This is a genomic window from Rathayibacter sp. VKM Ac-2926 (assembly GCF_022815565.1).
Taxonomy (GTDB): Bacteria; Actinomycetota; Actinomycetes; order Actinomycetales; family Microbacteriaceae; genus Rathayibacter; species Rathayibacter festucae.
Genome location: NZ_JALGRS010000003.1, coordinates 328171 through 384602 on the forward strand (window position 1 = coordinate 328171; position 56432 = coordinate 384602).

Below are 56432 nucleotides of genomic sequence, written 5' to 3' on the forward strand. Positions count from 1 at the left end.
TGACGAGCGCGTCGCGCTGGAGGTACTCGATCGCCTCCAGGGTGGCGGCGTGCGCGCGCTCGCTCGAGCCGGCGACGCAGTCGGTGAGCACCCGGACGGCGTAGTCGTGCTGGTGCGCGTCCGCCGCCGTGTAGTGGATGCAGACGTCGGTGAGGCCGCCGACCAGCAGCAGCGTGCCGGCGCGGTAGGCCTTCAGGACGATCTCGAGCTCGGTGCCGAAGAAGGCGGAGTAGCGGCGCTTGCGGATCACGAACTCCTCGGGCCGCGGCTCGAGCCAGGACGCCAGCTCGGTGCCCGGGTCGCCCTCGAGGCAGTGCGGACCCTCGGCGCCGTCGAGCTCGCGGCCGATGTCGATCAGGTCGGGCTTGTGCACCTCCTGCACGAAGACGACCGGCACGCCGGCACTGCGGCAGTGCGCGATCAGGTCGCGCACCCGGGGCGTGCGCTCCGCCCGGCCGCTCATCACGGGGATGCCGGGGGTCGGCAGGTCCGAGGCGGCCCCGCCCTGGATGTCGACGACGAGGAGGACGGGAGTGCCGGAGACGGCGAGCATGCGGGTGGATCCTTCCGGGTGGTGCGCGGGTCGGGTGAGGTGCCCCCACGACCCCGGCGGCGCGAGGGCCGAGGCCCGTCGTCCGCCCGGCAAGTCTGGCCAGGCGATCGTTCGGGCGGGGGTCGGCCGTGTTTCCCCGGGGTAAAACCTCGGGATGCTCGGCTTGTGGAGGAGAGTCGGCTCCTCCGGTGCGCAGAAGTTGTCGTACCCGCGCGCCCAGTACGACAACTTCTGGAGAGCGGCGGTGGCAGCGCAGGGCCCGGCGGATCCACTGCGCAGAAGTTGTCGTAGCGGGTGGGCGAGTACGACAACTTCTGCGGAGTGGAGGGGGCGGCCGTCAGACCGGGCGGGCCGCGCGGCGGCGGCGGTGCGGGAGCAGGGCGGCGACGGGGACCGGGGCGAAGGCGTCGGCGACGGCGACCCAGACGGTCGCGTCGGGGGCGTGGTCGCCGAGGAGCTCGGCGCAGACGCCGCAGGGCTCGATGAGGTGGCGGGAGCCGGCCGGGCGCTGCAGCACTCCGACGATCGAGACGACCGGGGAGCCGGCGACGACCGCGGCGCTCAGGGCGGCGGACTCGGCGCAGACGGAGGCCCGGCCGGCGCTCGCCTCGACGTGCAGGCCGGTCACGATCCGCCCGTCGGCGAGCCGGAGGGCGGCCGCGACCTCGTGGACGCCGGTCCGGTAGCGCGCGTCGAGGATCGCCGAGGCCACCTCGAGCAGCTCGCGGTCCGGCGCGGACATCCCCGCGGGAGGCCCGTCGAGCACCGGCCGATCGAGCACCGGGCTCTCCGGCGCCGAAGGCCCCGACTCCGCCCCCTCGGTCACGACCAGCCCAGGATCCGCGCCATGTTGCCGCCCTCGACCAGCGCGCGGTCGGCCTCGTCGGGGATGGCCTTCGCGATCTTCATCCGCTCGAGGTCGAAGTCGCTGCCCGGCCACTCCGAGCCGAGCAGGATCTTCTCGGCACCGAGCCGGGCGTAGGCGCGCTTGACGTCGGACATCAGCGTCGCCGAGGTCTCGAGGTAGACGTGCGGGTTGCGCTCGGCGACGATGATCGCCTCGGGCACGTTCCAGACCGCGCCCATGTGGGCGATGATCGTCGGAACTCCAGGGAAGCCCTTGGCGATCTCCTCGATCGCGAACGGTGCGCAGAACGCGTCGTCGAGCGCGTTGATCAGCACGGGCAGGCCGAGCTCGTCGCAGACCGCGAACAGCGGGTCGAGCAGCCCGTGATCGGCGACGTGGTAGCCGTGCAGGCTGGGGTGCAGCTTGAGTCCGACCAGACCGGCGTCGGCGAAGCGGCGGATCTCGTCGGTCGCGTTCTCCCACTGCGGCATGACCTGGCCGAAGCCGAACAGGCGGTCGGGGTGCGCCTTCACGAGGTCGATCAGGAAGTCGTTCTCGATGCCCTGCGCGAGGGAGCAGACCATCGCGCGGTCGACACCGGCGGCGTCCATCCGGTCGAGGATGCGCTTGGGGTCGAACGGGGTGTAGGCCGGGGGCTGCTCGCCGGGGCGGACCCCGCTGAGGTAGTCGCTGCGGCCTCGGCGGTCCTGCGTGGTGTTGTACGCGTCGATGATCATGCGGTGTCTCCTTCTTCCGGTGTGGTGCGGGTGGGGTGTCGTTCGGGGGCGGGGCGGGCTGCTCAGCCGACCGCGGCCATCGCGCCCATGGCGACGAGCGCGGCGAGGGAGGCGAGCCTCCGGGCGGTGTCGAGTCGGCCGGGGCGGCCAGCGAGGGCGATGCGGAGCGTGCACGTCGCGTAGACGGCGACGGCGGCGCCGAGTGGCAGGGCGAGTCCGCCGCCGTGCGCGTGCCCGGCGCCTGCGAGAGCACCCGCGGTGGGCGCGGCATCGGCGAGGAGCACGAGGACGGCGGCGAGCAGCATCCCGACGGCGTGCAGCGCGTCGGCACCGTGCCGCCGCACTCCCCGACCTCGGCGCACCCGGTCGACGAGGGCGGCGACGAGCGCGCAGCCCGCGAGCAGCGCGGACCAGAGCGGCGCGGGCAGGAGGTGCAGGGCGGGCAGGTGCACGTCGAGCATCGCGGCGAGCATGGCCGCCTCGGCGACGAGCCAGCCGCGGCCCACTCCCCGCCAGCCGGCGAGACCGAGCGCGAGGGAGCTGGCGGCGCCCGCGAGCATCACGACCAGCAGCACGTCCACGCCGGCCTCCTGACCTCGATCGGTCACCACGGGGGGCAACATTGGATCCAATCTAGGGCTGCGCGGATCCATGGGTCAAGCCGGACGCGGGAGTGGGCTCGCCGTTCGACGACACCGACCCTCGCGTGGGATCCAATGCCTGCCATGATTGGATCCCGGCCGACCTGGCCGCTGATCGGAGGGGATCATCGTGACGACCCAGGGCGACAACGCACTCGTGGACGATCTGGCCGCCCGCATCCGGGCGAAGATCATGTCCGGCGAGATCCCGATCGGCGCCCCGCTGCGCCAGGCCGAGCTCGCGACGCAGTTCGGCATCAGCCGCACCCCGGTCCGCGAGGCGCTGCGCCAGCTGCAGACCGGCGGGCTGATCGAGGTCGTCCCCAACCGCGGCGCCGTCGTCCGCGTGCCGGTGCCGTGGGAGGTGCGCGAGGCCTACGAGGTGCGCGCCGAGCTGGAGTCGCTGGCCGCCCGCCGCGCGGTCGACCGCCTGGACGATGCGACGATCGCCGAGCTCCGCTCCGTCAACACGGCCATGTACGAGCGCTCGCTCGCCGTCGCCGCCGGCACCGCCGCCGAGCGCGACGGCAGCGCCAACGACCAGTTCCACGGGCTGATCTACCAGGCCTCGGGCAACACCCGCCTCAGCCGGATGCTGATCGAGATCAACGACGCCTTCCCCCGCAACGTCTCGGGCCTGGTCCTCCGCGAGAACTCGCGCCACCGCGAGGAGAACTTCCGCGAGCACGAGCAGATCGTCGAGGCCTTCGTCGCCGGCGACCGCGAGCGCGCCGCCGCGATCATGCGCGAGCACGTCCTCCGCGCCGGCGAGCACCTCGCGCACTGGTACGAGCGCCGCTCCTCGACGGTGTTCACGGGCTGAGGGGCGGAGTCGGCCGCACAACATCAGCTGAGAAGGGTGGGCCTCCTCCCACAGAGGAGGCCGGGTGCTCTCAGCTGATGTTGTGCGGCGGAGTCAGCTCCGCGGCACCGTCGAGGCGCGGATCAGCAGCTCCGTCGGCAGCAGCGTCGCCCGCGGGACGTCGTCGCCGGCCAGCAGCCGCACCAGGACCTCCGCCATCGCGTCGCCGAGGCCGGCGGCCGGCTGGCGGACGGTCGTGATCGGCGGCTCGGCCGCCTCCGAGGAGTAGTCGCCGTCGAAGCCGGCGAGCGCCACGTCGCCCGGCACGCTCAAGCCGCGCTCGCGCAGCACCGCCAGGGCGCCGGAGGCCATCTGGTCGTTGGAGGCGAACACCGCGTCGATCGGGCGGCCGGAGTCGAGCAGGCGCCGCATCGCCTCGGCCCCGTCCCGCGGCGAGTAGTCGCCGATCTCGACGAGCGAGGCGTCCAGGCCGGCCGCCTCGACGGTGGCGCGCCACCCCGCCAGCCGGTCGATCGCGCCGGGCATGTCCTGGCGGCTCGCGATCATCGCCGGGGCGCGCCTCCCGAGACCCAGCAGGTGCTCGGTGACCTGCCGCGCCGCTCCGACGTTGTCGACGTCGACGAAGTGACTGTCGTGGTCGTCGAGGCTGAGCGGCCGGCCGCCGAAGACGAGGGGCACGCTCGCGCCGATCCGGGCGTAGGAGTGGTCGCCGCTGTGGTGCGACACCACGAGGGCGCCGTCGACGTTGCCGCCGAGGAGGTAGCGGCGGGTCTTGTCGGGCGTCGCCTCGGAGGCGATGACGATGTTGAGCATGTAGTCGGTCGCGGCGAGGCGGGTGGCGGCGCCCTGCACGACGGCGGCGAGGAACGGGTCGCCGAAGACCTTGCCGATCGACTCGGGCACGAGCAGGGCGAGGACCTGGGTCCGCCGGCTGGCGAGCGAGCGGGCCGCGCGGTTGGGCACGTAGCCGAGCTTCTCGATCGCGAGGCGGACGGCGGCCTGCGCCTCGGCCTTCACCTTCGGTGAGTCGTTGACGACCCGGCTGACCGTCGCCCGGGACACTCCGGCGAGCGCGGCGACAGCCTCGAGCGTGGGTGCGGCCGGTGCGGTGTCGTGACTCATGCGTGCCTCTCGAGCGGTGGACCCCCGGGCCCGAGAGTAGCCGAGCGGGCGGGTGCCCTTCGAGACACCTCCGGGGGTCCGCTCGCACTACGGCCATAGTGGGCTTCCCCTGCTGATCGAGCGGGCCGTGCGGCGGGCTTCCCCTGCTGATCGAGTAGGCCGCGCAGCGGACGTATCGAGATCCACCATCGCCGGAAGTCGAGTCTGCAGACCCGCCCTGCTGAGGACGGCGGGTCTCGATACGCCCCTCCGGGGCTACTCGACCAGCATGGACGGCGGCCGGTCCATGCTGATCGAGTAGCCCGCGCAGCGGGCGTATCGAGATCCACCATCGCGCTGAGCGCCCGCGGTCAGCCCTTGACCGCGCCGCCCATGATGCCGGCGATCAGCTGCTTGCCCGCGAGCACGAACAGCACGAGCAGCGGGATGATCGACAGCACCGCGCCGGCCAGCACGATCGAGTAGTCGACGTAGTAGCCCGACTGCAGCTGCGACAGCGCGGTCTGCAGCGTCGGGTTGGTCGGGCTCAGCACGATCAGCGGCCAGAGGAAGTCGGTCCACGCCATCATGAACGTGAACAGCGCGAGGATCGCCATCGCCGGACGCGCGGCCGGCACCGCGACGGTCAGGAAGGTCCGGAACTGGTTCGCTCCGTCGACCCGCGCCGCCTCGATCAGCTCGTCCGGGATCACGTCCACCAGGTACTGCCGCATGAAGAACACGCCGAACGCGGTGACCAGCGTCGGCACGATCACGGCGCCGAGGGTCCCGGTCCAGCCGAGCTGCCGCATCAGGATGAACAGCGGGATGATGCCCAGCTGGGTCGGGATCGCCATCGTCGCGATCACGGTGATCATCAGCCCGTCCCGCCCGCGGAAGCGCAGCTTCGCGAAGGCGTAGCCGGCCAGGGTCGAGAACGACACGACCGAGAGCGTGATGACGCCCGAGACGACCACGCTGTTCAGCAGCGCCGTCCAGAACGGGATCGCCGTGAACACCTGCGCCGCATTGGCGAGGAAGTTGCCGCCCGGGATCAGCGGCAGCGTCTCGCCGCGGGTCGCGTTGCTCCCGCTGGCCACCACGAACGACCACCAGAGCGGGTAGGTCGAGCCGAGGATGAAGGCGCTGAGCAGGCCGTAGGTGAGGAAGCCGGGTCGGTCGACACGGCCGGCGCCGGAGAAGCGCGGGCGCCGGGCGCGACGCTCGGGCTCGGCCGCGACTGGCGCAACGGCGGGAGCGGTGGGAATCGTCGCGGTCATCGGTCGCTCACCTTCTGCGCCGGTCGGCGCGTGCGCGTTCTCACGCGGTTCTCGACGGAGGCGATCCGCCGCGAGATCGCGAAGTTCACCAGTCCGATCAGCACGATCAGGAGGAAGAGCAGCCAGGCGACCGCCGCCGCCTCGCCGAAGTTCTGCCGGAAGAACGCCATCTCCCAGAGGTAGAGGACCGTCGTCTGGAACTGGCGGTCCGAGCCGCCGATGCCGCCGGCGTTCGAGACGTCGAACAGGCGCGGCTCGGCGAAGATCTGCAGCCCGCCGATCGTGGCCGTGATGATCACGAAGATCAGGGTCGGCCGGATGCTCGGGATGGTGATCGAGGTGAAGCGGCGGAACGAGCCCGCTCCGTCGAGCGCGGCCGACTCGTGCAGATCGCGCGGCACGGCCTGCATCGCGGCGAGCAGGATGAGCGCGTTGTAGCCGGTCCAGCGCCAGTTGACCATCGAGGCGATCGCGATGTGGCTGGCGAGGCGGTCGTTGGTCCAGTCGATCGGGGCGATGCCGACCAGGCCGAGCAGATTGTTCGCCAGGCCCTCCTGGTCGCCGAAGATGCTCGAGAAGATCAGCGCCACGGCGACGGGCGAGACGACGTAGGGCAGCAGCACGCTCATCCGCCAGAAGGTGCGGGCGCGCAGCGACTGATCGAGCACCGCCGCGAGCACTAGCGCGACGGCGAGCTGCGGAATGGTGGAGAGCAGGAAGATGCTCAGCGTGTTGCCGATCGAGTTCCAGAAGAAGCGGTCGCCGAGCACCGCCGCGAAGTTGCCGAGGCCGACGAAGTCGCCCTGACCTTGCAGCAGCTGCCAGTCGTAGAGCGAGACCACCAGCGTGTAGACGAGGGGGAAGGCTCCCGTGATCGCGAACAGCAGGAAGAACGGCGAGATGTAGAGGTAGGGCGACGCCTTGACGTCGAAGCGGCTCATCCGCTGCTTGGCCGTCAGCGGCAGGCGGGGCGCGGGGCGGCGGCCGGGAGGCGGCGCGGCCGACGCGGTCGGCGGGGTCAGGGTGCTCGTCATGGGTCGCTCTCGTCGGTCGCTCTCGTGGGGGGACTCGTTCGTGGGACGCGTCGCGGGACTCGTCATAAAGAGGGAGGGAGGGCCCCCGCCCGGCCTGCTACCGGACGGGGGCCCTGTCTGAGGGGAGCGGGTCAGTCGACCAGCTCGTCGAGGAGCGAGAGCGCCTCGTCCCAGCCCTTGTCGCCGTCGAGCTCGCCGCGGTCGACCTTCTGCAGCACCGGGCCGAAGACGTTCTCCTGGATCAGCGAGTCGTCCGGACCCTTGTACTGGGCGACGACGCCCTGGGCGCGCTCGGCGAGGATCGCGCCGGTCGGCGAGCCGTTCAGCGCCGGGTCGGGCGCTGCAGCGGAGGCGAGCTGCTCCTGGGCGGAGACGGTGCTCGGGAACGGACCGGTCGCGTCGAACGCGGCGATCTGCTGCTCCGGCTCGCTCAGCCACGAGGCGAGCTCCGCGGCCTCGGCGGGGTGCTTCGACTGCGTCGGGACGGAGAGGAACGAGCCGCCCCAGTTGGCCGCGCCGCCGGGGAAGACGTCGGCGAAGTCCCAGCCGGTGGCCTCGGGGTCGCCGCCGCCGGCCTCGACCTGCGCCTTCACCTGGCCGAGCATCCAGCCCGGGCAGACGAAGGTCGCGAAGGTGCCGTCGTTGAAGGACTTGCCCTTGTTCCAGTCCCAGGCCTTCTGCGCGGCCGAGAGTCCGGAGGCGGCGCCGTCGGTGATCCAGCCCCAGCGCTCCTGCAGCTCGGCGTTGCCGTCGATGTTCAGCTCGCCGTCGGCGGTGTAGTAGCCCTCGGGGAGCTGGTTGACCATGGCGTTCCAGACGAAGCCGGACTGGTCGTACCAGGCCTTGCCGGTCGCGTCGTGGTACTGCTTCCCGGCCGCGAAGTAGTCCTCCCAGGTCGCGTCCGCACCGCCGAGCAGCTCCGCGACGGCGGCGCGATCGGTGGGCAGGCCCGCGGCCTCGAAGGCGGCGGTGCTGTAGCAGAGGCCCTCGGGGCCGATGTCGGTGCCGTAGCCGATGACGCGGCCGTCGGGGTCGACCGCCTGCTCGTACTTCCAGTCGACCCAGTCGGCCTTGCGGTCCTCGATGCCGTGGTCGCGGAGGTCGACGAACTGGTCGGAGACCTCCATGATCGAGCCGAGCCAGCCCTCCTCGATGGCGACGACGTCGGCGAGGCCGGAGCCCGCGGCGAGCTTGGTGAACGCGTCGGTCCGGGCGTTGCCGCCGGTGTCGATGTTGTTCGGGACGATCGTGACGCCCGGGTGGGCGGCCTCATACTCGGCGTAGAGGTCGTCGAACCCCATGGCGCCGAACGTGGTCACGGTCAGTTCGATGTCGCCGTCCTCGGCCGCGCCGGATCCGGACGAGCAGCCGGAGACGAGCAGGGCCAGGGTGGCGGCGCCGGCGATCGCCGTGGCGATCCTGGCGCGTCGTGATTCGAGCACGGTCACTCCTTCGTGATGGGTGTCAGGGCACCCCTGGGGGCGCTCCCACGGTGCTGTGCTGCCGTATGTGAGAGCGCTCTCACGAGGTGTGAGGCGAGCATACGGAGCGGGCTGCGGGGAGGTCAAGGGTTTTGTGAGAGCGCTCTCTTCATGCGGCTGCGGCGGGTCCTGGAGGAGGTTCGGCTCGTGGAATCGGCCTCGGCACGCGGCATCGAGCCGGAACCGCGAGCCGGAGGTGCTTCCGCGTGCCGGAGGCCACACCAGGCGAACTCCGGCACGCGGAATTTCCCTCGGCTCGTCGAAACGAGGCGGAATCGCGAGCCGGAGCGACTCCCGCGAGCCGGAGGTGACGCCGGGCGACGTCCGGCACGCGGAACGGCCTCGGGCACGCGGAAACCGGACGAAACGACGTGCCGGAGCGGATTCCGCGAGCCGGAGACGTGCGAGCTCGAGATCCGCCGGGACCTCGGGCGACTCCGCACGGATCCGGCACGCGGAACGACCCTCGGCACGCGGAGATCCGGCAGAACCGCGAGCCGGACGTGGTCTCGCGAGCCGGAGCTAGCCCCGGACTGCCCGGGCACGCGGAATCACCCTCGGCTCGTGGAAACCTGCGGAAACGATGAGCCGGAGCTGATCGCGCGAGCCGAAGGCGACTCCGCAGCACCTCGGGCTCGTGGAACGACCTTCGGCACGCGGAAACCCGCGGAAACGACGAGCTGGCCGTGATCTCACGAGCCGGAGGTAGCCCCGGACTACTCGCGCACGCGGAACCACCCTCGGCACGCGGAAACCCGCGGAAACGACGAGCCGGAGACGATCGCGCGAGCCGGCGGTGACTCCGCCGCAGCTCGGGCGCGCAGAATCACCCTCGGCTCGTGGAAACCTGCAGAAACGACGAGCCGGAGACGATCGCGCGAGCCGGAGGCGACTCCGCAGCACCTCGGGCTCGTGGAACGACCTTCGGCACGCGGAAACCCGCGGAAACGACGAGCCGGAGGCGATCAGGCGAGCCGGCGGTGGCCCGCGGCGACTCCGGCTCGCCTGATCACCTTCGGCACGTGAGACCGGACGAGACAGCGAGCCGGAGGTCGCCGCGCGAGCCGGAGGCGGCCGCGCGGTCGCGGCGTCTCGGGTCCGCCTCTTGACGTGGCACTTGTTTTTCACAAGCATGAGCGCAGACGCCGCAGTCCGCGGCTCCGCCGAGAAGGAGAGACCGCCATGCCCTCGATGTTCGTCAACCTGCCCGTCACCGATCTGGAGCGCGCGAAGGCGTTCTACGTCGCGCTCGGCTTCTCGATCAATCCGGCGTTCTCCGACCACAACGCGGCCTGCGTCGTGGTGGAGGAGGACCACAACTACTTCATGATCCTGGTGCGCGAGTACTTCCAGACCTTCAGCGACCTGCCGATCGGCGACCCGGCCGTGAACCCCTCCGTCTCGACCGCGATCTTCCTCGACACCCGCGAGGCCGTCGACGCCGCCGTGACCGCCGGACTCGCTGCGGGCGGCTCCGAGTCGCGGCCCGCCTCCGACTACGGCTTCATGTACCAGCGCCAGGTCGCCGACCCCGACGGCAACCTGCTCGAGTTCGGCTGGATGGACCCGGTCGCCGCGGCGCAGGGCCCGGAGGCGTTCACCGGCGAGCAGGCCTGAGGGCGATGGCCGCACGCGACTACGGGCAGTACTCGGCGCTCACCCGCGCGGTCGAGCTGGTCGGCGAGCGCTGGGCCCTGCTGATCGTGCGGGACCTGCTGGTCGGGCCGCGCCGCTACAGCGAGCTCGCGCAGGGGCTCGCGCGCATCCCGAGCAACGTGCTGGCCGGCCGGCTCAAGGAGCTGCAGGCGGCCGGGATCATCCGGCGGGCGCCGCGCTCGCGCATCATCGTCTACGAGCTGACGCCCTACGGCCGCGAGCTCGAGCCGATCGTGCTCGCGCTCGGCGCCTGGGGGTTCAAGGCGCTGGGCGATCCGCGCGAGGAGCAGGTGATCACCCCGGACTCGATGACGGTGGATCTGCGCACCGCGTTCCGCCCGCAGGTCGCGGCCGAGCTGCCGGCGACGGTGTACGCGGCGCAGGTCGGGCCGGCCGGGCTGCTGATCCGGGTCGACGGCGCGGCGCTGGACGTGTCGCGCGGCGAGGTGCCGGGCGGGGAGGCTCCGGTGGACCTCGCGTTCTCGACCGGGGCGGACATCCGGCTGCTGCTGTCGGGCGAGCTCCCGCCGGAGCGGGCGATCGCGACCGGCGCGGTCACGGTGCTCCGCGGGCGGGACGCGCTGCTCGGGCGCTTCGCGAGCACGTTCCACCTCGCGGCGTGACGCGCGGCACGGCGGTCGCGCACTCATGGAGCGGGCCCCCCGCATGCTGATCGAGTAGCCCGCGCAGTGGGCGTATCGAGATCCACCGTCACTCGGAGGGTAGGTCTCGATACGCCCCTCCGGGGCTACTCGACCAGCATGTTGGGGCGCCTCCGGGGCTACTCGACCAGCATGTTCGGGCCCCTCCGGGGCTGCTCGACCAGCATGCAAGAAGAGAGTGCGGCCCCACTCAGCACGGCCCCTGCATGTTGATCGAGTAGTCCGCGCAGCGGACGTATCGAGATCCACCGTCGCTCGGAGGGTGGGTCTCGATACGCCCCTCCGGGGCTACTCGACCAGCATGCGGCGGCGCGTCCGGGGCTACTCGACCAGCATGGGGGCTGCTCGACCGGCATGCGGGCGGAAGGGCTGGCCGCTGAGCGAGGGGCGGGTGGCCGCGCAGGGCGCCTCCGGGGCCGCACGGCCGGGAGCCGACTGGGCGCGCGGCTCCGCCGGCGCCGGCGGGTGCTGGAGTGGCCGTTGCCCTCGCGCGCCGCGGGGCCGTCCACGACCCGCGGAGGAACCCCCATGCCGTCATCGAAGCCCGCCAGCCGCACCACGAGTGAGCAGCGGAAGGAGCACGCCGAGCAGTACTCCGCCGCGGCGCGCTACGCCTCCGAGGCGTTCGGCACCTTCCTGCTCGTCGCGGGCGGCGTCGGCACGGCGATCTTCGCCTCCGCCTTCCCCGACAGCGGCAACGCGCTCGGCGTCGGCTTCCTCGGCGTCGCGCTCGCCTTCGGGCTCACGCTCGTCGCTGGGATCTACGCCGTCGGCCACATCTCCGGCGGGCACTTCAACCCGGCCGTCTCGATCGGCTTCGCCCTCGCGGGGCGGACGGAGTGGCGGCACATCCCCGGCTACATCGTCGCGCAGCTGGTCGGCGGCATCGCCGGCGCCGGAGTCGTCGCGCTGATCGCGGCCGACGGACCCGCCGGCTACTTCGACGCCGCCCGCGACTCGGGCTTCGCCTCGAACGGCTTCGGCGCGCACTCCCCCGGCGGCTTCGGCCTCGGCGCGGTGCTCCTGGCGGAGGTCGTGCTGACGGCCGCCTTCGTCGGCGTGATCCTCTCCGTCACCGCGAAGAGCGAGTACAAGTCCGTCGCCCCGATCGCGATCGGCCTCACGCTGACCCTCGTGCACCTGATCAGCATCCCGATCAGCAACACCTCGGTGAACCCGGCCCGCTCGATCGCGGCCGCCGTCTTCGCCGGCCCCGACGCGCTCGGCCAGGTCTGGGTGTTCCTGCTGGCGCCGGTGCTCGGCGCGGCGATCGCCGGCCTCGCGTCGAAGACGCTGCACCGCAGCCGCTGACCGCCAATCGCCCGGCATCTCCCAAGTGAAGCCCAGCGGGCAGCTAAAAGTACAATCATCAGCAAATCAGACCTTCTCTGCGCATTGATCGCAGTAAAAGCCTGCGAACCTATCAATACTGGGTGGGCACTGAAGACAACCGGCAAGGATGGCCGTGCGGGAGGATTACTCGCGGAATCGCTGAATATTAAGATTTCCCCAGGAGAACCATCCCGAGCAGACACTTATCGGTGACCCGAATGCTGCAAACTTGATCGCTCGACATATGGTGTATAGTCGCGATACGCGTTAAATCGAGATCATGCCCGATCGATTCGCCCAGAGTTTGAAGGAGCGAGAAGCTTGCCATTCATACCAGCGGATTCTGCGAGGATCACCCAGGCCATCGTTGATGGCGATACCTTAAGTCTTCATCCACAAAGCGATGAAAACTTCTCGCACTCCGTCGAATTCTTCCACCTCTGGGCGTCAGAGCGGCATGTCTCTGCCCACGAAATTCGTCGAGCATTGAAAACGGCACAGGGTAGAACCGACCCGAACGGTCTAATCGTGCATGGTGCACGCATTCTTGGCCAATTAGACCTATCGAACCTGCACCTAGAATTTCCTGTGCGTTTTATTTCCTGTGCGTTTGACTTCGCGCCGATCATCACAAACCTACGAATAGCATCGTTCGCAATCACAAACTGTTTCCTTCCGGGCCTTCATGCCGATGGTATTACTACAATTGGTGACTTCCAGCTTGACAACTCCGTTGTACGAGGCCCCACCCATGCGCACGGAGCGCGTATCGGAGGATTACTCTCTTTTCAGGGTTGCGCGATGGAGGCAAAGAAGAGCGGCCTCTTTATCTCAGATGCAATAATCGAAGGATCACTCAATCTTGATAACTTGCGGCTTTCTGGGCGAATTGCAATGCGCAATGTTCGTATTGACGGAGCATTTTCCATCCAAGGCACAACAGTAATATCCGCGGGCGAGTTCGCCGCGCGCTTCGCAAAAGTATCAATCGGCGACAGTTTGTACGTGATCGAAAGCACGTTCACCTCCGCACTTGTCATTGATGGCTGTGCAATTTCGAGTCAATTAGTGATTACAGATACGAGTCTTTCGAGCATCAAACGAGACGCTCTTCTAATTCGAGGCTCGCAAATTGGCGGAACCGCCTTTCTCGATCACGAGCTACGAATCCAGGGGGCAGTAGTAGTCGAAGGGACAAGAATTGGCGGAGACCTACGACTCAGCGAGGCCAAGATATATAATCCGTCTGACGTTGCGCTGATGCTTAACAAAGTCAATGTCGGCGGATATATGCGATTCATGGATGCCGACTGTGTCGGCACGTTCCAAGTATGGCAGACAGCAATTGGCGGCGACCTGGTACTAGACGGATCGAAGTTCACCCCAGGATCGAAACTTGCTGATGTTAACTTGATCGAAAGCCAGGTGTGGGAGGATCCGCACGCAGATACGATCCTGCTCTCTGACCTGAGTCTCGCCGGTTCACTCCATTTAGATCGCGACTTGGAGATCTTCGGTACGCTTCGATTACAAGTTGCTCGGATTAGCGGGACAATTCATCTTGGTAAGATTAGTCTTTACGCGAAGTTCGGCGCATCGCTTCATATAGGCCAATCTGAAATACGAGGCGGTATTACCTTTAAAAATAGAATGGCAGCAACAGGTACTATTCAGATCCTGGAGAGCGAGCTAGGCGGAATTACACTTTTTGAGGCGGATTCTGCTAGTGGAGAAGCAAACGGGGCATCGGGAAGCCTGGATTCTGCCTCACTGAATATCATATTCGAAGGATGCTCTCTAAATACTCTTGAAGTGCGAGTGCCCTCTGCAAATCGTTACTCCATTGCATTCGACGCATCTCGTTTGAAGGTTTTACGTAGTCCCGAACCTGCGTTTTCGACGCATGATCTTCCCGTCCTAGTCGGTGCGCACGGTCTACTTATAGAGGGGATGACCGGACACATAAGGACTAGTCACGAAATTATTAGCTCGTGGCTTACGAAGAATAGTCAGAACTTCTCGCCCCAGCCTTTGCACGCAGTGGCCAGTGTATTCGACGAGTACGGTCAGCATGTCGACGCCCGCCGCATGCGCTTCAAGGCAGCAGGTTTAGCTACGCATTCTGAACGGCGCGCATTACCTCTTTTGCTTCGTTATTTATACTGCGTAACTACGGGCTACGGGTACTATCCCCTATTAGCAGTGCTTTGGCTTGCCTTGTTCTTCGTCGTTACGAGCGTGTTCTTCACCCTCCAGGCTGCCAGCTTTCTTTATCTGGCGCCAACCGCAGAGCCTCTTGTCACAGGGGCCGACTCGTGCTCCGTGAACTCCGGAAGGCTTTGTTTCGACGCTATTCGCTACGCCGCCGAAACCATATTGCCGTTCATCCCTCGCTCTCAAACGACAAATTGGGCACCATTCAGGGAGACAAACCTATTCACTTTCGTAACCATCGGTATTACGTCCTTGAGTTGGGCAATGATCGCTATTCTTGCGTTCGGAGTGACTGGACTTCTCAAGCGTTCACCTTAATGCGCTGGGGATGGGCCGCGCCATCACGACCCGTAGGTTTCATTCATGAAAGTTTCTCGCTTTTCCACAACAAACGATCCGAGTCGTGAAGCCCGTCGCCTTCCGAGGTCAGTAGAGCGTTAGCACTTCGCGCCGCGCACCCTCCGGGTCCACAGCTCGAGCGGTCGCGTGAATGTAAAGACACACTTGCGCGAGCGTAAACTTCACCGCGGTCGGAGATCAGACGCATGCGGAGGCGGGTCCGTCAGCCGAGGAGCATCGCGAAGCCCTGGGCGGGGAGGGTGACCGGGGTCGGCCCCGTGGCGGGCGACTCGCTGACGAGGGTGCCGTCCTGCGCGTAGACGCGGAGGGTGCCGGTGCCGTCGACCGTGGTCGGCTGGGGCGTCGCGGTCGAGTTGCGGACCAGCTCGGTGCGGCCGGTGTCGCCGACGAGCACCAGGCGCGAGACGACGGGGCGGACCAGCAGGGCGTCGAGCTTCGTCTCGCCGGAGAGGGCGCGGACCTCGACGGTGGTCGAGCTCGCGGGGAGCGTGCGCCGCAGCTTCTGCGGCAGCAGGATCCCGGACGCCTCGGTGACGCCCTGCGCGCCGACGGTGCTGGTGAGCACGTCGAGCGGGCGGCGGCCCGAGTTCCAGAGGCTGATCGGGGTCTTCTCGGTGCCGCGCTCGGCGGCGAAGATCACGGCCTCGACCAGGCGGTCCTGGGTCGCGGAGCCGACGGGGATCGTCGCCGCGCGGCGCCAGTTCGTGAGCGACAGGTAGGAGCCGCTCCAGCCGGACTCGCCGGTCCACGCCGACTCCGGGGTGACGACCGCGCCGCCGCGGGCCGACTCGGCCTCGACGAGGCGCAGGCCGTCGCGGCTCGCCTGGGTCGTGACCGCGGTCGCGCGGGCGGCGACCGACGGGTGCGCGTCGAGCGCGAGCATCGACAGCAGGCCGTGGATGGTGCTCTCGGCGCCGCTGTTGCGGTTGACGCTGCCGTCGGCCTGGACGCCGTCGTAGGTGACTCCGGTCGCGGGGTCGTAGACGGGGGCGCCGCTGAGGTTGAGCCCGAAGAACCAGGCGCCCTGCACGCCCGCGAGGTCGAGGTACGCGCTGGAACCGGTCGCGCTCGACCCGGTCGCGTCGGCGAGGGCGAGCGAGTTCTGCAGCCGCGAGTCCGCTCCGTAGGCGATCTGCACGCGGTCGGTCGGCGTCGGGTTCCAGCCGTTGTCCGGGCCGCCGGCGGTCAGCAGCTCGGGGGCGAAGCGCGCGGCGTCGACGACGGCCGGCTCGAGCAGCGACGCGTCGCCGAGCGCGACGGACGAGGCGGCCAGGCCGCCCGCCATCTGCGAGGACCAGGAGTGCCAGAGCGAGCGCGACTTCGTCCAGGGCAGGATCGCGCCGTACGGCCAGGAGGTGGTGTCGCCTTGAGTCGTGGTGCGGGCGTACGCGGCGACGCCCTCGGCGAGCTTCGCGGTGCTGGCGCGCACGGCGGCGTCGTCGGGTGCGGCCTCGACGTAGGCGGAGAGACCGAGCAGGGCCTCCGCGGTGGCGTCGGCGCCGTCGACGATCAGCCAGGCGGGCACGTCGACGCCGTCGGCGACCGCGTACTCGCCGTACCGGGTGAGCACCTCGCGGTCGACGGCGGAGACGCCGAGGCGCAGGCGCTCCTGCAGGAAGGCGGCGAAGTCGGGGTCCTCGTCCTGGAACGCGGCGTAGCCCTCGCCGAGCGCCCAGAGGGTGCGGGCGAGCCAGTAGCTGTCCTCGGAGTCGCTCGGGTCGGGCAGCTCCACGGGCTCGGCGCTGGGGTTCAGCTCGCCGTCGGGCTGCATCCAGAGGACGACGTTGCCGGCGTCGTCGCCGTCGGTGGTCTGGAAGTAGGCGAGCGAGCGGAGGGTCTCGTAGGCCTTGTCGCGGCTCGCCGTCGAGCCGGTCTGCTGCCAGTGCCGGAGGTAGACCACGGCGGCGCGGGAGACGTCGTCGGTGTTGTAGGCGCCCTGCGCCCAGTCGCCGGTCGCCGGGTCGAGGGGGCCGCCGCCGACGCGCTCGAAGGTGCCGCCGTCGCGGGCGTCGGCGTAGGTCCACGGGAGCACGAGATCGGGCTCCTCGGCGAGGCGGTAGGTGCTGTGGCCGGGCTGGGGCTCCGGCGTGGCGGTGTCGAGCAGGAAGTCGAGGTGCGCGGTGTTGGTCAGCGGCTCGGCGGCCTGGGCCGGGGCCGCGCCGACGGCGAGGCCTCCGGCGGCGAGCGCGGTCGCGGCCAGGACGGCGGCGGCGCGGGGTCTGAAGTTCGTCATTGAACTCTCTCCTTGAAGGGGGGGTGGCTGGGGGTGGGGGATCTCGATACGCCCGCGAAGCGGGCTACTCGATCAGCATGAAAAGGGGGCGGATCAGGAATTGCATGGTGGTCGAGTAGCCCCGGAGGGGCGTATCGAGACCCGGCGCCTGCAGGACGGTGGATCTCGATACGCCCGCGAAGCGGGCGACTCGATCAGCAGGGAACGGCGCCCGCCACGCGGGCTCCGCCGCGCCTACTCGTCCGTGCGGAGCAGGCGGGCCGCGCCGATCTTGGAGTCGGCCATGCCGTAGAAGACGTAGTGGCGGCCGTCGATCTCCTCGATGGCGGTGGGGAAGACGACGTTGGGGACGATGCCGCTGCGCTCCTCCTCCGTCTCGGCCTCGAGCAGCGGCTCGGAGGTGCGGGCGATCACCTTCGAGGGGTCGTCGGCGTCGAGGAGGATGGCGCCCGCCGCGTAGTTGACGTGCTGCTGCTGCGAGAAGGCGCTGTCGATCGTGCCGGTGACGCCGTGGTGCAGCAGCAGCCAGCCCTCGGGCACCCGCAGCGGCACGGGGCCGCCGCCGATCTTCAGCTCCTCGTAGGCGAACTCGGGGCCCGCGACGAAGCGGTGCCGGGTCCAGCGCGTCAGGTTCGCCAGGTCGCGGTCCACCTCGTCGACCGGCACGTAGCTGATCCAGATGCTCTGCCGCGGGTCGTCGACGCCCGCGGGCAGCCGCACGCCCTCCCCCGGGCGGGTCTCGCCGAGGTCCCACATCGGCCGGTGCAGCACCGCGAACGAGCGCGTGCCGTCCGGCGCCGCGACGATCTCGGGGAAGAACACCGTGTCCTTGTTGTGGAAGAGCCCGAGATCGATGTCGAGGTCGTCGTCGTAGGCGAAGGTCACCGGGCCGAGGCGCCGCCACTCGCGCAGGTCCTCCGAGACGGCGAGCGCCGTCCGCGGCCCGAGCGGCCCGTAGGCGACGTAGGTCATCACGTGCAGGCCGAGCGCCTCGATGAAGGTGACCCGCGGATCCTCGACGCCGGAGTGCGTCGCCCCGCGCTCGAAGCCGCGGTCGGGCGCCAGCACGACGCCCTGGCGCTCGACGCCGACGGGCAGGCCGCCCTCGACGAGCACGCGGGCGAGGCCGATCCGCGAGACGTTGCCGGCGGCGACCATCCGGGGCAGGAGGTAGAGCTCGCCGTCGGGTCCGCGTCCGCTGCCGGGGTTGAGCACCCCCTCGGCCTCGAGGTCGTCGCCGGGGAGCGGCTCCATCACGACGCCGACGCGCTCGAGGCGGTAGGGGACGGCGGTGCGAGTGGTGGTACCGGGGGTGGGAGTCATGGTCATCCTTTCACTCCGGATCCGAGATCCGTCGAGACGAAGTAGCGCTGGAACACGATGAAGAGCACGACGACGGGGGCGGCCAGCACGACGGCGCCCGCGAGGATCGCGCCGAACGGGTTGTCGGTCGACGACGCGACGTTGGAGATGTAGTTGGCGAGGGACACGGCGAGCGGCTGCAGTGACGCGTCCTTCGTGATCAGGAACGGCCAGAGGAACTCGTTCCAGGGGCCGATGAAGGTGAGCAGCACGGCCGTCACCAGCGCGGGGCGCACGAGCGGCAGCGCGATGTTCCACAGCAGCTTGATCTCGCCCGCCCCGTCGATCCGCGCGGCCTCGAACAGCTCCTTGGGCAGCTGCAGGAAGTACTGCCGGAAGATGATCACCGCCATCGAGTTGATGGCGAACGGCAGGATCATGCCCAGGTGGCTGTCCGCGAGTCCGTAGTCGCGGGCGATCAGCACGTAGAGCGGGATCTGCAGCAGCTGGAACGGGATGACCTGCACCAGCAGCGCGAGCGCGAACACGGCGTTCCGGCCGCGCCACTCGAGCATCGCGAGCGCGTAGCCCGCCAGCACCCCGAAGACGATCGTGCAGAGCAGGACGCCGCCGGTGAAGATCCCCGAGTTGATCAGGCCGGTGAGCAGGTCGATCCGCTCATTGACGTTGACGTAGTTGTCGAGGGTGAGGTTCCCCGCCTCGGGGATCGCCCCGGCCAGGGTGGGGTCGGGGTCGGTCTGCAGCGAGCCGATCACCATGTAGTAGAAGGGGAACAGGAAGACGATCGCGCCGAGCGCGAGCACGACGCCGCGGAGGATCACGGCCGATCGGCTCGAGGCCGGGCGCTTCCGCCGGGTCGGCGGGGCGGCGGCGGCGGGGACCGCGGAGGTCGCGCCTCCGGCACTGGCGAGCGTGCTCATGAGTTCCTCTCCCCGGCGAAGCGGTTCTGCAGGTAGGCGATGACGAGCACGAGCAGCACCAGCACGACGCCGATGGCCGAGGCCACGTCGGGCTGCCCCTGCTGGATGCCCAGCTGGTACATCAGCAGCACGGGCGAGGCGGAGGCGCCGTTGGGCCCGCCGCCGCCGGTGAGCAGGTAGGGCTCGGTGAAGAGGTTCGCGCCGGTCACGGTGGAGACGAGCAGCACCAGCAGGGTCGCCGGCCGCACGCTCGGCACGGTCACCGACCAGAACTGCCGGATGCGGCCCGCGCCGTCGGTCGACGCCGACTCGTAGAGCTCCTTCGGCACGTTCTGCAGCGCCGCCAGGTACAGCAGGATGTAGAAGCCGAGCTGCTTCCAGGTGACGTAGAGCGCGATGATCGGCATCGCCAGCTTGTCGTTGATCAGCCAGGACGGGTCCGGCGCGAGCGGCCCGAGCAGGCTGTTCACGAGTCCGTTCCCGTTGAAGAGGAACAGCCAGACGCCGACGACCGCGACGCTCGCCGTGACGTAGGGCACGTAGAAGCTGACCCGGAGGAACGTGCGCAGGTGCACGACCTTGTCCAGCGCCGAGGCGAGCAGCAGCGAGAGCACCACCGTCAGCGGCACGTTGATCACCAGGAAGATCCCGATGTTGCCGAAGGAGCGGATGACCTGCGGGCTCGAGAACGCGGTGACGAAGTTGTCGAAGCCGACGAACGGGCGCTCGACCTGCACGCCGGGGGCCGCGAAGAAGAAGTCGTGGAAGGCGATGTAGACGGAGTAGCCGACCGGGAACGCGAAGACCGCGAGCACGAACAGCAGGTAGGGGCTGCCGAGCAGCAGCCCGAACGGCTGCGGACCGAGGACGCGGCGGAGCAGGCTCCGCTTGTCCTGGGGCCGCGGGGCTCCGGCGCCCTGCGACGCCGGAGCCTTCGGGGCGAGAGTCGTCATCTCACTGCCGTCCGGCGTCTCACTGCTGGCCGGCGAGCCCGGTGACGGTCTCCGCCGCCCCGTCGAGCGCCGACTGCACGTCGCCGTCGCCGAAGATCACGGTCTTGCCCCAGGCGTCGCGGATCGCCTGCAGCATCTGCACGGTGTTCGGGCCGGAGGGCACCTCGATGGTGCGGCTCGCCTGGTCGCCGAAGCGCTGGTAGGCGGGGTTGGCCTCGAAGTAGTCGGCGTAGGTGGTCTGCAGGTCGGTGCGCAGCGGCATCTGGCCGGTGGTCTCCAGCAGCGAGCGGTCCTGCTCCTCGCTGGTGGCGAACTTCAGCACGTCCCAGGCGGTGCCCTTGTTCTCGCAGGCGGAGTAGAGGCCGACGTTCTTCGCGTCGCTGAAGGTCCAGGTGTCCTCGGCGGGCGTGCCGTCGGGGGTGGGCACGGAGACGGAGCCCCAGTTGAGGTCCTTGTAGACCGAGACCGCCCACGGGCCGACGATCGACATCGCGGCCTGGCCGTCGGCGAACGCGTCGCCCTGGTACTGCTCGCGGCCGGCGAGGCCCTGGTCGTAGAGGCTCTTCCAGAAGTCGGCGACCTGGTAGCCGGCGTCGTCGGCGAAGGTGGCCTTGCCGTCCTCGACCAGCCCCGTCCCTCCGGTCGCCGCGGCGTAGAGCGGCATGAAGTCGAACTGGGTCTGGAAGAACTCGCTGGTCGGCGCGGGCTGGATCGCGGCGGGCGCGGCCCCGGACTCGACGAGGGTCTTCGCGGTGGCGGTGAACTCGTCGTAGGTGGCGAGCGAGGGGTTCTCCGGGTCGAGTCCGGCCGCGGTGAAGATGTCCTTGTTGTAGAAGATGACGACCGGGTTGCTCTTCCACGGCATCTGGAAGTACTCGCCGTCGGCGTTCTGGTACTGCTCGGCGAGGTCGCCGCTGCGGGTCTCGATGTAGTCGACGCCGTCCTCGAACTCGGACAGGTTCACGAGTCCGCCCTGGCGCTCGAACTGGCCGACCGCGCTGGGCGCCGTGTTGAAGACGAGGCAGGGCGCGTTGCCGGCGGTGATCGCGGCGCCGATGACCTCCTCGCTGCTCTTGCCGGCCGGGATCTCCTGGCCGGTGATCTGCTCGTCGGGGTGGTCGGCGTTCCAGGCGTCGACCATCGACTTGCCCCACTGCACCTCCTGCTCGTTGTTCGAGTACCAGATGGTGATCGGGCCGGTCGCGGTCAGGTCGGTGGAGGCGCCTCCCCCACCGCCGCTGCAGGCGGTCAGTCCGAGGGTCGCGAGCGAGGCGATGCCCACTCCGGTCAGCCAGCGTCTCTTCATCGAGGCCATGGTGTTCTCCTTGTTCTGCGCGTGCGCGGCGGTGCGCACGCGCGTCAGGTGTTCGGCGGGTCAGGTGTTCGGGGTGTCGGTGGGTCGGGACCGCGGTGGCGCGGTCGAGTGGCGGACCACGAGTCCTGCGGGCTCGAGGTCGACGTCGGGGGCGGTGCCGTTCTCGATCAGGTCGAGGAGGGTCCGCGCGGCCGCCTCGCCCCAGCGCGCGGGGCGCGTGCGGGCCGAGGTCAGCGAGGGGTAGACGTGCGCGGCGATCTCGGAGTCGTCGAAGCCGGTGATCGAGAGGTCGTCCGGGAGGCGCAGCCCGCGGGTGTGCGCGACGCCGAGGCCGGCGATGGCCATCGGGTCGTTCGCGAAGACGATGGCGGTGGGCGGGACGGCGGAGTCGAGCAGGGTCTCGGTGGCGCTCGCGCCCTGGCCGGCGCTGAAGTCGGTGACGACGACCGGGCCGGGCTCGAGGCCGGCGTCGGCGCAGGCGCGCTCGAACGCCTCGCGGCGGCGGAGGGAGTGCAGCAGGTGACCGGAGCCGGCGACGTGCGCGATGCGGCGGTGGCCGAGCTCGGCCAGGTGCTGCACCGCGCCGGTGATGCCGGCGGTGTCGTCCATCACCACCGCGGGCGAGCTCGAGCCGTCGAGGCGGCCGAGCGTGACCGCGGGCAGGCCGAGCTCGGCGAGCAGCGCCGGCCGGGCGTCGGCCTCGCGCAGGTCGCTGAGGAAGACGCCGTCGACGCGGCGGTCGGCGGCGAGCGTGCGGTAGACCGCCTCCTCGGAGGCGCCCGGGTCGACGACGCTGAGCACCAGCACCCGGCCGTGCTCGGCGAGCACCCGCTCGACCCCCGAGATGAAGGCGGGGAAGAACGGGTCGGCCGCGATGACCTCGGGGTCGCGGGCGACCACGAGGCCGACCGCGAAGGAGACGCTCGTCGAGAGCGAGCGTGCGGTGAGGCTGGGGCGGTAGCCGAGCTCGCCGGCGACGCGGAGGATCCGCTCGCGCGACTCCGGCGAGACGCCCGGCCGGTCGTTCAGCGCGAAGGAGACGAGCGCCTTGCTGACGCCGGCCGCGCGGGCGACGTCGAGGATCGTCGGTCGTGCCGCCATGGCCGCGCCTCCTGCTCGTCGTCGAGTCCGGATCTGAACCGGTTTACTTAACCGGTTCAGGCACCGTAGCAGGCGCGTGCGGGCGGAGGGAAGCACCGGCGAGGCGCTGACCCCCGGATCGAGACCTGCGCGGATCCGCTGAGGCGTCCCGTTGCGGTCGAGGCGTCCAGCTGCACCGGGACGCCTCGACCACTCCGGGACGCCTCGGCGCGCACCGGCATGCTGGTCGAGTAGCCCCGCAGGGGCGTATCGAGACCCGACCTCGTCAGCAGGGCGGGACTGCAGACTCGCCTCCGGGCGGTGGTGGATCTCGATACGCCCGCTGCGCGGGCTACTCGATCAGCATGCAGGCCTGCCCTGCGGGCACCTCGATCAGCATGCAGGCCTGCCCTGCGGGCACCTCGACCAGCATGGAGGCCCGCCCTGCGGGCCGCTCCATCAGCAAGCGCTTCCGCACGCCGCAGAGGCGTCGCCCCATGCTGGTCGAGTAGCCCCGCAGGGGCGTATCGAGACCCGACGTCGCCGGCAGGGCAAGACTGCAGACTCGCCTTCGGGCCGTGGTGGATCTACTTGGAAGAGACGCCCGCAGACATGCTGGTCGAGTAGCCCCGCAGGGGCGTATCGAGACCCACCACCGCAAGGACGTCGGTCTCTTCCCCGCCCTGCGCTGGCGCCGAAGGCGCCCCCTCCGCTCGATACGCCCGCTGCGCGGGCTACTCGATCGGCATGGAGGCCCGCTGCGCGGGCTACTCGATCGGCATGGAGGCCCGCTGCGCGGGCTGTTCGATCAGCATGCAAGCCCGCTCCGCGGGCCGCTCGATCAGCATGCAGACGGCCCGAGCCGCCGGCCCGTCGAAACCCGACAGTTGCCGGAGACGGTCTATGCATACGCATGCAGGGTGTGAGAAGGTCGGTTGTCGCGACACGCAACCCGAAACTGCCGTCGTGACGAAGATCCGAGCGGCACGGGCATCCCGAGCGGCGCACCTCGCGTGCGGCGCTGCCCCGCCGCTCTCACGCCCGCCGCCGGCCCGCCTCCTTCCGGAGCGCCCGGGCCCGCGCACCTCACCCCCAAGGACACCCTGATGAACGACACCCGCCTGCGCTCCACCCTGCCCACCTCGCCCGCCCTGCCCCGACGCAGCGTCCTCTCCGGCGCCGCCTGGTCCGTCCCCGTGATCGCCGTCGCGATCGCCACGCCGGCCGCCGCCGCCTCGACCGCCCCCGAGGCCGACAAGGGCCCGATCACCGGCACCATCGCGTTCACCCCGGTCCAGTACCGCGGCACCCGCGCCGGCGACCGGGTCGAGTTCCCGGTGCTGACCGGTGTCGTCACCATCTCCCGCGGCCCGCTGCCGGCCAAGGTCTTCCTCAACTTCTCCGAGGTGAGCGAGGGACGCGTCGACCTCCGCCGCGACGCCGGCCGCTACGTCGCGGTCGACCCGGCGACCGGCCGCTTCGAGGTCCACGGCGTCTACAACGCGATCGTCGGCGGCGACAACCCGTTCGGCTTCGTTTACGCGGGCGTCGAGGCGGAGGACGCCGACGGCGCGCTCTTCGGCTACACGGTGGCCGAGCTGATCGGCTGACCCGCCGGCGGTCCTGCGCGGTCGGCGCGCGTCACCGGGCCAGGGCGGCCAGCTCGGCCCGGTTGTGCGCGCCGGCCTTGCGCAGCAGGTTCGACACGTGGAACTTCGCGGTGTTGCCGCTGATGCCGAGGTCGTCCGCGATCCGCTGATTGGAGGCGCCGAGCGTGATCAGGTTCAGCACCTCGCGCTCGCGGGCACTGAGCTCGGCGAGGTCCAGCCCGTCGGGCTGAGCCGGCGGATCGAGCGGCAGGCGGATCGACAGGGTCGAGCCCCAGCCCGCCGTCGACGCGATCGACAGCTCGCCGTCGAGGCCGCGCACGCGCTCCGCGATCGGGCGCAGCGCCTCGTCGCGGGTGGTCAGCTCGCCGCGGCCGTCGTCTCGGATCTCGACGAGCAGGTTCAGCCCGTCGCAGTCCCACTGGATCCGCACCCGCCGCGTCTGCTCCGACTCCACGAAGGCCAGCACCGCGCTCCGCACGATCGCGCGCGCCGCGTGCGCGACCTCGCCGGGCAGCGCGCGACCGGTCGCCGGCGGCTCGACGAACTGCACGTCCAGGTCGCCGAACCGCACCAGCGGGCTCAAGTCGCGCCGCAGCCGGGCGAACGCACCGACGACCGGCTCGAGCATCGCACTGCGCTGCTCGTCGGAGGCGGTCCGCAGCTCGACCAGCGCGTTCGCCGCGATGTCGATCGCGACGGTGCGGGCCGCCCGATCGTCCAGGCGCTCGGCGCGCAGGGCTGCGAGCACCGACTCCAGCGCCACCGCGTGCCGGTCGGCCTGCTCGGCGACGGTGCGGGCGTGCTGCTGCAGCAGCGAGCGGGAGGCGGGGGTCTCGGCGGGGGTCTCGGCGGCGGTCGCGGCGGGCTCCATCCCTCGAACCTACCCGGCCTACCCGCGCACGGCGCCACCCACCCGATCGGGTAGGCAGAACCGCTCCATCGGGTGGTGGGAGCCGGCGTCCCCCGCGCGCAGGCTGGCCACATGCCCGCATCCACCGACGTCACCACCGACCCCGCCCAGGCCCTCGCCGCGATCGTCGCCGAGGTCTCGAAGGCGACCGCCGCGCTCACGACCGACCGCCTCGAGCCCGTCGCCGAGCTGCTCGCGGACGCCGAGCGCGTCTTCGTGCACGGCGCCGGCCGCTCCGGCCTCGCGCTGCGGATGACCGCCATGCGCCTGATGCACCTCGGTCTCGTCGTGCACGTGGTCGGCGACGTCACCACCCCCGCGATCCGCGAGGGCGACGTGCTGCTCACCGCGAGCGGCTCCGGCACCACCGGCGGCATCGTCCGCGCGGCGCAGTCCGCCGTCGACGCCGGCGCGCGGGTCGCCGCGATCACCACCGCCGCCGGATCCCCGCTGGCCGAGCTCGCCTCCGCCGTCGTCATCGTGCCGGCCGCCGACAAGCTCGACCGCTCGGGCGCCGCCTCGGCGCAGTACTCCGGCGGGCTCTTCGAGCAGGTCGTCGTGCTCACCGGCGACGCCCTGTTCCACGCCCTCTGGAAGCGCGGCGGCGCGAGCGCCGACGAGCTCTGGCCGCGCCACGCGAACCTCGAATGACGACCGGCCCCACCCTCCTCACCATCCCCACCTCGACAGGAAGAAGCACCCCGTGAAGCTCCAGTTCGCCATGGACACCCTCAGCACCGACGCCGCCCTCGAGCTCGCCGCCGCGGCCGCCCCGCACGTCGACATCCTCGAGCTCGGGACCCCGCTGATCAAGAGCGCCGGCCTCTCGGCCATCACCGCCATCAAGGAGGCGCACCCCGACAAGACGGTCTTCGCCGACCTCAAGACGATGGACGCCGGCGAGCTCGAGGCCGACATGGCCTTCACGGCCGGCGCCGACCTCGTGACCGTCCTCGGCGTCGCCGGCGACAGCACCATCGCCGGCGCGATCGCCGCCGGCAAGAAGCACGGCAAGGGCGTCGTCGTCGACCTGATCGGCGTCCCCGACAAGGCCGCCCGCGCCCGCGAGGTCGTCGCCCTCGGCGCCGAGTTCGTCGAGATGCACGCCGGCCTCGACGAGCAGGCCGAGGAGGGCTTCACCTTCGAGACGCTCCTGCGCGACGGCGAGGCCTCCGGCGTCCCGTTCTCGGTCGCGGGCGGCGTGAGCACCGCCACCATCGAGTCCGTCCAGCGCGCGGGCGCCGTGGTCGCCGTCGCGGGCGGCGCGATCTACGGGGCGCCCGACGTGGGGGCGGCGGCGGCTGCGCTCCGCGCCGCGATCGCCTGATCGCCGCCATCGCCTGATCCCTCGGGGCGGCGTCGCGCGATTCCGCGCCGCCGCCCTCCTGCAGTTCAGCCCCCTCAGACTCGCGCTAGGGAAGTCGCGGTGGCGCGATCAGTTCGAGGAAGCCGCCGAGCGCACCCTCGAGGTAGACGATGCGCGTACCCGTTCGGGCGCCGCTGGTCATCCGGTGGGGCGGACCGACCGGCCGCCAACCGTGCGTGGCACACAGGTCCAGCACCCGGTCGAGGTCCGAGACCGTCAGGGCGATGTGCACCGTGCCGATGTCCGCGGGTGAGCCGGCTGCTCGAGCCGACCGAGGGGGGTCGTACTGCAGCAGCTCGACTCGGTGGTCTCCGAGCGTCACCACCGCTCCTCGGATCGTCGTTCCCTCGACGCCCGTGGTCGCGACCGTGGTGGCCGCATCGAGCGTGAAGGTGCGGTCGAGTGTGAAGCCGAGACCGGAGCACCACAGTTCCACCGAGTCGTCGAGATCGGTCACGGTGAGGCCGGAGTGAGCGACGGCCGAGACGAGTGGTGATGTCATCCCCTGAGTATCCGGCTCGACTCGGCGGCCCCTCGAGAACGGGAGCGTGCGTCCAGCCATCGCGCATGGAGCACCGAAAGACCTCCCCTGCTACGAATCAGCGAGTGAGACGGTCTCGACGGAGTGAATGCCTCCTGCCGGGCCGTTCTTGCGAGGAGGCGCGCGAACACGATGCCCCAACGGCGCCGTAGAAGCTTCGCGATCCTCGATGAGCGAGAGGACATAGGCTCGCACGCATGGCAGCCGGCGCAGTGATGTACAACTTCGCGATACAGCTGGCTGATGTGGACCGCGGCGTCTACGAGGACATCACACTGCGGGCCGCTCGGCACCCTTCCGAGACCGACGCGTTCATGATGACGCGCGTTCTCGCCTACTGCCTCGAATACGTGGAGGGGATCACCTTCAGCGAGGGGATCTCGTCGACGGCGACCGAGCCGGCGGTGCTGGTCCGTGATCTCACCGGCAGGCTGACCACGTGGATCGAGGTGGGCGCGCCGGATGCCGAGCGACTGCACTTCGGGAGCAAGCTGGCCGACCGGACGACGGTCTACACGCATCGCAACCCGGAGAAGGTGATCGCGGCGTGGTCCGGCAAGCGAATCCACCAGCTCGAGCAGATCACCGTGCAGAGCTTCGACCATGGGTTCCTCGATGCCGCGGTCGCGGTACTCGAGCGCCGCAACTCGCTGACCGTGTCGGTCGTCGAGGGGCAGCTGTATCTCGAGTTCAACGGCGTGACGTCGAGCAGCGACATCCACGTGCATCAGCCGGGCTGAGCGTCGGCACCCTCGACGCGAACGGAAGGACCGAGTCGCGTCCTGGTGCACGTCGACGTCCGTCGACTACTGCATTCCAGGCGGAGGCACGGCCGTCACGACGGGCCGGGTGCAGTGTTCGTCGGTCTGCTGCTCGCGTAACAGGCGGCGCTGGAGGCGTTGATCGCGCCGACGCCGTGGTCGCGGGGGTGCCGAGTGAAGTCGATACACCGCACCGCGGGTCGGCGGTCAGCAGAATCATGTCTTCGAACGAGGCAGAGAGCATCTCGTCCCCCGGTGCAGCCGACTCACTGGGGCACCGGGGCTCTCAGTGACGCCGAGCCGGGCGGTCTTCTTGAACGTCTCAGTGCGCAGTGCGCGGTCGCCGCCGCCGCCGCCGCCGGTCGAGCCACCGTCGCCTGATCCCCGCGGCGCTGCGCGCCCTTCCTCAGGAACATCGCCCTCCTCCAGCGCCACCCCTCCGACTTGACCCCCGCCGCCCCAGCCCCCCATACTCGTCAAAACGAACTTTGAGTTCACCTAGTGAACTCCGCATCCCTCAACGACGAGCGGAAGGAACACCCCATGGGGTTGGCTGTCTGGGCCCTCATCGCGTACATCGCGGTCATCGTGATCTGGAGCGTCGCGCTCAAGCGCGGCATCGGCGAGGCCATGGTGGTCGGCTTCCTGGTCGTCTGCGCCTTCGGCGGCGGCGACTTCCTCCGCCTGGTCCTCGTCGGCATGCAGGCCGCCTTCGACCAGGAGATCGTGTTCGCCGCGCTGGCCTTCACGTTCATCGGCTTCCTGCTCGCCTCCACCGGCGTGATCGATCGGCAGGTCGACCTGCTGAACTCGCTGCTCGGCCGCCTCCGCGGCGGCGCGGGCTACGTCGCCACCGTCGGCTCGGCGCTGTTCGGCGCGGTCGCGCACTCCGGATCCGCCAACGCGGCGACCATGGGCTCGGTCGCGATCCCGTGGATGAAGCGCTCGAACTGGCCGCCGCACGTGGCCGCGACGCTGATCGCCGGGAACGCGGGCAACGGCACCGTCATCCCGCCGAGCGCCTCGTTCTTCATCCTGATCGGCACCGCCACCGTCGCGCCGTACATCTCGATCGACCAGCTGCTGCTCGCGATGTTCGCCGCCGCCGCCTGGTGCATCCTCTGGCGCCTGATCGTCGTCTTCTACTTCGTCCGCAAGTACAAGATCGGCCGCGTCGCCGCCGCCGACATCCTGCCGTTCGCCAAGTCGTTCCGCCGCGGCTGGACCTCGCTGCTCGTCTTCCTCGGCATCATCATCCCCGTCGTCGTCACCCTCGGCCCCACCGGCGAGGCGCTGACCGGCGTGCTCGGCGCGGACGTGATGGACGCGATCAGCATCATCGTCTGGATCCCCGTGCTGCTCGGCCTCTTCGCCGCCGCGCTGGGCTGGCGCGGCCTGCCGAAGTCAGGCCGGGAGTGGTACGGCTTCGTCGCGAAGACGGCCCCCCGCTACCGCGACATCGGCGCCACGCTGGTCTTCGCCTTCGCCGGCGGCGCGGTGCTCACCGAGCTCGGGCTCGCCGAGCAGCTCTCCAGCGTGCTGAACGGGCTGAACGCCTCGCCCGTCGTGATGTCGGTGATCGTCGCCGTGATGGTCGTCCTGGTCGCCGGGCCGCTGAGCTCGACCGCGACCATCGCGACGATCGGCGGCATCGGCTTCAGCGTCCTCGTCGCCTCGGGCGTCGACCCGGTGCTCGCGGCGTGCGTCGTCCTCGTCGCCGCCTCCACCGAGGGCGCCTCGCCGCCCGGCGCCGCCGCGATCTACATCGCGACCGGCATCGCGCAGGTGAACCCGGTGAAGACGTTCGTCCCGCTGATCGTGCTCTACGTCCTCCCGATCCTGCTCATCGCCGCCCTCATCGGGCCGGGCTGGCTGCCGGTGCCGCACTGATGCGCGCCCGCCCCCGCCCCCACCCCGCCGCCGTCCCGCCCTCGTCCTGGAGACACTGATGTCCGAAGAAACCGCCCCCCGCGACTCCCCGCACGGCCCCGGCCGTCAGCGCGTCATCTCGCTGATGACCACCGTCTTCGTGGTCCTCCTCGTCACGATGCTCGTGCTCGGCACGATCCTCGTCCTGCTGCAGATCGCCGGCCTGGTCGTCGTGAACGGCACCCTCATCGCCGGCGCCTCCGCCGCGCTCAGCCCGTGGACGTTCGGCGTCGCCGGCGTGCTCGGCATCTGGACGCTCCTCCTCTCCTACGCCCACGGCTGGAAGCCCGCCGACTAGGCGGCGACCCCTCGACACGGAACGAGAACGACATGACCGAGAACGAGCCCTCCCAGAACGTCGCGGCACCGAAGACCCTCCTCGAGCGCTTCGCCGCCCTCCCCGTCGCCAACGTCGGCGACTCGATGGACCGCCTCGGCGTCGTCGACGCCGCGATCCAGGCCGTCTGGCGCGGCGCCCGACTGGCCGGCCCCGCCTTCACGGTGGAGGTCGCCGGCGGCGACAACGCCGGCATCCACGAGGCGATCGGGCGGCTCAGCCCCGGCGACGTGCTCGTCGTCAACGGCCACGGCGTGCAGGACCGCGCCCTCGTCGGCGAGCTGATCGGCGAGCGGCTGCGCAAGGTCGGCTGCATCGGCATCGTGATCGACGGGGCGCTCCGAGACGTCGACGACCTCGAGGAGATGGGCTTCCCGGCGTTCGCCCGCGCGGTCAGCCCGGCCGGCCCCTACAAGAACGGACCGTTCCGGCTCGGCGTGCCCGTCGCGATCGGCTCGGTCGTGGTCTCGCCCGGCGACCTCGTGCTCGGCGACTCCGACGGCCTGGCGGTCGTCCCGCGCGGCGAGGCCGAGGCCGTGCTGGAGCGAGCGGAGGCCAAGCATGCCACCGAGACCGCGACTCGGAAGAGCATCCTGGCGGGGCCGTGACCGGGGACGGGACCGCCGCCGGGGACGTCGAGGCCGCGGCCCGGGACAATGGGCTCCATGGCCCAGACTCCCGCGGACGCGTCCGCCTCGACCGTGCGCAGCGTCGACCGCGCGCTCGACCTGCTCGAGCTCCTCGAGCGCAGCGACTCCCCGTTGCGGCTGGTCGAGCTGAGCCGCGGCTCCGGCCTGCAGAACGCGACCGTGCTGCGGATCCTCGGCTCGCTCCAGCACCGCGGCCTCGTCGCCACCGAGAACGGGCTCTACCGGCTGGGACCGGCGGCGCTCGGGATGGGGCACAGCTACCTCGCGACCGACCCGCTGATCGCCCGGGCTCGGCCGGTGCTGCAGCAGCTGGCGGGCAGCACGGGCCTGACCGCCTCGCTCTACGCGCGGATCGGCGACTCGCGGATCCTGACGGTCCGAGTCGACGGGCAGGACCCGCTGCGCTACCAGCTCCCGCTCGGCCGGCGGCTCCCGCTGCACGTGGGCGCCGGGAAGAACATCCTGGCCGCCCTGCCGGAGGACGAGCGCGACCGGATCCTCGAGGGGCTCGGCGACACCGACACCGCGGCCGGCGAGCGGGTCACGGCCCGGGAGCTGCGCGAGCAGCTCGAGCAGGTCCGCCGTGACGGCTTCCACATCTCCATCAACGAACGCGAGACCGGTGTCGCCGCCGTGAGCGTGCCCCTCGGGGGCGCTGCCGGTGACGTGATCGCCGCGATCTCGGCCTCGGGCCCCCTCGAGACCACCCCCCGCGCCCACCTCGAGGCGCAGGTGCCAGAACTGCGCCGAGCGGCGAACGCCCTCCAGCGCTGATCAGCCGGAGCGCACGAGCGTCCGGCGAAGGAAGGACGCGCGATGCGCATCGGATTCATCGGACTCGGCGAGGCCGGAGGCCTCTACGCGGCGGCCGCCGCCGCCCACGGCGACACGGTCTCGGGCTACGACCCGGCCGCCCCCGGCACTCCCGAGGGGGTGGAGCGGACGGCTGACCTGGCGGGTGCGGTCTCCTCCGCCGACCTCGTCGTCGTGCTGACGGCGGCGTCGCTGAGCGAGCGGATCGCGGCCGACGCCGCCCCGCACCTGCGCGCGGGCGCCGTCTACGCCGACTTCACCACCGCCTCCCCCGCCACCATGGAGGCGGTCGAGCGGGTGATCGACGCCGCGGGCGCCCGCTTCGCCGACGTCGCGATCCTCGGCCCGGTGCCCGCGAAGGGCGCGCGCACCGAGACGATCGTCAGCGGCGCCGCGGCGGCCGACGTCGAGGCCTGGCTGTCGTCGCTCGGCGCCGAGGTCGAGCGGATCGACGGCCCGGCCGGCGTCGCGACCTCGCGCAAGCTGCTCCGGAGCGTGCTGATGAAGAGCCTCGCCGCGGTCGTCGTCGAGGCCGTCACCGCCGGCCGCGCCGCCGGCTGCGAGCCGTGGATCCGCGAGCAGATCGCCGCGCAGCTCTCGGGCGACGTCGAGGCGAAGATCGACCGCTACGAGACCGGCAGCCGCAAGCACGCCGTCCGCCGCAGCCACGAGATGACCTCCGTCGTCGAGTACCTCACCGCCCTCGAGGTCCCGTCCGAGATGTCCGCGGCCTCGGAGCGCGTCCTGCAGCGCCTCGCGGACGAGGAGGCGAGCGGCGGCTCGCGGGCGTGAGCAGCGAGCGCTTCATGCTGGTCGAGTAGCCCCGCAGGGGCGTATCGAGACCCATCTTCAGACGTCGGTGGATCTCGATACGCCCGCTCCGCGGGCTACTCGATCAGCATGGTTTTCCCGTGACGGAAAGGGCGCGGCAGCGGCCGCCCTCCATGCTGGTCGAGTAGCCCCGCAGGGGCGTATCGAGACCGACCGTGCCCGACAGGGCGGTCTGCAGACCCGACTGCGAACGCGGGTGGATCTCGATACGCCCGCTGCGCGGGCTACTCGATCAGCATGGGCTGTCAACGCCCTGATGCCGGCGGGGCGGGGCGTCCTACCGTCGTCGGATCCGGGTGAGCGCCCGGTCAGGGACGAGCAGGAGGCAGCATGAGCGCGTGCACGGGCGGGCGGCGGCGCGGAGGTCCGAGCCTCCACCGGCACGAGGTCGACGGGGTGCACCGGATCGAGCACGCGTTCACCAACGTGTTCCTGCTGGAGGAGGGCGGGCGGCTGACCGTCGTCGACGCAGGGCTGCCCGGGACCTGGCCGCACCTCCTCCGGGCGCTGCACGTCCTCGGCCGCGGGCTCGCCGCGATCGACGCGCTGGTGCTCACGCACGCGCACTTCGACCACCTCGGCTTCGCGCGGCGGCTGCGCGAGCGCGGCGTGCCGGTGTGGCTGCACACCGCCGACGCCCGGCTCGCCGCGCATCCCTACTCCTACCGTCGGCAGCGCACGCCGCTGCTGTACCCGCTGCGCCACCCGTCGGCCGTTCCGGTGCTGGGCGCGATGGCGCGGGCGGGGGCGCTGCGGGTCCCTCCGCTCACCGGCACGACGCCGCTGGAGCCGGGTTCCGTGCTCGACGTGCCCGGCTCGCCCGCCGTGCTGGCGACCCCCGGGCACACCGACGGGCACGTCTCGCTGCACCTGCCCGAGCGCGGGGCGGTGATCGGCGGCGACGCCCTGGTGACGCTCGATCCGTACTCGGCCAGGACCGGTCCGCACCTCGTAGCCCGGGCGGCGACCGCGGACACGGCGGTCTCGCTCGCGTCGCTCGAGGTGCTGGCGGCGACCGGGGCGGACGTGCTGCTGCCGGGGCACGGGGTTCCGTGGCGATCCGGAGTCGCGCAGGCCGCGGAGGTCGCCGCGCGCCGGCCGATCGCCTGAGCGCGAAGACCCGCGCGATCTCGATCGCGTCGCTTCGCCGCCGGGCCGCCATGTCAGAGAGAACTGGCCGCCTCCCCTCATCGGGGATGACGACCAGTCGTGATGCGCGGATCCTAGCGAGGTCGACCGAGGATCGTCGACGGGAGGCGACGCGGCCGCAGGCCGTCGAGCAGCACGTCGAGCAGCACCGCCCGGTCGGCGGGAGAGCCGAGGCGGACGGCGTGCTCGATGCCGCAGACGAGGTGCTCGAGGTGGTCGATCGTGAGGTCGGGGCGGACGGCGCCGGCGGTGCGCGCCGCCGCGAGCACGGCCGTGAAGGACTCGAAGATCTCGCGCTTGGCCGCACGGACGGACTCGGCCTCGTCCTCCGGCGAGAGCAGCACCGCCTGGAGTCCACCGTCGGACAGCTGGAGGTCGAGCGCCTCGCGCAGGTAGACGGCGAGGGCGGCGCCGGGGTCGGGCAGGGCGGCGGCACGGCGCGAGACGGCGAGCATCGCGTCGAGGGTGTCGGCGGAGAGGGCCTCGACGAGGGCGTGGACGGTCGGGAAGTGCCGGTAGACGGTGGCGACGCCGACCCCGGCCTCGCGGGCGACCTCGTTCAGCCGCAGCGTGCCGCGGTCGTGGGTCCGCGCGACCTCGAGGATGAGCGCGCGGCTCCGCGCGGCGTCGGATCGGAGGGCTGCCATGCGCCCCATCCTACGCAAGCGGATGAGTCATCCGTTTCGTGCTAGCGTCCGATACGGATAGATCATCCGCTTCGAGAGACGAGGACCGCATGACGAGCGAGCAGCCGAGCTGGGACACCGACCGACTCCCCGACCAGACCGGGCGCACTGTCGTCGTGACCGGTGCGACCGCGGGCATCGGCTACTTCGCGGCCGAGCAGCTCGCCGGTGCAGGCGCCGATGTCGTCCTGGCGTCCCGCTCGGCGGGCAAGCTCCGGCGGGCGGCGGACACCCTGCGCGGCGTGGTCCCGCGAGCCCGGGTCCGGACCGTTGTGCTCGAGCTCGGCTCGTCCGCCTCCGTCGACCGGGCCGCCGCGGAGCTCGCCGCGCTGCCCCGCCTCGACGGGATACTGCTCAACGGCGGCGCGATGAGCATGGACCCGCGCGCGGTCACCGAGGACGGGCTGCCGCTGCTGCTCGGCACGCACGTCGCCGCCAGTGCGCGACTGGTCGCGCGACTGCTGCCCGCACTCGCGGCCACCGCGGCCGAGCACGGCGGCCGGAGCCGGATCGTGCACACGTCGACGGGGTACGTGCAGCAGTTCCCGATGCGGGTGGACGACCTGCGCCGGGTCCCGCGGGTGGGCATCAGCGCCTACACGAAGGCCAAGACGGCGACCGAGATCTGGGCCTTCGAGCTCGACCGCCGGCTGCGCGCCGCGGGCGTCCCGGTCGCGTCGATCGTCACGCGGCCCGGAGTGGGCGTCGATGCGAAGACCCCGGAGCGCGCGGGGATCCGCGACGTGACGACCCCTCACCAGCGCAATCCGTACACGCCGTGGGCGCAGGGCAAGGACACCGCCGCCTGGTCGGCCGTGCGGGCGCTCACCGATCCGCAGCTGCAGGGCGGGGAGTACGTCTCCCCGCGGGGCCGCCTGCGGGGCGCGCCCGTGCTCGTCGCGCCGCCGGCCCGGACCGCCGCTCCCCCGGCGGACGCGGCCGACCGGCTCTGGCGCCAGGTCGAGGAGCTCGCGGGGGTCGGCGTCGACCTCTGAGGCGTGACCCGCGGTCAGCCCTCGAGCCAGTCGAGGGCTGCCGTGAGCAGCCGCACGTGCCCGGGCGAGGAGTACGACGCGGCGTCGTGGCCGAGCGCGTCGTAGACGGTGCGGCCGCCGCCCTCGCGCTCGAGCGCCCAGGCGATCGGGTGCCGCTCGCCGTCGTGCTCGTGCGTCGCGAGGATGCGGGCGGCGTCCGCGACCTCGAGCCAGGAGTAGCGCTCGTCCTGCACGTCGAAGTCGTCGAGGCCCGCGGTGATCGGATGCGCGCCCGCGGCGATCGCGATGCAGGCGGGTCCGTAGTCCGGGTGCATGGTCGTGCCGCGGACCCAGCGGCCGCCGAGGAGCGCCGCCCACTCCGGGGAGTCCCCGAAGCTCGTGGAGCTGACGTGGATCCCGAGCACCGGGACCGCCGACCGGTCGAGCAGGGCGAGCGCCGCCGCGCCCTCGGCGAGCGGGCTCGCGCCGCCGTCGCGCGGCTGGCCGACATCGACGACGAGCAGGTCCGGGAGCGGTGCGCGGCCGGAGCCGAGATCGGCGAGCGCCTGGTCGACGTCGCCGCGGATCTCGACCTGGTGCCCGCGCGCCGAGAGCAGCGCGGCCAGGGCGGCCGCAGTCTCCGCGAAGGGGTGCCAGGGATCGGCGTAGCGGCCGTCGCCGCGGAGGAGCAGGGCGGTCACGGCAGCTCCGTTCTCGCGGACATCGGTCGCGGCAGCGCGGTCAGCTCGCTCGCGGCGTGCGGAGGTCCGAAGACCGCATCCGCCGAGCCGTATCGTCCCACGCGGGTTCCGCGAACTCGCTCTCGTGGAGTGCAGCCGCACAACATCAGCTGAGAGTGGAGGGCCTCCGCTGTCAGGGGAGGCCGGTCCGTTCTGGCTGATGTTGTGCGCGCCGATCCCCTCGCCGGCCGCGGCGAGTCGCCGCCCGGCCCCCGCGACTCTCCGAAAGTTGCGGTAGTGGCGCGCGACTACCGCAACTTCTGGAGAGTCGAGGAGGGATGCAGGCCCGGCGTCAGAACGACGGGGCGCGGGCGATCCAGCCCGTCGCCTCCTCCAGGGCGCGGGTCACCGCCAGCAGCTGGGCCTCGCGGCCGTGGCGGCCGACGACCTGGACGCCGACGGGGAGGCCGTCGGGGGTGAAGCCGGCCGAGGTGACGACGACGGGGTGGGCCGTGAGCGTCAGGCGGTTGGCGAGCATCTGCCAGGTGAAGTAGCGGTCGAAGTCGTGGCCGTCGACGGAGGGCACCCACTCGAGCTCCGCGGGTGGCGCGACGACGGGGGTCGCCGGCAGGATCAGCACGTCGTGCGTCTCGAGGACGCGGGCGGTGTCGCGGAAGAGGCGGGTGCGGCGCTCGTAGGCGTCGGCGAGTTGCGTCGCCGACATCGCTCGGCCCTGCTCGACGTTGCGGACGTAGTCGGGGCGGAAGCCGGTGGCGCCCGCGTCGACGGCGTGCCGGCCGCCGAGGAAGAACTCGAAGGTCTCGATGGTCTCCCAGGCCTCGTCGGCGCCGGCGAAGTCGGGCTCGTCCGCCTCGAGCACGGCGCCGAGTCCGGAGAGCTGCGCGGCGAACGCGGCGTGCACGGCACGCACGGCGGGGTCGATCGGCAGCCCGCCGGCGTCGTCGCTCCAGGCGATCCGCAGGCCGTCGACCGCGACCGGGCGCGCGACGTGCACCGGCAGCGACGACAGCGGCCAGACGCTCTTCTCGACCGAGAGCGCGTCGAGGAAGAGGGCGGCGTCGGCGGAGTCGCGGGCCATCGGCCCGGTCACGCCGTGCGGGGTCCAGGCGTTGCCGGTGCGCCCGCTCGCCACGCGGCCGGGGCTCGGCCGCACGCCGACGACGTTGCAGAACGCGGCCGGGTAGCGCAGGCTGCCGCCGCTGTCGGAGCCGTCGGCGATCGGCAGCATCCGCGCGGCGAGGGCGGCGGCCGCGCCTCCGCTCGACCCGCCGGCGTGCCGCGAGAGGTCCCACGGGTTCACGGTGGTGCCGAACACCGGGTTGAAGGTCAGCACCCCCTGGCCCATCTCGGGGGTGTTAGTCTTGCCGATGATCAGGGCGCCGGACTCGCGCAGCAGCGTCGCGAGGACGCTGTCGTGCGCGGCGGGCGCGGCGTCGGCGAAGGCGGCGGAGCCGTTCGTCGTCGGGAAGCCGGCGACGTCCATCAGGTCCTTCACCGCGGTCGGCAGGCCGTGCAGCGGTGGCAGCGCCTCGCCGGCCGCGAGCGCCTCGGCGGTGCGCCGGTCGGCGGCCTCCGCGGCGGCGAGCGAGACCGAGTCGGGCTGCTGCGAGACGACGGCGCGGATCGCGGGGTTCCGCTCCTCGATCCGCTCCAGGTGCGCGCGCATCACCTCGACGGCCGAGACCTCGCGCGAGGCGACGGCCGCGGCGAGCGCGACGGCGCTGCTGTCGGCCAGGTGCTCAGCCAGGCCCGCCATCAGCGCCCGCCCTCGTGCCCGTGCTGCTGCTCGGCGTGCTCGTGCCCGGCGTGGGCGTCCGACGCGCCATCGGTGTGGCACGCGTGCGCATCGCCCGAGCTTCCCGGCGCGCAGTGCGCGGACTCCGACGCCGGCACGTCCAGCGACGGGTTGCGGTCGAAGAAGCCGTCCGGCTCCAGCCGCAGGCTGATCCGGTCGACGGGCATGATCGGCCACTGCTCCGGCCGCGGGAAGTGATGCACGCCGAGGACCGGCCAGAGCACGAGGCGCTCGTTCTCGAGCGAGCGGTCGGCCTGCTGCCAGACGTGCACGCCGTCGTCGCCGAGCTCGCCCTGGTTGGGGTACTCGCCGGCGATGAAGCGCTGCTCCGGGTCGAAGGCGCTCGCCCAGAGGTGCTGCCCGACGAAGGGCGCCTTCCGCTCGACGACGCTGCCCGGGCGGGCGTAGAGCTGCGCGGTGTTCTGCAGCGCGAGGCGGTAGGCGGTCGCCTCGCCGTAGCGGTTCTGCGCCGACTCGCTCTCGATCCGCCAGTGCAGGGCGCGCGACGGGTCGGCGCGGCGGGCGGCCACCGACTCCGAGGCCAGCGGCGTCTCGACGGCGAGGCAGGCGTTGCCGTAGGGGTTGGTCGTCTCGTCGGGGTCGGCCTCGGCGTGCACCTCGACCAGGCGGTTGAGCGGGCCGTCGATCGCGGTGTCGAGGCGGACGGCGAAGTAGTGCTGGTGGATCGGCGCCTGCACGTTCGGCGCGACCATCCGCCCCGAGCGCGGCGACTCGCCGTCGGCGATGCCGCTGACCGACATCAGTCCGGTCAGCTTCACCTCGAGCTCGACCGAGCCGTCCTGGTAGAGGGACCAGTAGAAGCCGTAGTCGTAGTTCGCGACGGTCGCGAAGCTGGAGATCACCAGGCGGCGGCTGCGGCGCACCTCGGCGCTGCCGGTGCGGGTGTTGACGTGCTTCCAGAGGATCGAGTCGTCCTCCTCGTGCAGGCAGATGCCGTTGACGATGGTCTGCGGCTCGCCGTGGCCGTCGAGGTAGTCGACGTCGAAGTAGCGGATCTCGCCGAGGCAGTCGCAGCCCAGCTCGAGGCTCGCGGTGAGCGGGCCGGCGCCGTACTCGCCCCAGTCGAAGAAGTTCTTGCGGTAGGCGGTCGGGTCGCTGTCGAGGTACGGGACGTACATCTCGTTCACGGCGGCGCGCGCCAGCACCGGTCGCTCGACGTCGCCGTCGCGGTAGGTCAGCTCGTGCAGCACGAGGCCCTCGCGGTGGCTGAAGCCGACCCGGAACGACCAGTTCTGCCACTCGACGCGGTGCCCCTCGATCGCGAAGCCCGGGCCGTCGGCCTGCACGATGTCGAGCTTCGACACCTCGCGGTCGGGTCCCCAGGTGCCGGCGGTGTAGACGCCGGTCTCGCTCGCCATCGGGATCACGCCGTGGTCCTCGATCCGGATCACCTCGAGGGTGTCGAGGTCGAGGATCGGCACGAGGCCGGCGACCGGGCGGGCGTAGCCGTTGTCCTCGGGGAACTCGCGGTACCAGACCGTGCCCCAGCTGAGGCGGCGGTCGGCGAGGTCGTCGGGGACGAAGCCGGTGATCGACTCCGGGTCGACCCAGACCAGCGAGGTGTCGGTGATGCCGCGGAGGGCGAGCGCCTCCGTGAGCAGCGGCGAGTTGCGGGCGGCCTGGGCGATCAGGCGCGCCTCGTCGCTGGAGACGCCGGGGCGGCGGTGGTCGACGTCGGTCCAGACCTCGACGATCGCGGGGCTGTCAGGGCCGGCGGTCCAGCCGCGCACCTCCCAGGCGGCGCGGGCGTCCGGGTCGAGCACGACCAGGCGCACCGGGCGGGCGCCGCCGGGCGCGATGCCGCGGGCCTTCTCCTCGTCGAGGCTGATGCCCCAGAAGCGCGGGCGGGCGCCGATCCGGTCGCTCGCGCGGACGGCGGCGACGAACGAGGCGATCTCGGCGGCGGCGAGCGGGTCGAGGGAGTGTGCAGTGGTGCTGGTGGAGCTCATGGCGGCGGCGGTCCTTCGGTTCGGGGCGTCAGGCGTGCGGAAGAAGAGGGGAGTTCAGCGGGATAAGAGGAGCGGAGTGACGGGGCCGGTCCGTCGAGGCGGGCGCGGTTCCCGGCCGCGACGGTCGAGAGCGGTCAGCCCGCCCCCGCGACGATCGCGCGGCCGTCGGCCCGCGGATCGCTGGCCGCGTCGAGCCGCCCGTCGCGATGCAGCCGGACGAGCTGCACGTGCCCGGCCTCGTCGATCGGCCCGGACGATTCAGCGACCGGCAGCCCGAGCTCTCGCGCCGCCGCGACCGCAGCCGGAACCCCCGGCTCCGCCACCAGCGTCAGCTCCTCGTGCCCGAGATCCCGCGCCCCGACGACGAAGCGCGGCCGCTCGAGCACGGCGGCCGGATCCGCGGCGGGATCGAGCAGCTCGCGCACGAGCTGGGCGAGGATCCACGGCTGGGCGCTGCCGCCCTGGCAGCCGAGGCCGAGCAGGAGGTCCCCGCTCTCGGCGATGACCGGCAGCAGGGTGTGCGGCGGGCGCAGGCCCGGGCCGACCCGGCCGGGGTGGGCGGGGTCGGTGCTGAAGGCGGAGCCGCGGTTGTGCAGGACGATGCCGGTGCCGGGGTCGAGGATCCCGGAGCCGAAGAGCTGGTAGACGCTCTGGATCAGGGTGACGACGGTGCCGTCGGTGTCGGCCGCGGTGACCGCGACCGTGTCGCCGAGCGCGCGGCCGGCCCGCGGCAGGGAGCCGCGGGAGAGGGAGCGGGGGTCGAGCATGGCGGCGACGTCGATCGCTCCGCCGCGCGGGTCGCCGAGCGCGGACTGCCGCACGAGCGCCGCGTCGCGGACGGCCTCGACGAGCTGCGCCGTGTCGCCGGAGAGCGCCTCGGGCAGGACGCCGAGCAGCACCACGCCCTGGCTCGGCGGCGGAGCCACCCACCAGCGCACGCCGCCCTCGCGGGAGGCGGCCGGCTCAACCAGCTCGGCCTCGTGCGCGGCGAAGTCGGCGGGGGTGTGCGCGCCGCCGAGGGCGGCCAGGCGCGCGGCGAGGGAGTCGGCGATCCGGCCGCGGTAGAACGCTCCGGGATCGTCGACGAGCTCGGTCAGCGAGGCGGCGAGCGCGGGCTGCACCAGCAGGTCGCCCTCGCCCAGGAGCCCGCCGTCGCCGTCGCCGAAGACGCCGCGCATGCCCTCGTCGGCGAGCAGCTCGTCGCGGCGCAGCCCGATCGCGCGGCCGAGGCCGGCGGAGATCGGGAAGCCGTCGGCGGCGAGCGTCGCGGCCCGGCGGAGCGGTGTGTCGAGACCGAGGCGACCACCCAGACCGGCGATCGCCTGCCAGCCGGCGACCGCGCCGGGGATCGTGACGGTCTGCGCGCCCTGCCGCGGCATCCGCTCCTCGCGCGCGAGCGCCGCGACGTCGATGCCGGCGGGCGCCGCTCCGGCGGAGACCACCGCGACGACGTCCTCGCCGGGGCGGCGGACCAGCGCGATCAGGTCGCCGCCGAGGCCGCACTGATGCGGGTAGACGACCGTGAGCGCGGTCGCGGCGGCGAGAGCGGCGTCGATCGCGTCGCCGCCGTCGGCGATGGCGCGGGCGGCGGCGTCGAGTGCGGCGGGGTGCGGCGCCGCGACGGCGACGCGAGCGGGAGGCGGGGAGAGGGTCATGCGGTCACCGTCCGGTCCGGGCTGAGGAAGTCGAGGTCGGGGCGGTCGACGCCGTCGACGAGGTCGGCCAGCGCCTCGCCGATCGCGGGGCCGAACTTGAAGCCGTGGCCGGAGCAGGCCGCGGCGACCAGCACCTCGGGCCGGCCGGGCAGCGCGCCGACGACGAACCGCTTGTCGGGGGTCATCGTGTAGAGGCAGGCGACGGCCTCGCCGCCGGCGGTGTCGATCCCGGGGACGAAGCGACGGAGCAGGCTCTCGAGGTGCGCGATCTCCGCCGCGGTCGGCGGGGCGACGGGCACGGCCGGGTCCCAGACCGGTCCCGCGTCGACGCCGATCTTGGCGCCGGAGCCGGCCGCCTCGGGCAGGCCGAAGACGAGCCCGTCCGGCAGATCGACGGAGAAGCAGCCGAGCGCCGGCGGCTGCGCGACGCGCTGACCGGCCGGGACGGTGAGGGTGAGGATCCGCTGCACCTCGAAGAAGCCGGCGGTCTCGGGCAGCAGCCGCTCGACCCAGGCGCCGCCGGAGACGACGAGGCGGCGCGCGCGCAGCTCGCCCGCGGAGGTGCGGACGGTGACGACGCCCGCCTCGGGACCGGTGCCGACGCTCCAGTCGAGCACCTCCTCGTCGAAGCGCAGCTCGGCGCCGGCCTCCCGGGCGGCGGACTGCGCGAAGGCCAGCGCGCGGGCGGCCTCGACGACGCCGGCGTCGGGGTCGTGGACGACCCCGTAGTCCGCGGGCGGAGAGAAGGACGTATCGGGTACGGGCACCGGCCGGCTGCGCCCGCCCTGCAGCGCCGCCTCGCCGCGGTGCGCGTAGAGACCGCCGGTCGGGTGCACGAACGGCGCCCCGGCCGCGGCCGCCCAGCGGTCCCAGCCGCTGAAGGCGCGATCGACGAGGTCGTTCCAGACCGGGCTCGGGTAGGCGCGGCGGATCATCCGGGTGGCGCCGTGCGAGGAGCCGCGGACGTGGCCGGGGCCGAACTGCTCGATCCCCACCACACTGCGCCCGCGCAGGGCGAGCTCGAAGGCGGTGGCGGAGCCGTGGATCCCGAGGCCGATGACGATCGCGTCGTGGACGGTGTCGTCGGAGACCGTCACGAGGTCACCCCTGCGACCGCCGTCAGCAGCGCCTCGACGTCCGACTCGTCGGTGTAGACGTGCGGCGACACCCGGACGACGCTCGCGAGGCCGCGGGCGCCGAGGTCCCACTGCGCGTGCGAGGCGGGCACCGCGAGCGAGTCGACGGCCGCCTCGCGCAGCCGCGCCGAGACGGTCTTGCCGGGGACGCCGTCGACGGTGAAGGTCACGATGCCGGACGGCGACACGGGCGGATCCGCCACGGTGACGCCGCCGATCGCGGACAGCTCGGTGCGCAGCCGGGCGCCGAGCGCCACCAGGTGCGCCTCGGTCGCCGCCGTGCCGCGCTCGTGCGCCTCGCGCAGCGCCTCGCCGAGTCCGAGGCGGAGGGCCACCGACGACTCCCAGGTCTCGAGGGCTCTCGCGGTGCCGTCCATCGTCCACTCCTGCTCGCTCGTCCACTGCGAGCCTCGCACGTCGGGCGCCCAGGCCCCGATGCCGTCGAGCAGGCCGCGGCGGAGGAAGACCAGCCCGGTTCCGCGCGGCCCGCGGAGGAACTTGCGTCCGGTGGTGACGAGGGCGTCGCAGTCGATCGCGCGGACGTCGATGTCGAGCTGACCGACCGACTGGGTCGCGTCGAGCACCGTGATCGCGCCGTAGCGGCGGGCCAGCGCGCCGATCGCGGCGACCGGCTCGACGAGTCCGGAGGAGGTGGGGACGTGCACGGCGCTGATCACGGTGCGGCCGCTCGCGGTGGCGAGGGCGCTCTCGAGCGCCTCGACGTCGAGGCCGCCGCTGGAGTCGTTGGGGAGGAGCGTCAGGCGGACGCCGTCGTAGCGCTCGAGCGCGAGCAGCCGCAGCGCCTGGCTGACGTAGCTCGAGCGCGGGGCGAGCACGGTGTCGCCGGGGCCGAGGCGGAGGGCGTCGAAGATCGCGCGGAGGCCGCTGGTCGCGCTGTCGAAGAAGGCGATCTCGTCGGTGTCCGCGCCGAGCAGCGCGGCGGCGGCGGCGTAGGCGGCGTCGACCCGGTCGGCGACGGCGTTCGCGGCCTCGTAGCCGCCGATCCGCTGCTCGAGGCGGAGGTGCGCGATGACGGTCTCGAGGACCGAGTCGGTCATCAGGCCCGCGCCGGCCGCGTTGAAGTAGTGCCGGCCGGCCGTGCCGGCGGTGCGAGCGCGCTCGGCGGCCACATCGATGGACGTCCGGGCGGGGGCGCCACCGGTGAGGCCGATCGTCATCTGCAGGTCCCTTCTCGCGGTCGCCGTACCGCCGACCCCTTAATGGATCCCATCGTACGCAGGTTGTATCCATTCTGGCTACCGTCGGATACGCTGGCGGTATGAGCCACCCCGCCGTTGAGCACTCCGCCGAGCAGCACTCCGCCGAGCAGCGCGCCCGCGAGCTCGGCCTTGCGATCCCCGACTACCTCGACCCGCCCTACGGCGGCCGCTACGGCGGCAGCACCCTGCGGGCTTTCCACCGCACCGGCGACCTTCTCGAGCTCAGCGGCATCACTCCCGAGTCGCGCGACGGCGCCCTGCTGCACCCCGGCGCGGTCGGGGTCGACATCACCCTCGAGCAGGCACGCGAGGCGGCCCGCTACACCGCCGTCAACGCGCTCGGCATGATCCGCGCGGCCCTCGGCTCGCTCGACGAGGTCGTCGCCCTCTCGCGCGGGCTCTGCTTCGTGCTCTGCCCGCCCGGCTTCGAGCGCCTCAACGAGGTCTCGAACGCCGCGAGCGACCTCCTCCTCGACGTCTTCGGCCCCGACGCCGGCCGGATGGGCCGCGCCTCGATCGGCGCCACCGCCCTCTCCCGCAGCGCCTGCTTCGAGCTCTGGCTCAGCCTGGAGTGCCGGCCCCGCTGACGCCCCCTCCGGCCGAGGCGTCCTCGAACGGTCGAGACGTCCAGGAGCAGCGGGACGCCTCGACGGTTCGAGGACGCCTCGGCGGCGCACTCCAGGTCCCCGCCGGGGGCCGCAGGCGGCCGCCCTAAGCTCGAGGGCGTCGGTGGTCGGTGCAGCCCAGCAGGAGGACGAGTCGTGGACGTGGTTCTCGGAGTCGACGTCGGCACGTCCAGCACGAAGGCGATCCTCGTCGACCTCGACGGGCGGGTCGTCGCCGAGGCGGCCCGCGCGCACGTCGTCGACCGGCCGCGGCAGGGCTGGGTCGAGATGGACTCCGGCGTCTGGTGGGCCGAGTTCCGCAGCCTCGTCGCCGAGCTGACCGCCGCCGCGCCGCACGGGGTCGTCGTCGCGGTCGGCGTCAGCGGCATGGGCCCGTGCGTGCTCCTGACCGACGCGGCCGGCCACGAGCTCCGCCCCGCGATCCTCTACGGCGTCGACACCCGCAGCGTCGGCATGCTCGACGAGGTCACCGCGCTGCTCGGCGGCGAGGAGGCGATGCGCGCCCGCACCGGCTCCGGGCTCTCGGCGCAGGCCGCGGGCGTCAAGCTCGCCTGGGTCGCCCGGCACGAGCCGGAGCTCTGGCGCCGCGCCGTCCGCTTCACGATGCCGTCCTCGCGGATCGTCGAGCTGCTCACCGGCGAGTACGTGCTCGACCACCACTCCGCCAGCCAGTGCACGCCGCTCTACGACGTCGCCCGCGAGGAGTGGATCGACGAGTGGGCCGCCCTGCTCGCCCCCGGCCTGCAGCTCCCCCGCCTCGGCTGGCCCGGCGAGACCGCGGGCCGCATCACTCCCGAGGCCGCCGCCGCGACCGGGCTGCCGGCCGGCGTGCCGGTGGTCTTCGGCACCATCGACGCCTGGGCCGAGAGCCTCAGCGCCGGCCGCCGGCGACCCGGCCGGGTGTTCCTCCAGTACGGCACGACGATGTTCCTGGTCGCGCCGATGGCCGCCCCGACCCCGCTCGGCGGGATGTGGACGACCGTCGGCGCCGCTCCCGGCGAGCCGACCGCGGCCGGCGGCATGGCCACCTCGGGCGCCGTGACCGACTGGCTGCGCCGGCTGACCGGCGCCTCCTGGGCCGAGCTGCTCGACGAGGCCGCGCGGTCCGGACCGGGCGCCGGCGGGCTGCTCGTGCTGCCCTACTTCGCGGGCGAGCGCTCGCCGTTCGCCGACTCCGACGCGCGCGGCGTGATCGCCGGGCTCGGCGTCGGCTCCACCCGCGGCGACCTCTACCGCGCCGTCCTCGAGGCCACGGCCTTCGCCGTCCGGCACCACCTCGAGGTGCTCCGCGAGCACGGCGTCCGGCTCGAGGCGCTGGTCGGCGCGGGCGGCGGAGTCGCCGCGGAGCTCTGGCCGCAGATCGTCAGCGACGTCTGCGGCCTGGAGCAGGTGATCCCCACGGTCTCGGTCGGCGCGGCCTACGGCTCGGCCGTGCTCGCGGCGGGCCTGGTCACCGAGGTCGACATCGAGGAGTGGAACCCCGCGGCGACGACCCTCGTGCCCGATCCGGCCGTCGCCGCGCTCTACGACGGGCTGTACGCGGACTTCCGCCGGCTCTACCCCGAGACCCGCGCCACCGTGCACCGCCTGGCGCAGCGGAGCCGGGATCTCCGGGCAGGCGGCTGATCTCTAGGCGTCCACGCCCGCCGGCGCGCTGCCGTCGTACCCGCAGATCGCCGCGACCTTCCCCGCCGACGCACTGGACGGGTCGAACTCGTAGCCGAGCCACTCCCGCGCCATCCGCCGCGCCACCTCCAGCCCGACCACGCGCTGCCCCAGGCAGAGCACCTGCGCGTTGTTCGAGAGCACCGACCGCTCCACCGAGTAGGAGTCGTGCGCCGTCACCGCGCGCACTCCCGGCACCTTGTTCGCCGCGATCGCGACGCCCAGGCCCGTGCCGCAGATCAGGATCGCGCGATCCGCGGACCCGTCGGCGATCATCCGCGCGGCCGTGACCGCGATGTCCGGATAGTCGGTGTGGCTCTCGGCGTCGACGCCGACGTCGGTCACCAGCGAGACGCGGTCGTCCTTCAGCAGGTCGGCCTTCAGCGCCTCCTTGTAGTCGTAGCCCGCGTCGTCCGATCCGACGACGACCCGATAGGTGGTGGTCATTCCGCTCCTCCTTCTTCAGTGGCTTCCGTGGCGGCTTCCGTGGTGGCATCCGCACCGGCGCGCTCCGCGAGGACGTCGCCGACCGCGGTCAGGATCATCCCCATCGAGGTCGCGCCCGCGTCCGGTGTGCCCAGGCTCTTCTCGGCCAGGGGTCGTGCGCGGCCGACCTTCGGCCGCAGGTCCGCGGTCGCCGCGGCGCGCTCGACGGCGACGCCCGCCGCCTCCCGCCACGCCTCGACCAGCGACGAGCCGCCCGCCACCCGCTCGCGCAGCACGCGGGCGAACGGCAGCAGCGCGTCGAGCATGGTCTTGTCGCCCTCGCTCGCCCGCCCGAGATCGACGATCGACTCCGCGAAGGCGTCGACGCCGGCCACGACGTCCGCCGCCGCGTACTCCTCGCGCCCGTCGGTGAGCGAGGCGCCGAGCGCCTCGAGCGCCGCGCCCCAGAGCACCCCGGAGGTCCCGCCGGCCTGCTCCGCCCAGGACTGCCCGGCGCGGGACAGCAGCCAGGCGCCGCCCGCGCGCTCCTCGATCCGGTCGAGGCGCCGGGTCGCCGCGCCGATGCCCTTGAGCATCCCGCGGCCGTGATCGCCGTCGCCGGCGACCGCGTCGATCCGCCCGAGGGTCTCCTCCTCGCGCTGCAGCAGCTCACGCATCCGGGCGAGCGCCGCGCGCACGGTCTCGCCGAGCGCGACGGCCCCGTCCGTGGCGGAAGGAGCGGACTCCTCCTCACCCGCTGCCGCGTCCTCGCCCGAGGGCGCCAGCAGCGCCGCGACCGGCGCCGCGACCCGGCGGTAGGCCGGCGTGTAGGCGTCGGCGCGCCAGAAGCGCTCGAGCTCGTCGTCGAGCCACTGCAGCGTCAGCGAGACGCCGCCCATGTCGAGGCTGGTGACCAGCTCGCCGACCTCGGGCTCGACCGTCTGCAGCCCCGCCTCCTCCAGCCGGCGCGCGACGTGGCGCCAGAGCAGGAAGAGCTCCTCGTACTTCGTGGTGCCGAGCCCGTTCAGGATCGGGGCGACGCGTGTCGTGCCGCCCTTCACCCCCGCACTCTCGGGAACGTCCGCCAGCAGCCGGTCGACGAGCAGGTCCGCCAGCTCCGCCGCGCGCAGCAGCTCGATGTCCTGGATGCCGGGCTCGCCGTGGATCCCGAGCCCGAGACCGAGGTGACCCTCGGGCACGCTGAACAGCGGCTCGGCGGCGCCGGGCATCGTGCAGCCCGAGAACGCGACGCCGAGCGTGCGGGTCGCCGCGTTGCTCGCGTTCCCGACCCGCTCGACCTCGTCGAGGGACAGCCCCTCGGCCGCCGCCGCTCCCATCGCCTTGAACACCGGGAAGTCGCCCGCGATCCCGCGGCGCTTCCCGATCTCCTCCGCCGAGGCGATGTCGTCCGTGACGACGACGATCCGGGTGTCGATCCCCTCCTTGCGCAGCCGCTCGGCCGCGATGCCGAAGTTCATCGTGTCGCCGGCGTAGTTGCCGAAGCTGAACACCACTCCGCGCCCCTGATCGGCCGCCTTCGCGACCGAGTAGGCCTGCGCCGCCGAGGGCGAGGTGAAGATGTTCCCCACCACCGCTCCGGTCGCGAGACCCGGGCCGACCGTGCCGCTGAACGCCGGGTAGTGCCCGGAGCCGCCACCGATGACGACCGCCACCTGCGGCGACGCGCCCGCGCTGCGGTGCGCGACCACTCCGCCGGGCACGCCGCGCAGACGGTCCGCGTAGAGGGAGAGGAAGCCGGCGAGCTGGTCCTCGGCGAACTCGTCGGGGTCGTCGTAGATCGTCGTCATGCCGTCAGCTCCGGGCGTCGGCCGCGACGACCGCCTCGGTCAGCGACGGCACGATCGAGACCTTGACCGAGCCGCCCTGGCTGTCGGCGACGAGGTCGAGCGCCTCCTGGAACTGCTCGAGCGGGAACTGGTGCGTGCAGATCTCGTCCATCGGCAGGACGCCGCTCTCGAGCAGCTTGATCGCGGCCGGCCAGCAGTTCGGGCCGAGGTGGGCGCCGAGGACGTTGAGCTCCTTGTCGTCGCTGATGATCGACCAGTCGACCGAGGCGTTGGAGCCGAAGACGGAGTACTCGACGTAGGTGCCGAGCTTGCGCAGGATGTTGAGGCCCTGCGAGACCGCGGACGGGTGCCCGGTGGCCTCGATGTAGACGTCGGCGCCGTAGCCGCCGGTGAGCTCCTTGACGACGGCGACCGCGTCCTGCTTCGTGATGTTGATGACGAGGTCGGCGCCGGCCTTGGTAGCGAGCGCGAGCTTCTCGTCGCTCATGTCGAGCGCGATGACCATCTTCGGGTTCTTCTGCCGGGTGCCCGCGATCGCGCCGAGGCCGATCGGGCCGGCGCCGGCGATGACCACGACGTCGTCGAACTGGATGCTGCCGCGCTCGACCGCGTGCATGGCGCAGGACAGCGGCTCGCTGAACGCGGCGACCTGCGGGGCGAGGTCGCGGCTGACGGGGTGGGTGAGCGCGCGGGTCGGGACCAGCACGTACTCGGCCATCGCGCCGTCGAAGCCCTTGAAGCCGAACATGTCGTGCGGTCCGCACATCCAGTAGGCGCCCATCAGGCAGTAGCGGCACTCCCAGCAGGGCACGATCTGCTCGCAGGCGATGCGGTCGCCCAGCGCGACGCCGCGCTTGGCGAGCGCCGCGTCGTCGCCGGCCACGACGGTGCCGACGAACTCGTGGCCCGCGATGCGGTCGCGCTCGGCCCACGCGGGACGGTTCTCGTCGCCCCAGAACTTGGCGGCGCCGTGGTAGCACTTCAGGTCGCTCGCGCAGACGCCGACCGCGTCGACGCGCAGCAGCAGCTCGCCGGCGGCGGGGACCGGCACGGGCACGGTCTCGAGGCGGTAGTCCTCCGGGCCGTGCACGACGACGGCGCGCATGGACTCGGGCACGTCGGAGCCGTCGGAGTGCCGCGACTGCGGGGCCGTCTGCGGGGAAGGAGTGGTGATGGTCATGGGAAGCCTCCGAGGGGTTCGCGGGGCCGCTTCGTCGCGGCCTTCCCGAACCTACCCCGTCCAGAACACTTGTCAAGAACAGAATTTCTGTTCTCCACGGGACGTGGCCGATCTGCCGCCAATTCCATCGCGGCCCTTGCGGAAATTCTGTGTTGAACATAATTTCTTCTCCGGAGGCGGGTTCGCCCACCTCCCGCAGCGACGGAGCCGCCCCCGGGGGACGCCGTCACGAGCACCACCACGACCAGCACTCCCGACCAGCGAACGGACACCGCGATGACGCGTGCACTCCCTCCCACCACGAGCAGGCCCCCGATCGGCGCCTCCCGGAAGCGCCTGATCCTCGCCGCGGTCGTCGTGGTCGTCCTCGCCGCGATGGCGTTCAGCACCAAGGTCGTCGGCGCCGACTCCGACCTGGGCGCCGGACCCGCCGAGTTCTCGGCCGAGTCCTGGGCCGCCGAGAACTTCCCCGTCATCCAGGAGGGCATCGCCGACCGCGCGGTCGACGCCGCCACCCTCGCCACCGCGATCGCCGCCGACAGCGCGGGCGCCGCGACCGAGTACGGCGTCGCCGGCGGCACCGGCCCCGAGTTCGCCACCACCTTCACCGGCACCGTCGGCGCCGGCCAGAACGGCATCTACCCGGTCACCGTCGAGGGCGTCCCCGGCGACGTCCTGATCCGCGTGCAGACCGGCCCCGCGATCAACGGCACCGACCTCCGCGACGCCACCGGCACCGTCGAGTTCGGCCAGTTCACCAACCAGATCGACTACCAGGATGCGGCGAGCGCCCTCAACGAGCAGCTGAAGACGACCGTGCTCAACGCGGTCGACACCACGGCGCTCGAGGGGAAGACGATCCAGGTCACCGGCGCGTTCCAGCTGATCAACCCGGCCGGCTGGCTCGTCACGCCGTCCGAGCTGGTGGTCCAGTGAGCACCGCCGAGGCCCCGGTCGCCGGCATCGGCGAGGTCGTCCTCGAGGCCGTCGACGTGGTCAAGACCTACGGCGCGACCCGCGCGCTCAAGGGCGTCGGCTTCTCGGTGCACCGCGGCCAGGTCACCACCCTCTTCGGCGAGAACGGCGCCGGCAAGTCGACGCTGATGAAGATCCTGTCCGGCGTGGAGCAGCCCACGTCGGGCGAGATCGTGCTGAACGGCACCGCGGTCGCCTTCGAGGACACCGTCGACGCCCGCGAGCACGGCGTCTCGATCATCCACCAGGAGCTGAGCCTCGCCCCGAACCTCTCGGTGCGCGACAACATCTTCCTCGGCCGCGAGATCACCGGCCCGTCCGGCGTCGACTACGCCGAGGAGGCGCGCCAGGCCCGCGCGGTGCTCGAGGAGCTCGGCGAGGACATCGATCCGCTGACCCTCGTCGCCGACCTGCGGCTCGGCCAGCAGCAGCTGATCGAGATCGCCCGCGCCCTCTCCGTCGACGCGCGGATCCTGATCATGGACGAGCCGACCAGCGCGCTCAGCGCCGCCGAGGTCGAGGTGCTCTTCACCGTCATCCACGACCTCACCGCCCGCGGCGTCTCCATCGTCTACATCTCGCACCACCTGGAGGAGGCGCTGGAGATCACCGACCACGCGGTCGTCCTCCGCGACGGCTCGGTCACCGCGACCGCCGTCGCCGCCGACATCGACCTCGCCTGGGTCGTCCGCGCGATGGTCGGCGAGGGCTTCGACCTCGGCTCCCCGCCCACCGGCTACCCGTTCGGCGACGTCGCCCTCTCGGTGCGCGGCGTGAGCGTCGCGGACCCGTCGATCCCCGGCCGCGACGTGGTCGACCGCATCGACCTCGACGTCCGCGAGGGCGAGATCGTCTGCCTCTACGGGCTGATGGGCGCCGGCCGCACCGAGCTGCTCGAGGCGATCGCCGGCCGCACCCCGGTCACCGCCGGCACGATCTCGAAGAGCGGACGCGACCTGGCCGGGATGTCGATCGCCGAGCGGATCGGCGCGGGCCTCGGCCTCGTCCCCGAGGACCGCCAGCGCGACGGCCTGGTGCAGACCATGACCGTCGGCCGGAACCTCTCGCTCGCGAGCATCGGCTCCTTCGTGAAGGGACTGTTCCTCTCCCCCCGCCGCGAGGTCGACCTCGTCACCGACTCGATCCGCACGGTGCACGTGAAGACCGCGGGCGGCGAGGCGATGATCGGCTCGCTCTCCGGCGGCAACCAGCAGAAGGTCGTCATCGGCAAGATGCTGGCCACGCAGCCCGACGTGATCCTGCTCGACGAGCCGAGCCGCGGCATCGACATCGGCGCCAAGGCCGAGGTCTTCCGGCTGCTCTCCGAGCGCGCCCGCGACGGCCTGGCCGTCGTCTACACGACCTCCGAGGTCGGCGAGTGCCTCAGCATCGCCCACCGCATCATCGTGCTGAGCCGAGGCCGGATCGCGGCCGAGTTCGGCTCGGACGTCTCCAAAGAAGACATCATGGCCGCCTCCGGTGAGGCCGTGATCTCGTGACCACTACGGAACGGAAGCCCCTAATGACCTCCACCGCGACCGGGCAGCGACGCCCCGCGCTCTTCAAGGACGGTTTCGACCTCGGACGCCTGCTGCTGCAGGGGCGCGCGTTCTTCGCGCTGATCGCGATCATCGTCGTGTTCTCGATCCTCTCGCCCAACTACTTCACCGTCGGCAACATCCTCACGATGTCCTCGCACGTGGCGGTCTACGCGATCCTCGCGATCGGCATGCTGCTGGTGATCCTCAACGGCGGCATCGACCTCTCGGTCGGCTCGACACTGGGCTTCTCGGGAGTGATCGCCGGCTTCCTGATGCAGGGCGTGCAGATCGGCGGGAGCACCCTCTACCCCGCGCTCTGGGTCGTGGTCGTGCTCTCCTGCGCGGCCGGCGCGCTGATCGGCCTGATCAACGGGATCCTGGTCGCGCGGTTCAAGGTCGCCCCGTTCGTCGCGACGCTCGGCATGCTCTACGTCGTCCGCGGCGTCGGACTGCTGATGACCAACGGCCTCACCTACAACGACCTCGCGGGGCAGCCCGAGCTCGGCAACACCGGCTTCGACTGGCTCGGCTTCAACCGCCTGCTCGGCCTGCCGATCGGCGTCGTGATCATGATCGTCGTCGCGATCGTGGTCAGCCTCCTGCTCAACCGCACGGTCTTCGGCCGCTGGCTGTACGCCTCGGGCGGCAACGAGCGCGCCTCGGAGCTCTCCGGCGTGCCGGTGAAGCGGGTCAAGGTCCGCGTCTACGTGCTCTCGGGCCTGTTCGCCTCGATCGCCGGCCTCATCCTCTCCTCCGAGCTCACCAGCGCCAGCCCCACCGCCGGCAGCTCCTACGAGCTCACCGCCATCGCCGCCGTCGTCATCGGCGGCGCGGCCCTCACCGGCGGAGTCGGCACCGTCCGCGGCACGCTGCTCGGCGCGTTCGTCATCGGCTTCCTCTCCGACGGCCTCGTCATCATCGGCGTCTCGTCGTACTGGCAGACCGTCTTCACCGGCGCGGTGATCGTCTTCGCGGTCCTGCTGAACGCGGTGCAGTACCGCGGCAAGCCGCGCAAGGGCGGCGGCTCCGGCCCGCGGCCCGCCTCCGACGCGGGCGCTCCGGCGCCCGTCCCCCAGACATCGGGCGCCCCGGCCGCCTAGGCCGGCCTCCCGAGAGAAGACCTCGGTCGGCCACCGCCGATCGGACCACAGTGAAAGGAACAGACCAATGAACCGCAAGCTGGCAATGGTGCTCGCCGCGGGCGCGGGGCTCACCCTCGTCCTGTCCGGATGCTCCTCCGACGCGGGGACCGCGGGAGAGGCCGCCGGCACCCCCGGCGCCTCCGAGGGCGGCCTCATCTCGATCATCGTCAACGACCCGGCCAACCCCTACTGGCAGACCGAGGGCGACGTCGCGTCGGCCGAGGCCGAGGCGCTCGGCTACACGGCCAACGTGGGCGCCTCGAAGGGCGACACCAACACCGAGAGCACCCTGATCGACACCGCGATCACCAACAAGTCGGTCGCGATCATCCTCGACCCGGCCAACGCCTCCGGCTCGGTCGGCGCCGTCAAGAAGGCCGACGCGGCGGGCATCCCCGTGATCCTGGTGAACGCCGAGATCAACGAGACCGGCCTCGCGAAGGCGCAGCTCGTCTCGAACAACGCCCAGGGCGCGGCCCTCGGCGCGCAGCAGTGGGTCGCCGACGTCGGCGACACCGCGAACTACGCGGAGCTGTTCGGATCCCCCTCCGACAACAACGCGCAGACCCGCTCCAACGGCTACGCGACCGTCATCTCGCAGTACCCGGGCCTCGTCGAGGTCGCGAACCAGGTCGGCAACTGGGACCGCACGCAGGGCCACGACAAGATGCAGTCGATCCTGCAGGCCAACCCGGACGTCACCGGCGTCATCTCCGGCAACGACGAGATGGCGCTCGGCGCGATCGCGGCGCTGAAGGAGGCCGGCAAGCTCGACCAGGTCAAGGTCGGCGGCTTCGACGGCTCGCCCGACGCGGTCGACGCCATCAAGGCCGGCGAGCTGCAGTACACCGTGCTCCAGCCCGTCGCGACCTTCGCGAAGGAGGCCGTCCAGCAGGCCGACTCCTTCCTCCGCACCGGCGAGACCGGCGCCTCGGAGGAGAAGCAGGCCTTCGACTGCATCCTCATCACGAAGGACAACGTCGACAAGATGACGGCCCCCTTCACCCTCTCCGAGTAACCCGCCCGTCCCTCCTCCCTCCGCGAGATGCCACTTATGAGCGCCTTTCACGGCGTGTCGCGCTCACAAGTGGCATCTCGCGGAGGGGGAGGGGACCTGCACGACGCCGAGGAAGAGGGCACAATGACGCACGTGACTCCGCCGCCCAGCGCCCCCCGGCGCTCCGACACCGTCAGGTTCCCCCTCGACGTCGTCTACCAGGCGGCGCGGATGTACTACCTCGAGGACGCGACCCAGGTCGAGATCGCCGCGCGGCTCGACGTCTCGCGGCCCACGGTCAGCCGCCTCATCGCCGAGGCCCGGCGCCTGGGCCTCGTCCGGATCAGCGTGATCGACCCCTTCGTCGACGAGAACACCGGCCTCGCCGACGCCCTCCGCGAGGCGCTCGGCCTGAACGCCGTGCACCTCGCCCCCGTGACGCACGCCGCCACCCTCGGCCGCGACCTCGCCGTCCCGGTCGCCGCCGCCCTCGCCGACATGCAGCTCGGCGTCGGCGACGCCCTGCTGATGTCGCTCGGCCGCACCGTGCACGACCTGGCCAGCTCGGGGATGCTGCCGCCGCTGCCCGGTGTGACGATCGTCCCCGCCGTCGGCGGCCAGGCCGAGCCGCAGTCCTGGTTCCAGACCAACGAGATCACCCGGATGGCCGCCGCCGCCACCGGCGCCCGCTCGAGCTTCCTCTTCGCGCAGGCCCTGCCCAGCCCGGCGATGCGCTCCGGACTCGAGGCCGACCCCGCGTTCCTCCAGGTGATGGACCTCTGGAGCAGCGCCAAGGGCGCCCTGCTCGGCATCGGCGCCCCGACCGCCACCCGCCACGAGCTCTCCTCCGGCCTGCCCAGCGACCGTCACCTCTTCGACGAGGCCGCCGGCGACGTCTGCCTCAACTTCTTCCGCGCCGACGGCTCGGCCGTCGAGTTCCCCGGCAGCGAGCGCATGGTCCGCGTCTCCCGCGCCGACCTCGCCGCCCTCCCCCACGCGGTCGGCGTCGCCGTCGGCGTCGACAAGGCCCCGAGCATCCTCGGCGCGGTCCGCGGCTCCCTGATCAACGCGCTGGTCACCGACGCGGTGACGGCCCGCGCGGTCCTCGCAGCGGTGTGACGGCGGCCGCGGGCGGCGGTCAGGCCAGCGTCGTGGGCTCCAGCGTCACGGGGTAGGACAGCGGCGGGAGGTCGACCGCGGTCGGGCAGAAGGACGTCGAGCCGAGATCGACCTGCGTGGTTCCCGGAGCGCCGGGGACCGCGAGCACCATGACGGTCGCGGCCGTCGGCGCGCACGAGCCGGTGGTGTCGGTGAGGAACGTGAGGTAGGCGTGCCCGCCCGGCTCGACCGTGACCGGCTCCCCCGAGAACTGCTCGCCGGAACCCGCCTGGACCACGGTGTCCACCGGGGCGCCGGCGTCGTCGAGGAAGGTCACCTCCGGAGTGCCCTGCAGCACGCAGGTGCCGGTGCCCGCGTCGGTCAGCTCCACGATCACCGTCACCGTGTCCTGCACCTCGAAGGTGGACGTGGCGGCGAGCGTGCACTCCTCGGCGACCGCCGAGGGCGTGGTCGTCGCGCTCGCGGTGCCGCTCGGAACGGGGCCGGCGGACGCGGTGCCGCCGGCAGCGGTGCCGTCCGGAGCGGTGCCGTCCGGAGCAGCGCCGTCCAGACTTGGCGCCGTGCAGCCCGCGATCCCGACGGCGAGGAGGACGGCCACCCCGCCGAGAGCGCACGCACGACCGGGCTTCATCGCGGACCTCGCACGATCATCGGACGCTCCTTCGCAGCACGGCCCCGCCGGAGGCCGCTTCACCGTGCCGGCTCTCCGCGAGCCTCCTCCCAGTGTGCGGGCACGAAGGGAGGAGCGGTAGTGGCCCGCTGACGCAAAACGACAGATGGTGAATAACGCGCCGGAAACCTACTGTGGAGGGGCGGTCGAGGAGTGGGGGCTCCGGCGACGCCGCGGGCGGACCGACGCGGACGTCGGTGCCGAGGTGCTCTCGGCCGCATCGGGGGACTGCGGCCGGGAGCACCAGCCCTCGCCCCCGGGGATCGACCCGTGGGCCCGCTCCGCCCTACGCTTCGACGATGACACGCACTGACGCGCCGGGTCGTCCTCGCAACACGGTCGGGCTGATCGGCTTCCTGCTCGCGGTCCTCCAGACGCTGACGCAGATCGTGCTCGCCGGTGTCACCACCGCGATACCGGTGCTCGCCTACGGCAACGGCATCGACGCGACGAGCATCGGCGCGCTGTTCGCGGGCATCGCCCTCGTTCAGCTGCTGCTCGCCGCCACCACCACCGGGCTCGGCGTCGCCGGAGTGGTCCGGCCGGGACGCCCGCGGATCCTCGCCGCGATCGCCCTGGGCGTCGGGGCGCACGGCGTCCTCGTGGGCCTGGCGACGCTGGTCCTACCCCCGCTGGTCGGACTCGTCCTGCAGTGATCGCGCCGCGGTCTGCGACGGCCGCGGCGTCACCGGCCCGCCGGATCA

At 71.9% G+C, this 56432-nt stretch carries 52 protein-coding genes (1 of these 52 running past the window's edge); 24 read left to right on the forward strand and 28 right to left on the reverse strand.

Annotated features, from left to right (window positions below):
- The 4 genes from MT351_RS05935 to MT351_RS05950 all read right to left on the reverse strand — a co-directional run.
- Window positions 1-553, reverse strand: partial view of a cysteine hydrolase family protein gene (locus tag MT351_RS05935; RefSeq protein ID WP_123734514.1) — the 5' portion only. Its footprint begins 53 nt before the window's first position; only the first 553 of its 606 coding nucleotides appear in the window; its start codon is at window positions 551-553; its stop codon lies beyond the left edge, outside the window.
- A gap of 337 nt (window positions 554-890) precedes the next feature.
- A complete protein-coding gene (locus tag MT351_RS05940) occupies window positions 891-1334 on the reverse strand; it encodes a hypothetical protein (RefSeq protein WP_207905689.1) in 444 nt (147 codons plus the stop codon).
- 41 nt (window positions 1335-1375) lie between these two features.
- Window positions 1376-2137: an amidohydrolase family protein gene (locus tag MT351_RS05945; protein WP_123447441.1), complete on the reverse strand. Its 762-nt coding sequence runs from the start codon at window positions 2135-2137 to the stop codon at window positions 1376-1378.
- Window positions 2138-2199: 62 nt separating this feature from the next.
- Window positions 2200-2748, reverse strand: a complete 549-nt coding sequence (locus MT351_RS05950) for a hypothetical protein (RefSeq protein ID WP_132435424.1) — start codon at window positions 2746-2748, stop codon at window positions 2200-2202.
- Between the two features lie 160 nt (window positions 2749-2908).
- Here MT351_RS05950 and MT351_RS05955 point away from each other — a divergent pair, with 160 nt between their 5' ends.
- Window positions 2909-3601, forward strand: a complete 693-nt coding sequence (locus tag MT351_RS05955) for a GntR family transcriptional regulator (protein ID WP_207901612.1) — start codon at window positions 2909-2911, stop codon at window positions 3599-3601.
- Between the two features lie 93 nt (window positions 3602-3694).
- Here the strand turns inward: MT351_RS05955 and MT351_RS05960 are convergent, their stop codons facing one another.
- The 4 genes from MT351_RS05960 to MT351_RS05975 form a co-directional block, all read right to left on the reverse strand.
- Window positions 3695-4723, reverse strand: coding sequence for a LacI family DNA-binding transcriptional regulator (locus MT351_RS05960; protein WP_123705885.1), 1029 nt, complete (start codon window positions 4721-4723; stop codon window positions 3695-3697).
- A 350-nt stretch (window positions 4724-5073) separates the two neighbouring features.
- Window positions 5074-5982: a carbohydrate ABC transporter permease gene (locus MT351_RS05965; RefSeq protein WP_243581559.1), complete on the reverse strand. Its 909-nt coding sequence runs from the start codon at window positions 5980-5982 to the stop codon at window positions 5074-5076.
- Complete coding sequence (locus tag MT351_RS05970) at window positions 5979-7016, reverse strand: carbohydrate ABC transporter permease (protein ID WP_123731616.1); 1038 nt, start codon at window positions 7014-7016, stop codon at window positions 5979-5981. Before MT351_RS05970 ends, MT351_RS05965 begins: the two co-directional genes overlap by 4 nt.
- 131 nt (window positions 7017-7147) lie before the next feature.
- Window positions 7148-8458, reverse strand: coding sequence for an ABC transporter substrate-binding protein (locus tag MT351_RS05975; protein WP_243581560.1), 1311 nt, complete (start codon window positions 8456-8458; stop codon window positions 7148-7150).
- A gap of 1221 nt (window positions 8459-9679) precedes the next feature.
- Here MT351_RS05975 and MT351_RS05980 point away from each other — a divergent pair.
- From MT351_RS05980 to MT351_RS05995, 4 genes are all read left to right on the forward strand, one after another.
- Window positions 9680-10114, forward strand: a complete 435-nt coding sequence (locus MT351_RS05980; protein ID WP_123447435.1) for a VOC family protein — start codon at window positions 9680-9682, stop codon at window positions 10112-10114.
- Between the two features lie 5 nt (window positions 10115-10119).
- Window positions 10120-10776 (forward strand): helix-turn-helix domain-containing protein, encoded by a 657-nt coding sequence (locus MT351_RS05985; RefSeq protein ID WP_243581562.1) that lies wholly within the window; start codon window positions 10120-10122, stop codon window positions 10774-10776.
- Between the two features lie 567 nt (window positions 10777-11343).
- Window positions 11344-12126, forward strand: coding sequence for an aquaporin Z (gene aqpZ / locus MT351_RS05990; RefSeq protein ID WP_243581563.1), 783 nt, complete (start codon window positions 11344-11346; stop codon window positions 12124-12126).
- Window positions 12127-12675: 549 nt separating this feature from the next.
- Complete coding sequence (locus MT351_RS05995; RefSeq protein WP_243581564.1) at window positions 12676-14679, forward strand: hypothetical protein; 2004 nt, start codon at window positions 12676-12678, stop codon at window positions 14677-14679.
- Between the two features lie 244 nt (window positions 14680-14923).
- On the opposite strand, the gene MT351_RS06000 is transcribed toward MT351_RS05995, so the two are convergent.
- From MT351_RS06000 to MT351_RS06030, 7 genes are all read right to left on the reverse strand, one after another.
- Window positions 14924-16954: a hypothetical protein gene (locus MT351_RS06000; RefSeq protein ID WP_243581565.1), complete on the reverse strand. Its 2031-nt coding sequence runs from the start codon at window positions 16952-16954 to the stop codon at window positions 14924-14926.
- 234 nt (window positions 16955-17188) lie between these two features.
- Window positions 17189-18277 carry a glycosidase gene (locus MT351_RS06005; RefSeq protein ID WP_243581567.1) on the reverse strand — a complete coding sequence of 363 codons (1089 nt, stop codon included), beginning with the start codon at window positions 18275-18277 and terminating at the stop codon, window positions 17189-17191.
- Between the two features lie 2 nt (window positions 18278-18279).
- Window positions 18280-19197, reverse strand: a complete 918-nt coding sequence (locus MT351_RS06010) for a carbohydrate ABC transporter permease (protein WP_308197714.1) — start codon at window positions 19195-19197, stop codon at window positions 18280-18282.
- Complete coding sequence (locus MT351_RS06015; protein WP_123447429.1) at window positions 19194-20150, reverse strand: carbohydrate ABC transporter permease; 957 nt, start codon at window positions 20148-20150, stop codon at window positions 19194-19196. The genes MT351_RS06010 and MT351_RS06015 overlap by 4 nt, the downstream gene beginning before the upstream one ends.
- Before the next feature lie 19 nt (window positions 20151-20169).
- Window positions 20170-21465 (reverse strand): extracellular solute-binding protein, encoded by a 1296-nt coding sequence (locus MT351_RS06020; RefSeq protein ID WP_279398104.1) that lies wholly within the window; start codon window positions 21463-21465, stop codon window positions 20170-20172.
- Window positions 21466-21525: 60 nt separating this feature from the next.
- A complete protein-coding gene (locus MT351_RS06025) occupies window positions 21526-22566 on the reverse strand; it encodes a LacI family DNA-binding transcriptional regulator (protein WP_243581569.1) in 1041 nt (346 codons plus the stop codon).
- 331 nt (window positions 22567-22897) lie between these two features.
- The gene (locus tag MT351_RS06030) at window positions 22898-23044 is read right to left on the reverse strand and encodes a hypothetical protein (protein WP_243581570.1); all 147 of its coding nucleotides are present in this window, start codon (window positions 23042-23044) and stop codon (window positions 22898-22900) included.
- A gap of 607 nt (window positions 23045-23651) precedes the next feature.
- On the opposite strand from MT351_RS06030, the gene MT351_RS06035 reads away from it, so the two are divergent.
- Window positions 23652-24155 carry a hypothetical protein gene (locus MT351_RS06035; RefSeq protein WP_132435452.1) on the forward strand — a complete coding sequence of 168 codons (504 nt, stop codon included), beginning with the start codon at window positions 23652-23654 and terminating at the stop codon, window positions 24153-24155.
- Between the two features lie 31 nt (window positions 24156-24186).
- Here MT351_RS06035 and MT351_RS06040 read toward each other — a convergent pair whose 3' ends face one another.
- Window positions 24187-25026, reverse strand: coding sequence for a response regulator transcription factor family protein (locus tag MT351_RS06040; RefSeq protein ID WP_132435454.1), 840 nt, complete (start codon window positions 25024-25026; stop codon window positions 24187-24189).
- A gap of 111 nt (window positions 25027-25137) precedes the next feature.
- Here MT351_RS06040 and hxlB point away from each other — a divergent pair, with 111 nt between their 5' ends.
- A complete protein-coding gene (hxlB, locus tag MT351_RS06045) occupies window positions 25138-25716 on the forward strand; it encodes a 6-phospho-3-hexuloisomerase (protein ID WP_132435456.1) in 579 nt (192 codons plus the stop codon).
- 52 nt (window positions 25717-25768) lie between these two features.
- Window positions 25769-26392 carry a 3-hexulose-6-phosphate synthase gene (gene hxlA / locus MT351_RS06050; protein WP_132435458.1) on the forward strand — a complete coding sequence of 208 codons (624 nt, stop codon included), beginning with the start codon at window positions 25769-25771 and terminating at the stop codon, window positions 26390-26392.
- A gap of 85 nt (window positions 26393-26477) precedes the next feature.
- Here hxlA and MT351_RS06055 read toward each other — a convergent pair whose 3' ends face one another.
- On the reverse strand, window positions 26478-26933 hold the full coding sequence (locus MT351_RS06055) for a VOC family protein (RefSeq protein WP_165909000.1): 456 nt from the start codon (window positions 26931-26933) through the stop codon (window positions 26478-26480).
- A gap of 236 nt (window positions 26934-27169) precedes the next feature.
- On the opposite strand from MT351_RS06055, the gene MT351_RS06060 reads away from it, so the two are divergent.
- The 7 genes from MT351_RS06060 (at window position 27170) to MT351_RS06090 (ending at window position 33403) form a co-directional block, all read left to right on the forward strand.
- On the forward strand, window positions 27170-27712 hold the full coding sequence (locus MT351_RS06060; RefSeq protein ID WP_132435462.1) for a YaeQ family protein: 543 nt from the start codon (window positions 27170-27172) through the stop codon (window positions 27710-27712).
- Between the two features lie 564 nt (window positions 27713-28276).
- Complete coding sequence (locus tag MT351_RS06065) at window positions 28277-29623, forward strand: TRAP transporter large permease subunit (protein WP_123447422.1); 1347 nt, start codon at window positions 28277-28279, stop codon at window positions 29621-29623.
- Between the two features lie 58 nt (window positions 29624-29681).
- The gene (locus MT351_RS06070; protein ID WP_132435466.1) at window positions 29682-29960 is read left to right on the forward strand and encodes a hypothetical protein; all 279 of its coding nucleotides are present in this window, start codon (window positions 29682-29684) and stop codon (window positions 29958-29960) included.
- 32 nt (window positions 29961-29992) lie between these two features.
- Complete coding sequence (locus MT351_RS06075; RefSeq protein WP_243581571.1) at window positions 29993-30607, forward strand: methyltransferase; 615 nt, start codon at window positions 29993-29995, stop codon at window positions 30605-30607.
- A 57-nt stretch (window positions 30608-30664) separates the two neighbouring features.
- Window positions 30665-31423, forward strand: a complete 759-nt coding sequence (locus tag MT351_RS06080) for an IclR family transcriptional regulator (RefSeq protein ID WP_123447419.1) — start codon at window positions 30665-30667, stop codon at window positions 31421-31423.
- 42 nt (window positions 31424-31465) lie between these two features.
- A complete protein-coding gene (locus MT351_RS06085) occupies window positions 31466-32254 on the forward strand; it encodes an NAD(P)-dependent oxidoreductase (RefSeq protein ID WP_243581572.1) in 789 nt (262 codons plus the stop codon).
- A gap of 369 nt (window positions 32255-32623) precedes the next feature.
- Window positions 32624-33403 carry an MBL fold metallo-hydrolase gene (locus tag MT351_RS06090; protein ID WP_243581573.1) on the forward strand — a complete coding sequence of 260 codons (780 nt, stop codon included), beginning with the start codon at window positions 32624-32626 and terminating at the stop codon, window positions 33401-33403.
- Window positions 33404-33516: 113 nt separating this feature from the next.
- Here the strand turns inward: MT351_RS06090 and MT351_RS06095 are convergent, their stop codons facing one another.
- The gene (locus tag MT351_RS06095; protein ID WP_243581575.1) at window positions 33517-34089 is read right to left on the reverse strand and encodes a TetR/AcrR family transcriptional regulator; all 573 of its coding nucleotides are present in this window, start codon (window positions 34087-34089) and stop codon (window positions 33517-33519) included.
- A gap of 89 nt (window positions 34090-34178) precedes the next feature.
- Here MT351_RS06095 and MT351_RS06100 point away from each other — a divergent pair, with 89 nt between their 5' ends.
- Complete coding sequence (locus tag MT351_RS06100) at window positions 34179-35123, forward strand: SDR family NAD(P)-dependent oxidoreductase (RefSeq protein WP_243581577.1); 945 nt, start codon at window positions 34179-34181, stop codon at window positions 35121-35123.
- Between the two features lie 14 nt (window positions 35124-35137).
- Here the strand turns inward: MT351_RS06100 and MT351_RS06105 are convergent, their stop codons facing one another.
- From MT351_RS06105 to MT351_RS06130, 6 genes are all read right to left on the reverse strand, one after another.
- Window positions 35138-35803: a ThuA domain-containing protein gene (locus MT351_RS06105; RefSeq protein ID WP_243581578.1), complete on the reverse strand. Its 666-nt coding sequence runs from the start codon at window positions 35801-35803 to the stop codon at window positions 35138-35140.
- A gap of 331 nt (window positions 35804-36134) precedes the next feature.
- Window positions 36135-37559, reverse strand: coding sequence for an amidase (locus MT351_RS06110; protein WP_243581579.1), 1425 nt, complete (start codon window positions 37557-37559; stop codon window positions 36135-36137).
- Complete coding sequence (locus tag MT351_RS06115) at window positions 37559-39568, reverse strand: primary-amine oxidase (protein ID WP_243581581.1); 2010 nt, start codon at window positions 39566-39568, stop codon at window positions 37559-37561. Before MT351_RS06115 ends, MT351_RS06110 begins: the two co-directional genes overlap by 1 nt.
- A 134-nt stretch (window positions 39569-39702) precedes the next feature.
- Window positions 39703-41223 (reverse strand): gamma-glutamyltransferase, encoded by a 1521-nt coding sequence (locus MT351_RS06120; protein ID WP_243581582.1) that lies wholly within the window; start codon window positions 41221-41223, stop codon window positions 39703-39705.
- Complete coding sequence (locus MT351_RS06125; protein WP_243581583.1) at window positions 41220-42320, reverse strand: FAD-dependent oxidoreductase; 1101 nt, start codon at window positions 42318-42320, stop codon at window positions 41220-41222. The genes MT351_RS06120 and MT351_RS06125 overlap by 4 nt, the downstream gene beginning before the upstream one ends.
- The gene (locus MT351_RS06130) at window positions 42317-43537 is read right to left on the reverse strand and encodes an aminotransferase class V-fold PLP-dependent enzyme (protein WP_243581584.1); all 1221 of its coding nucleotides are present in this window, start codon (window positions 43535-43537) and stop codon (window positions 42317-42319) included. Before MT351_RS06130 ends, MT351_RS06125 begins: the two co-directional genes overlap by 4 nt.
- A gap of 101 nt (window positions 43538-43638) precedes the next feature.
- On the opposite strand from MT351_RS06130, the gene MT351_RS06135 reads away from it, so the two are divergent.
- Window positions 43639-44166: a RidA family protein gene (locus tag MT351_RS06135; RefSeq protein WP_132435485.1), complete on the forward strand. Its 528-nt coding sequence runs from the start codon at window positions 43639-43641 to the stop codon at window positions 44164-44166.
- A gap of 174 nt (window positions 44167-44340) precedes the next feature.
- The gene (locus tag MT351_RS06140) at window positions 44341-45831 is read left to right on the forward strand and encodes an FGGY-family carbohydrate kinase (protein WP_243581586.1); all 1491 of its coding nucleotides are present in this window, start codon (window positions 44341-44343) and stop codon (window positions 45829-45831) included.
- Window positions 45832-45834: 3 nt separating this feature from the next.
- Here MT351_RS06140 and MT351_RS06145 read toward each other — a convergent pair whose 3' ends face one another.
- Genes MT351_RS06145 through MT351_RS06155 form a run of 3 tightly spaced genes read right to left on the reverse strand, consistent with a single transcriptional unit; the run spans window position 45835 to window position 49284 of the window.
- A complete protein-coding gene (locus MT351_RS06145; protein ID WP_243581588.1) occupies window positions 45835-46317 on the reverse strand; it encodes a ribose-5-phosphate isomerase in 483 nt (160 codons plus the stop codon).
- Window positions 46314-48104 (reverse strand): dihydroxyacetone kinase family protein, encoded by a 1791-nt coding sequence (locus tag MT351_RS06150; RefSeq protein ID WP_243581589.1) that lies wholly within the window; start codon window positions 48102-48104, stop codon window positions 46314-46316. The genes MT351_RS06145 and MT351_RS06150 overlap by 4 nt, the downstream gene beginning before the upstream one ends.
- A gap of 4 nt (window positions 48105-48108) precedes the next feature.
- Window positions 48109-49284 carry a zinc-binding dehydrogenase gene (locus MT351_RS06155; protein ID WP_123447408.1) on the reverse strand — a complete coding sequence of 392 codons (1176 nt, stop codon included), beginning with the start codon at window positions 49282-49284 and terminating at the stop codon, window positions 48109-48111.
- 276 nt (window positions 49285-49560) lie between these two features.
- Between MT351_RS06155 and MT351_RS06160 the strand changes: the two genes are divergently transcribed.
- The 5 genes from MT351_RS06160 to MT351_RS06180 all read left to right on the forward strand — a co-directional run bounded on the left by MT351_RS06160 (window position 49561) and on the right by MT351_RS06180 (window position 55058).
- A complete protein-coding gene (locus MT351_RS06160) occupies window positions 49561-50220 on the forward strand; it encodes a DUF2291 family protein (RefSeq protein ID WP_243581590.1) in 660 nt (219 codons plus the stop codon).
- A complete protein-coding gene (locus MT351_RS06165; RefSeq protein ID WP_243581592.1) occupies window positions 50217-51758 on the forward strand; it encodes a sugar ABC transporter ATP-binding protein in 1542 nt (513 codons plus the stop codon). The genes MT351_RS06160 and MT351_RS06165 overlap by 4 nt, the downstream gene beginning before the upstream one ends.
- Window positions 51759-51781: 23 nt before the next feature.
- Window positions 51782-52900, forward strand: a complete 1119-nt coding sequence (locus tag MT351_RS06170) for an ABC transporter permease (RefSeq protein ID WP_123447405.1) — start codon at window positions 51782-51784, stop codon at window positions 52898-52900.
- 67 nt (window positions 52901-52967) lie between these two features.
- Window positions 52968-53960 (forward strand): D-ribose ABC transporter substrate-binding protein, encoded by a 993-nt coding sequence (locus MT351_RS06175; protein ID WP_243581594.1) that lies wholly within the window; start codon window positions 52968-52970, stop codon window positions 53958-53960.
- A gap of 132 nt (window positions 53961-54092) precedes the next feature.
- Window positions 54093-55058, forward strand: coding sequence for a sugar-binding transcriptional regulator (locus MT351_RS06180; protein WP_243581596.1), 966 nt, complete (start codon window positions 54093-54095; stop codon window positions 55056-55058).
- A 19-nt stretch (window positions 55059-55077) separates the two neighbouring features.
- Here MT351_RS06180 and MT351_RS06185 read toward each other — a convergent pair whose 3' ends face one another.
- On the reverse strand, window positions 55078-55689 hold the full coding sequence (locus MT351_RS06185) for a DUF4232 domain-containing protein (protein WP_243581597.1): 612 nt from the start codon (window positions 55687-55689) through the stop codon (window positions 55078-55080).
- Between the two features lie 338 nt (window positions 55690-56027).
- Between MT351_RS06185 and MT351_RS06190 the strand changes: the two genes are divergently transcribed.
- Window positions 56028-56384, forward strand: a complete 357-nt coding sequence (locus MT351_RS06190; RefSeq protein ID WP_243581599.1) for a hypothetical protein — start codon at window positions 56028-56030, stop codon at window positions 56382-56384.
- Window positions 56385-56432 lie beyond the last annotated feature (48 nt).

Bases quoted from the DNA above. Each gene is read 5' to 3' on its own strand.
- MT351_RS05945 (WP_123447441.1), bottom strand. From the start codon at position 2,137: ATGATCATCGACGCGTACAACACCACGCAGGACCGCCGAGGCCGCAGC.
- MT351_RS05960 (WP_123705885.1), bottom strand. From the start codon at position 4,723: ATGAGTCACGACACCGCACCGGCCGCACCCACGCTCGAGGCTGTCGCC.
- MT351_RS05965 (WP_243581559.1), bottom strand. From the start codon at position 5,982: ATGACCGCGACGATTCCCACCGCTCCCGCCGTTGCGCCAGTCGCGGCC.
- MT351_RS05970 (WP_123731616.1), bottom strand. From the start codon at position 7,016: ATGACGAGCACCCTGACCCCGCCGACCGCGTCGGCCGCGCCGCCTCCC.
- MT351_RS05980 (WP_123447435.1), top strand. From the start codon at position 9,680: ATGCCCTCGATGTTCGTCAACCTGCCCGTCACCGATCTGGAGCGCGCG.
- MT351_RS05985 (WP_243581562.1), top strand. From the start codon at position 10,120: ATGGCCGCACGCGACTACGGGCAGTACTCGGCGCTCACCCGCGCGGTC.
- aqpZ (WP_243581563.1), top strand. From the start codon at position 11,344: ATGCCGTCATCGAAGCCCGCCAGCCGCACCACGAGTGAGCAGCGGAAG.
- MT351_RS06000 (WP_243581565.1), bottom strand. From the start codon at position 16,954: ATGACGAACTTCAGACCCCGCGCCGCCGCCGTCCTGGCCGCGACCGCG.
- MT351_RS06005 (WP_243581567.1), bottom strand. From the start codon at position 18,277: ATGACTCCCACCCCCGGTACCACCACTCGCACCGCCGTCCCCTACCGC.
- MT351_RS06010 (WP_308197714.1), bottom strand. From the start codon at position 19,197: ATGAGCACGCTCGCCAGTGCCGGAGGCGCGACCTCCGCGGTCCCCGCC.
- MT351_RS06015 (WP_123447429.1), bottom strand. From the start codon at position 20,150: ATGACGACTCTCGCCCCGAAGGCTCCGGCGTCGCAGGGCGCCGGAGCC.
- MT351_RS06020 (WP_279398104.1), bottom strand. From the start codon at position 21,465: ATGGCCTCGATGAAGAGACGCTGGCTGACCGGAGTGGGCATCGCCTCG.
- MT351_RS06025 (WP_243581569.1), bottom strand. From the start codon at position 22,566: ATGGCGGCACGACCGACGATCCTCGACGTCGCCCGCGCGGCCGGCGTC.
- MT351_RS06030 (WP_243581570.1), bottom strand. From the start codon at position 23,044: ATGGGGCGACGCCTCTGCGGCGTGCGGAAGCGCTTGCTGATGGAGCGG.
- MT351_RS06035 (WP_132435452.1), top strand. From the start codon at position 23,652: ATGAACGACACCCGCCTGCGCTCCACCCTGCCCACCTCGCCCGCCCTG.
- MT351_RS06040 (WP_132435454.1), bottom strand. From the start codon at position 25,026: ATGGAGCCCGCCGCGACCGCCGCCGAGACCCCCGCCGAGACCCCCGCC.
- hxlB (WP_132435456.1), top strand. From the start codon at position 25,138: ATGCCCGCATCCACCGACGTCACCACCGACCCCGCCCAGGCCCTCGCC.
- MT351_RS06055 (WP_165909000.1), bottom strand. From the start codon at position 26,933: ATGACATCACCACTCGTCTCGGCCGTCGCTCACTCCGGCCTCACCGTG.
- MT351_RS06060 (WP_132435462.1), top strand. From the start codon at position 27,170: ATGGCAGCCGGCGCAGTGATGTACAACTTCGCGATACAGCTGGCTGAT.
- MT351_RS06065 (WP_123447422.1), top strand. From the start codon at position 28,277: ATGGGGTTGGCTGTCTGGGCCCTCATCGCGTACATCGCGGTCATCGTG.
- MT351_RS06070 (WP_132435466.1), top strand. From the start codon at position 29,682: ATGTCCGAAGAAACCGCCCCCCGCGACTCCCCGCACGGCCCCGGCCGT.
- MT351_RS06075 (WP_243581571.1), top strand. From the start codon at position 29,993: ATGACCGAGAACGAGCCCTCCCAGAACGTCGCGGCACCGAAGACCCTC.
- MT351_RS06080 (WP_123447419.1), top strand. From the start codon at position 30,665: ATGGCCCAGACTCCCGCGGACGCGTCCGCCTCGACCGTGCGCAGCGTC.
- MT351_RS06085 (WP_243581572.1), top strand. From the start codon at position 31,466: ATGCGCATCGGATTCATCGGACTCGGCGAGGCCGGAGGCCTCTACGCG.
- MT351_RS06090 (WP_243581573.1), top strand. From the start codon at position 32,624: ATGAGCGCGTGCACGGGCGGGCGGCGGCGCGGAGGTCCGAGCCTCCAC.
- MT351_RS06095 (WP_243581575.1), bottom strand. From the start codon at position 34,089: ATGGCAGCCCTCCGATCCGACGCCGCGCGGAGCCGCGCGCTCATCCTC.
- MT351_RS06100 (WP_243581577.1), top strand. From the start codon at position 34,179: ATGACGAGCGAGCAGCCGAGCTGGGACACCGACCGACTCCCCGACCAG.
- MT351_RS06110 (WP_243581579.1), bottom strand. From the start codon at position 37,559: ATGGCGGGCCTGGCTGAGCACCTGGCCGACAGCAGCGCCGTCGCGCTC.
- MT351_RS06115 (WP_243581581.1), bottom strand. From the start codon at position 39,568: ATGAGCTCCACCAGCACCACTGCACACTCCCTCGACCCGCTCGCCGCC.
- MT351_RS06120 (WP_243581582.1), bottom strand. From the start codon at position 41,223: ATGACCCTCTCCCCGCCTCCCGCTCGCGTCGCCGTCGCGGCGCCGCAC.
- MT351_RS06130 (WP_243581584.1), bottom strand. From the start codon at position 43,537: ATGACGATCGGCCTCACCGGTGGCGCCCCCGCCCGGACGTCCATCGAT.
- MT351_RS06135 (WP_132435485.1), top strand. From the start codon at position 43,639: ATGAGCCACCCCGCCGTTGAGCACTCCGCCGAGCAGCACTCCGCCGAG.
- MT351_RS06145 (WP_243581588.1), bottom strand. From the start codon at position 46,317: ATGACCACCACCTATCGGGTCGTCGTCGGATCGGACGACGCGGGCTAC.
- MT351_RS06150 (WP_243581589.1), bottom strand. From the start codon at position 48,104: ATGACGACGATCTACGACGACCCCGACGAGTTCGCCGAGGACCAGCTC.
- MT351_RS06155 (WP_123447408.1), bottom strand. From the start codon at position 49,284: ATGACCATCACCACTCCTTCCCCGCAGACGGCCCCGCAGTCGCGGCAC.
- MT351_RS06160 (WP_243581590.1), top strand. From the start codon at position 49,561: ATGACGCGTGCACTCCCTCCCACCACGAGCAGGCCCCCGATCGGCGCC.
- MT351_RS06170 (WP_123447405.1), top strand. From the start codon at position 51,782: ATGACCTCCACCGCGACCGGGCAGCGACGCCCCGCGCTCTTCAAGGAC.
- MT351_RS06175 (WP_243581594.1), top strand. From the start codon at position 52,968: ATGAACCGCAAGCTGGCAATGGTGCTCGCCGCGGGCGCGGGGCTCACC.
- MT351_RS06185 (WP_243581597.1), bottom strand. From the start codon at position 55,689: ATGAAGCCCGGTCGTGCGTGCGCTCTCGGCGGGGTGGCCGTCCTCCTC.
- MT351_RS06190 (WP_243581599.1), top strand. From the start codon at position 56,028: ATGACACGCACTGACGCGCCGGGTCGTCCTCGCAACACGGTCGGGCTG.